We start from the raw sequence: 57,671 nt of genomic DNA on the forward strand, positions 1-57,671 counted from the left end.
GGCCCTCAGGGTATCGGGTTCCCACATTCATCCGCACATGTGCGGATGAATGTGGGAGGTGTTCGGATAAAGTCGATAATCAAGGATCGGGTAAACATATCGCCGTTCATCGGTTATGGGCGTTTTACTATTGCGCACCCGTGCTATGCTGAATTGGTCTTTTTCTCATTCGGTAACGAAAGGACCGCCCATGCCTACTGACATCGAAATCGCACGTTCTGTCACGCCGTTGCCTATTACCGAGGTGGCCAAGAACGCCGGCGTCGACGTTAAGCACCTTATTCCGTACGGCTTCGACAAGGCTAAGGTCGACTATTCACTGCTCAACGAGCCGACCGATCACCAGGCCAAGCTCGTCCTCGTGACCGCTATCAACCCAACGCCTGCGGGCGAGGGCAAGACCACCACGACCATCGGTCTGGCCGATGGCCTGCGTCGTCGCGGCGTCAAGAGTGCCGTGGCCCTGCGCGAGCCTTCGCTCGGCCCCGTCTTTGGTGTTAAGGGCGGTGCTGCCGGCGGCGGCTGGGCTCAGGTGATCCCCATGGAGGATATCAACCTGCACTTTACCGGCGACTTCCATGCCATCGGTGCTGCCAACAACCTGCTGGCCGCCATGCTTGATAACCACATCCAGCAGGGCAACCAGCTTGGCATCGACGTTAAACGCATCACTTGGAAGCGCGTCGTCGATATGAACGACCGTCAGCTGCGCCACGTCATCGACGGTATTGGCGGTAAGGCCCAGGGCGTGCCGCGCGAGGACGGCTTCGATATCACCGTCGCCTCCGAGGTCATGGCAATCCTGTGCCTGTCTACGAGTATCAGCGACCTCAAGGAGCGCCTGGGCGAGATCGTCGTCGGCTACAGCTTTGCCGGCGAGCCCGTCCGTGCCCGCGACCTTAAGGCCCAGGGTGCCATGGCCGCGTTGCTTAAGGACGCGCTCAAGCCCAACCTGGTGCAAACGCTCGAGGGCACGCCCGCGTTTGTCCACGGCGGTCCCTTCGCCAACATCGCCCACGGCTGCAACTCTATCATGGCCACGCGTATGGCGATGCGCTTTGGCGATGTCGCCATTACCGAGGCCGGCTTCGGTGCCGATCTGGGTGCCGAGAAGTTCCTCGACATCAAGTGCCGTATGACGGGCGTTCGCCCCAGCGCCGTCGTGGTCGTCGCGACCGCTCGTGCGCTGAAGTACAACGGTGGCGTCGCCAAGGCCGACCTCAACGAGGAGAACCTCGAGGCACTCAAGGCCGGCATGCCCAACCTGCTGCGTCACGTCGACAACATCCAGAACGTTTATGGTCTGCCCTGCGTGGTCGCCATCAACCGCTTCCCGACGGACACCGAGGCCGAGCTTGCGCTCATCGAGTCCGAGTGCCAGAAGCTCGGCGTCAACGTTAAGCTTTCCGAGGTCTGGGCCAAGGGCGGCGAGGGCGCGCTCGAGCTTGCCGATGAGGTCATGCGTCTGATTGAGCAGCCGAGCGAGCTCAAGTTTGCCTATGAGGACGGCGCCGATGTGGCCGACGCTCTTGAGGCCATTGCCACCAAGGTCTACCGCGCCGACGGCGTTGACTTTACGCCGGCCGCCAAGCGCCAGCTCGCCGAGCTGCGCGAGAACGGCTTTGGCAACCTGCCGGTGTGCGTGGCCAAGACGCAGTACAGCTTTAGCGACAACGCCAAGGCCCTGGGCGCTCCCGAGAACTTCCGCATCACGGTGCGTGAGCTCAAGGTTTCCGCCGGTGCCCACTTTGTGGTCGCGCTGACTGGCAGTGTTCTGACCATGCCTGGCCTGCCCAAGGTCCCCGCGGCCGAGAACATCGACGTCGACAACGACGGCAACATTACCGGCCTGTTCTAAGCCTGTTGCCCCTAGCTGCCTGCCTGCCCCGCCGTGCCCCCAAGGCCCGGCGGGGCTTTTTTATCCTTAGGCCCGCGCATGTCTTGTAGATACCGACGGACTCTGCCCATCATAGGCTTTTGCGCGGGTAGAATGCATGGATAACTTGAGGCTCACACGCGACGGAAAGGAATCGTTGCATGGATCAGGACAAGACAACCGTGATGGGTGGCTACGGTTCCGCGCAGGCTGGCGATAGCGCCGATGCGACCCGCGTTGTTCCCAACTCCGGTTATACCGACCCCGCGGCGACGCAGCCTTCTGCTGAGCCCACTCGGGTTATGGGCTATGGCGACACGCCGCAGGATTCTTATGCTGCCTCGACGCCGAATCCCTATGACAACCTGCCGCAGAATCCCATTCCGCAGCCTCAGCAGACGACGTATATGCCTCGCACGGCGCAGCCTCGCTACGAGTCGCGCGAGCCGTATCGCGAGTACCCCAAGTCGATTCCGCAATATGACGAGGACGAGGAGAAGAAGCCGTCGCGTTCGTCGAGCGTGATCAAGAAGATCCTCATCGTACTGGCGATCTTCTTTGCGCTGTCGGTTGTGTTTGCCATCGTGTCGGGCATGCTTAACAAGCGAGGGAGTTCAACGGCCGATGCCACTGTTGAGCAAACCGAGTCCGCCTCGTCTAGTACCGTCGATCTGAGCGATATCCCGGGGCAGTACTGGTCCAACGCCAAGAAGATCCTCAAGTCGCGCGGCGCCGATCTTTCGAATGCCGTGGTCCTGACTGATGATGGCTCAACGCCCGTCGTCGATGCCAACTGGGTCGTTACTTCTGCCTACTATAACGACAACGGCAACCTCGAAATTCAGCTCACGCACAAGAACAGCTCGGGCAACTCGTCCGGCGGCCAAAGCGGTACCGACAGCTCGAGCTCCAATACGCTGGAGGACTTGAGCAACAAGGCACAGGAGTTGGGAGACAAAGCGCAAGAGCTGGGCGGCACGGCGCAGAACCTGGGCGACACCGCTCAGAACCTGGGTGATATGGCGACGGATGCCTGGAACGCACTGCAAAACGGCATCTCGGGCGCGCAGGGAAACTAGCTGTTAAGCGGGCTACAGTTGCTCGGCCGGACGCTCGGGCGAGCTAAAGCCCGAATCAAACGTGACGACGCACGAGACGTCGGGCCGGCGCTCGTGCACGATGCGCGTGACGAGCTCCAGCAGCTCCTCGTCGGATATGTCAAAGCCGTCGGGACGCACCAGGTCAAGCGAAACGAACCCGTCGTGCTCGTGCAGGTCGTGGATGGAGAGCGCGGGGTCGATCTGCATGACGCCGCGCTTGACCCAGCCGCGTAGGTCGTCGCCGGTGGTGGCGATGGGGTCGCAGTGCAGCGTGATACCGATGCCCATCTGCCGTTTGATATCGTGCTCGATGGTGTCCAAAATCTCGTGGTGCTCAAATGCGTCGCCCTCGCCGGGCATCTCCACGTGGGCGCTGGCAAACTGACGACCGGGGCCGTAGTCGTGCACCATGAGGTCGTGTGTGCCCAAGACCTGGGGGTACGACATAATCCTGTCGCGGATTTCCTGGACGAGCTTGGGGTCGGGCGCTTGTCCTAACAGCGGGCTGATGGCGTCGCGCACCAGGCCCAGGCCGCTGATGCAGATGAAGATGCCCACACCCAGGCCTGCCCAGCCATCGAGGTCAAAGCCGGTCGTCTGCGAAATAAGCGCCGCCACCAGGACCGAGCCCGAGGTGATGACGTCGTTTTTGGAGTCCTGTGCTGTGGCGATGAGCGTCTCCGAGTCGATGCGGTCGCCCAACGTGCGGTTGAACGCGGCCATCCAGAGCTTAACGAGCATGGACAAGACGAGGGCGGCTAAGGAGAGCACCGAATATGCAGTGGGGGAAGGCTTGATGATCTTAGTGACCGACTCGAGGATCAGGTTGATGCCGACGGCGCAAACCAGGACGGCGACGAACAGACCGGCTAGGTACTCGTAGCGACCGTGGCCATAGGGGTGGCCTTCGTCTGCCGGGCGGCTGGCAAGGCGGAACCCGAGCAGGCTCACGATGTTGCTCGAGGCATCGGAGAGGTTGTTGAAAGCGTCGGCGATGAGGGAGACGGAGCCGGCGAGCAGGCCCGCGATGCCCTTGGCCAGGCACAGGGTGATGTTGAGGCCAATGCAGACGAGGCTTGCGGAAAAGCCCGCGTTGGTGCGGCAAGATGCATCGACCGGCTCGCTCTCGCTGCCGGGAACAAGCGTATGTACCAGCCGATTTACAAATAGCATAGCGGTCGTCCTCACAATCATGTTTAAGGGGATAGTGTAGCTCGCGCGGGGGCGCCGTGCACCGATGCTCAGAAAATGCAGCAATAGTCTGCCGGTGCTAACGAGCGAGCCTTCTCGTCTGCCTGGGTGGTCCATTTTGGGCCACATGGGTATGGGCATGTGCCTGTTTGCTCGACATACTTAATGTCGACAGCTTTGTGCAAAGGAGGACGTTTCCATGGACGAGATGTTTGCCATTAAATGTCAAAACTGCGGCGGCCCTATGTACTCGCACCAAGCTAAGCGCAGCTTTGAGTGCGCTTATTGCGGTGCGGTCATTCCGTGGCAGGCTGATGCGGGGGAGCCCAAGAGCGCCCTGGGCATTCGCCATACGCCGTTGACGGTGGTGGATGGACTGCTCAAGCTCACGCATGTGTCGCAACTCGAGCGCCCGGAGGACCCGGACTGGTATTTCTTCAATTCGCACTGGCGCAATCAGTCGGTCCTGGAACATCTGCTGTGGGAGGATCGCGGCACGGCGCAGGAGTTCCAAGAGGCCACGCATGTGAGCATTCCTTGCCCCTTCTGTGGTGCGTCCTTTGAGGGCGAGTCGACCCAGCGCGTGTTTGAGTGCCCGTCCTGCGGCAACAAGATCGGCATTGCCGACCTGCTCAAGCCGGGGACGTTTAGCAAGCGCCTGACCATGGGCGTAGGTGCGGAGTATGTGCCTGAGCAGGGTATTCCTTGCGAAATCTCGCCGCAGCAGGCACGTGCCAACGCACTGCAGCTGGTGCGTCAGTATCCGGATGCCTTTGCCGGGCACGATGTAGAAGATGCGATCCAAAACGACATGATGCTCTTCTACTTCCCCATGGCGCTGGCGGACCTGCGCATGATGGCGAGCTTCCCGGGCAAGGGCCTGAGCAAGGAGACCCTGGTGTACTACGAGGTGCTCGACTGGGCATATCCCAGGGCAAACTACCTGGACGTTCGCCTCATGGGCATTTTGGAGCCGTGGGACTTTGCCAAGGTCGGCCCGTTCGATCCCGCCATGCAGGAAGGCGACTTCCGCGTTGTCTCCGTCGATGCGTCTACCAAGGACCAGGTGGTCATTGATAAGTTGGCGCTCGACGTTGCGGGCAACGACGCCGAGGCGATACTGGGGCTCAATAAAAAGAGCATCCGCACCTGGGCGCGCAAGGCCCGCAAGCATAAGGACGGCCTGGTGATGGTGCCGGTCTACTTTGTCGATCGTCCGGCGACGGATGGCCGCGATGGCGAGCAGGTGCGCATTGCCGTAAACGGCCAGACGGGTCGTGCGGCCGCGGTGGTGTTTAGCGACAAGCGCGAAACGCATATCGTGGCGCCGCTCAGTCCGAGCCTGCATCTGTCCGGTGAGAGCACCGTACACGCCACACCCGTCGAGGTCAAATATGTTAAATCGCCGTTCCTATACCAGATCGTGCGCCGTGGAGACGGCGAGCAACCGCGCCAGGTTGCAGCCGCCGTCGAGGGTTCCTACCGAGAGGAGAAGCCCAAACGCAAGGGCTTGTTCGCTGCGATCTTTGGTAAGTAGGGGAGTGGTGCCGGTTGGCTCGCGAGAGTGCGCAACATCCCGCCCGTGATGGCAGATGTAAATAAACGGTGGAACGGCTGTAAAAGAGTCTTGCCACTGGGTAAAATCAGGATGTGCCGCGGAACCCGCTCCTCAGCTACTCAAACTTCGGAGACGCGGGCAACGCAGGTATTATCGTCAAAAGGGTCGGTTGCAGCCGGCCCTTTGCATGACTCCCTTCGCTATCCGTTACTGCTTATATTCCCGCCAGATCGAGTAGAGGTTCCGGACGATGCCGGTTACATACATCGAGAGGCGCAGGATTTCAAGAAACAAGTTCATAGGCTTCACCCCAATCGGAGATCGGAGCGTTGCCCGCAGGTGGATTCCGCGGCAGGCATAATTCTACCTCACGGGCCGCGGTGGAGGATAGCCGGCCCACTGGTTTTGAGCAGTGTCGATCTAACGGGCAATCAAGCCTCTAGTTCTCTTTGAATTGGGCAAGCATCTGCCCGAAGAAGCTTAGTTCGGATGGCTCATAAATGAGCGAGCCGCCATCTTCGGTCCGGTAGACCCCGCAGGGGAGGTGACGCCCGTCGGGGAGGACATAAAGGTTTTCTTCCTCCCTCAGTCCCGTTGGGAGTATCGGGGTCTCGTTTTCGTCCATTTGGAACTCATCGATATTCGCGATCTTCCTATCCATGATGCCTCCTACCTTATTTCTTGAATGGCGCCCTAAAACAAGCAGTTCTCAATCAGCTCTTTTCCGCGTAGGGCGTCGACCCACTCCTGCGGAATTGCATCGATGCCGTAGGCCGTGCCGGCGAGCGCACCTGCGACAGCTGCGGTGGTGTCGGTGTCGTCGCCCAGGTTGACGGCGGCAAGTGCGCACTCTTCGTAGCTGTTAGTGTTGACGAAGCACCAGGTGGCTGCCTTAAGCGTGTCACGCACGAAGCCGCCGGACCTGATTCCCTGCTCCGGTATGCTTTTCAGCTGGAGCGCCCACGAGGGAAGTGTGCCATTCAGCACGTCTCTCATCAGCTCGACAAATATGACGCATGCGTCGGTCGACGTTCTGTGGGCGTGCGTAATGGCGGAGACCTCGCAGATCTCCTCGTCTGTTGCATCGGTGAACGCCAGGGGAGCGATGCGCATGAGCGATCCGTTGCCATTGTCGCGCTCGCCGGAGCCTCCTTTGCCGGTGCGCAGGGCGCGGGCGGTCGTACCGCCGTAATCGAAAACGCCGTCGATCGTATACTCGCCACGGGCAATCCAGCTTACGAACTTGTCGCGCATGTCCGCGGTGTCGATGTGCCCGAGCTCCCTAATCGAGTCGCAGGTAGCAAGCGTCATAGATGTGTCGTCGCTCCAGGTGCCGGCGGGTTGCCCATGCGTGCCGTAGCCGATCATGTCCGTGCATTCGAACGTACCGCGGGGCCTGAACTCGTAGGGAACGCCCAGCGCGTCACCGACGGCAAGCCCATAGATGCAGTCGCGCAGTGTTGTTTTCGGTCTGTCTGTCATGGAAAGCTCCTCTTATCCCGGGTGATGTGGAGCGCCGTCGGGGGTATCGGTCGCAACGTGCCGCTACCCTTGCGCTTCGCCATTAGTCGCTTCGTTGATGGCGCGGTACTCGGCACTCAGCTCGCGCGCCAGCTCTTCCTTGCTTGGAAGATACGGCAGGTATTTGGCGGCAAACACCTGGTCGTTGTCTTCGGGCAGCGTGTACTCGACGATCGAATCGCTTTTGTCCGCGCAGAGCACGATGCCTATGGGCGGATTGTCGCCTTCGTTCATGAGCTCGCGCGTGTAGTAGTTCACATACATTTGCATCTGGCCCAGGTCCTGGTGCGTAAGATCGTCCGTCTTAAGGTCGATGAGCACGAAACAGCGCATCAGATAGTTGTAAAACACAAGGTCAATATAGAAATGGCGCCCATCAAAGGTGATGCGCCTTTGGCGCGCCTCGAAAGCGAAACCACGGCCAAGCTCCAGCAGGAACTTCTGAAGATGCGTGATGAGCGCCTGCTCTAGATCGCTCTCGCGAAACGCAGTATCGTCCGAGAAACCTAAAAACTCCAGTACATATGGGTCGCGGATGATATCCTCGGGGCGACGAGCCGGGGCGCTCTTTTGGATTTCCTGGGTGACGGCCTCCTTGTCCTTGCTGGCAAGCAGGCGCTCGCGGAACATGGTGTTGATCTGGCGCTCGAGCTGACGCGTGCTCCAGCGAGAATCGGCACATTCGTTCATGTACCATGTTCGAGCATCAGGGTCGGTTATACGCGATAACCTGCGGTAATGTGTCCAATTCAATTCAGAACGCAAGATAAAACTGACGCATGTATCTTAAGCTTCTGGCGTTGAAGCCTCTGCCAAAATCCTTAGTCAATCTAACGGCAAGTTCGTCGATCAGTGCATCGCCATACTTGGCGCGCTCCTCTCCGCCCTGTTCATCAACAATACTCTTGCCGATCTCCCAATATGCCTCAACCATCGCAAAGTTAACGGCGGTATAGGCCTTGTCGCGAGCGGCGTTGAGAATCGAGGAAACCTGCTTGTAAAAAACTTCTGGCACGATTGCCGATTCCCCGCGGTTTGCCAGTTCACTCATCAATATCGCCCGACTTTCCTCTTGAGGACGCATCTTTATTGCATTTAGTTTAAAGACTCGTACGGACACGAATCGCTGCGCTGTCTGGCAACTTCGCATGGGGGCCTTGCGGTGACTAAAATTTGGCAATAGAGACAGTTTTCACGAACCCCATGGGAGTGACATACATGGACAACAACACCTTGCTGTTTCAGGACAAGGGCTCGGGTAGGTTTAAAGACGTCAAGATCTACCCCAACCGTATCGAGGTGCTCAGGAAGGGCACTTTCGGCGGCAAGCACACCGAGATTGTCTATCTTAAGGACATCACGGGCGTCAATAGAATCAAAGGCCGTGATGTTTTTCTGCGCAATCGACTGTTGACCGCTTGCGTCTTTAGCCTGAGTAGCCGTGCGAAGGCCCAGGAATTTGTGAACGCGCTGAACATGGTGATGTAGCCGATAACGGCGTTCGGTCCAAGGTAAAAATCGGGGCGCAGAACGGTATTCTGCGCCCCGATTGAGTTGATGCGCCCAAAAAACTGGCTTGCCTATTCGTTAACGTCCTCGGTATTGTCGCGGTCACTGGCAAGCATTGCTGCGCCGGCGACCGTCGTCGCTACGGCGGCGGCAGCGAGCCCGGCGGCAACGCCAGAACCGTCGCCCGTGTTGGCGAGCTTTCCGCCCGAGCTCTTGCCCTGGTCTCTCTTGTTGCCCTTGCCGTTCTTGTCGGCGCTGCCTGCGTTGGAACCCGTGCCGCTGCCGTTGCCGCCCGCACTGCCCGAGGCCGCTACGGTAAAGCTTGCGGCTCCGTCGCTGGCGAGCGTGTAGTTCTGCGCCGCGTCGCCCAAAAGGCCTTTCGCGCGCACCCAGTACGTCCCTGCGGTAAATGCCTCGCCCTCGACCATTGCCGTGCCCGGAGCGCCGTCCGCGTCGTGCGCAAACTCGAGCTGGGCCGTGCAGGCATCGGTTTCGAGCTTGCCCTCGAGTGATGCCGCAATCTTGGCGCGCACGTCTTCGCCGGCCTTAAGGCCTTCGAGCCCCTCAAAATGGGGCGTCAACGCGCGCGGATCGATATCGATGGGCACGGAGCCCCGCAGCTCCGTAACGGTCTCGTTGCCCAAGGCGTCGACATCAACGTATTCGATGGCAAATGCACGGCCCGAAGCCGCCACGTTGAGTACGTTGCTGCTGTCGACGAGACGGAAATGACCCTCGCCAACGGTCTTGCCATCCTGGAGTGAGGCATCGCTCAGCGAGTCGCCGTATGTCATGCGCATACGGGTCGGGAGGTAGTACGAAGCCGACTGCGTGTGCTTCGTATCGTAATTGTAATTGCGCTGGTAGATGCTCCGTGCCAGTGCCGCATCAACAAAGTCGGATGCGATGATGCCAATGTGCTTGAGGTAATCTGACTTTGTTTCCTCGTTGCCGCTGGGGTTGATGTACGGGCTCTTATACAGATGCTCGTTGACTACTCGTGCCGAGGTAAAAGGATTGCCTCCGTGCGACAAGCCCGTGCAGCTGGTGTAGTTGATAGACCAGCAACGCTCCTGCGCTTGCACCTTGGCCCCGCCATCGTCCACGACGTCCACCTTGTTGCGCGTGCGCCCGGTCGTTTCCTTCAGTGCATTATCGACCCAGCTGAGCTTGTCGGTTCCCGTGAGTTTGTACTTGTCCTGGGCGTATACCTTGGTGCAATAGGGCTCTTTGTCGCCTGTTTCCCCCGCGGCTTCAAAGCCCCGCGCGTCTTGGACGAGACACATAGTGGTGCTGTCGGAGTGAGTCTTGATCTTGTCATCCCATTCGGTAAGGTCGAGGCCCCACGTATGGCCGCTTACACTGTTGCCGGCGAGCCTAAATCGACGCAGCAGAACAATCTTTCCGCGCACCTCGTGTAGCGTGGGAACGCGGCTCGATGTGTAGAACAGGTTGGGGTTATCGGCCATAACCTTGGCGAAGGCCGTCGTTATGCTTTCGTCGGTAGCCTCATCGTTGCCGCGCGATGCGAGCATGATGAGCGCTTCTGACGGGTTTTCGTTCAAAAACGTTTTGAAGTACCCGATGACATCGGAGAGATGCAGATAGTTCCCGTCTTTTTTGAGTAGGTAGAAAATCCCGTGGTCGATACCGGGGTCGTCGCCCTTTCCGAGTCGGATATCAAAATAGCGGATTCCCTCGAGCAACTGCGTGGGAATGTAATCCTGCTGGCATTTTACTTGCGAGGATTGGGGCTCAGTGTCGTTGTCCACGCTGCAGGTGCCCGAATCGTGCGTACCCGGGATGCTCAGCTCGTCGAGGAACTTGTTGTCGTCGACGTATTTCATCCACATGGCCCATCGACGTAGCTGCTGTACGTGATCCAGTCGAGGCTGCTAACCGTGGCATCGTTCTTTTTCATGTCGTAACCGATAAGTTCGAGCTCCCACGGAATGCTCTTACTCTTATGGCAGATCTTATTGTTGTCCTGGTCTTTGCCGTTCGATTCTATTGCCAAGTACTTAATGTCTTTTTTCTCGGTTTCTTTCTCGACCGTGCGGTCTCGGATGATATAGGTTCCGTTTGATTGGCGCTCGAACGCAAAAGCGCGGCTGGGCTTGTTGTCATACTCGCCGCCCCATACGTGGATGACCTTTCCATCTTTGTCCGAGTCGTCGTCGACCGACCAAATGCTGTAGCCCGTCTTTTTATGCTCTTCGAAATTGAGCAAGGTGCGGATAGCATACCAGTTTGTATCGTCATTCTTGGTCGTTACGTTCTCAAGGATGAGCTTGCTGGACGTGCCGTCGTTAAACAGGTGGCAGACGTTGCCGCGAACGTTGCCGTCTTGGTTGACGCTCGCGGTGCGAAAATAGCCCGCGGGGCGAAGGCGAATGACGAAATTACCGAGGTGCTCCGCCGGTTTGGGCGTGTCGTCTGCAAATGCCGCTCGCAGGGGAATGCCCGGTGCCGCGGTTTCTGGCAGGCTTGCAAGCGGCGACAGCGCCGCAAGACCTAAGCCCAGCGTAAATGCTCGGCGGCTGATGGCATGGTGTTCGGTCATAACTCCTCCATTCGCAGCGTGCGGCTGTACGCTCGTTTTGGACACTATACTGCCCAGATGTTTAAAGGCGTCGGCTTAATTGCCTGCGCGGCGCTATAAATCGGCGGGCGGACGTGTTGGGATGCTTGCCCATTTTGTGTCGCCACCGCGCTTGGGGGAGTGGTTTTGGTGCCCGGCGCCTTTGCGCTCGTTAGCTACCGGCATAAGAAAGGGAGGGCCGGTGATGCGGCCCTCCCTTGGTGCGAGGCGCTGGGCCACCGTCGCTTGCTTGCGCTGCGCCCATGTTTCCCGTTGCGCTCGCCAGTCGCTTAGCGCTTGATCTCGATATCGTCGAGCTTGACGTCCAAGGCCTCAGTCTTGGCCTTGGCGATGTCATCGGCAAATTCCAGGGACTTCATCATGGCTTCGACGGCGTCCTTGTGCTCCTCGACGTTGTCGATGCGCACGTAGACGCTGCCGCCCTCAACGTCGGTGAAGTACTCAGTCGTTACGCCGCCCGAGTGCGTGAAGTAAGCACTGCGCCAGGTCTTGCCGTTGTATTTAACGGGGTCGCTTTCGGTCCATCCGGAGTTGGCCTTCCACTTTGCCTCGTAGTCGAACAGCTCGTCGGCGTTCTTGTCGGGGTCGAAGACAGGAATGAAGCGGTCGCTCGCGTGCTCGCTTTCGGTGAACTTAAACTGGGCTCTGTCGGCTGTGTCGCCTGCGACGTCCGTGATTTCGACGCCCTCGGGCACCTCGACCTTAAACCAAATGAAATCGGTCCTCATATCCACGGCTGGCTTTTCTGCTCCGCCGCCACCGCCACTGCCGGTAGCGCCGCCGCTGCCACCGCAGCCCACCAGGGCAACTGCGGCAAAGAGACTGATGCAGAGGGTGAGAATCGCAAAGGCCTTCTTTTTCATGGTCGTGTCCTCCTCGATCTGTAACCGCCCATGGATTACCTGCCTTTACTGTACGCGCGAGCGGCTCGTTCGGGTGGGCCATGTGTCCCATTCTGGGTGCCGGATTTGCGCCGACAAGTGGCAATATGCGCGGGCACAAAAGAGGGGAGGGCCGATGCTGTCGGCCCTCCCTGGGTTGGGCGCCCGTTGTTTTAATGGACGCATGCGCGCTGGTGCGCGTAGGCGCGTGCGGGTGTCCCGTTACTTGATCTCGATGCTCGAAATCTCGACTTCGCGCGCCTCGGAAACTGCCTCTGCCATGTCATCGGGGAATTCGATGGAGTTGAGGAGCGCCTCGGCTTCTTTCTTGTGCTGGTCGAAGTTCGAGATGAGGACGTAGACGCTTCCTGGTTCAACGTCGGTAAAAAGGATGGTTGAGATACAGCTGTTGTCTTCGTACGTTCCGACGAGCCACGTCCTGCCGTTATATTCGACGGACCCGCCATCCTTCCACTGGAACGTATCCCCCTTCTTTTCTGCCTGGTCGGCGTGGGACTCCTCGGCCGTCAGCGCTTTTTTCCAAACGGGGATAAAGCGATCGGCCGAGGCGTTCTCGTCTTCGGGGAAGGTGAGCTGAACCCTGTCGGCATTCTTGCCGGCGGAGTCGCTTACGCCGACACCCTCGGGCATCTCGACCTTAAACCAGATAAAGTCGGTCTTCTTGGCGACGGGGGCCTTTTCCTTGCTCTCGCTCTTGGCGGTGCTGCCGCCTCCGCCCGATGCGCTCCCGCCGCAGCCGACAAGGGCAAATGCGGCAAAGAGGGCGATGCAAAGGGAAAGGATCGATAGGGTCTTTTTCTTCATGGTGGCGTCCTCCTTGTCTGCCAGGGACATCGCGAGCCGCGGGTCGCTGGGGCGGCGGTTACGCATGCACCTGATGCCTTTGTTTACTGTGCGGTGATTCCTCCATTCGTCGTCCGGTGCCGTGATGAGCTTGCCCCAACATAGGGCTCCTTACCTATATGTATGCCCCAGTTGCCGCTGCCCGGAAGTCTCGAAAGGTGGGCCATGTGTCCCATGTTTGCGGTGCCGACGCCTATCGTTCGTCATAGTAATCCGCGATGGCCAGGTGCGCTGACGCTCGAGTACTTATGGGCTAGACTTAGCAGCATTATGTGATCGATGCGGTCGGTCGGCGGTTGCCACCCGACCGATGTATATGACTTGAAGGTGCATGCGTATGAGCCAAGAGATGATGGACAAGACCTGCCGCGGGTTTGCCGAGGCGCTGGCTGCGCGCGAGCCGGTTCCCGGCGGTGGCAGCGCGAGCGCCTTTGTGGGCGCGCTGGGCGCCTCGCTGTGCGGAATGGTTGCCCGCTACGGTGCGACTAATCCCGCGCTTGCTGATCGTGCGGATGGCCTGACGCGCGCGTTTGCCCAGGCTGATGAGCTGGCCCAGGAGCTTGTCGAGTTGGTTGCCGAGGACGTTCGTGCCTACAGGCAGGTGTCCGCGGCGTACGGTATTCCGCGTGACGATCCGGCTCGAGCGACCGCGATTCAGGATGCGCTGCATGTGGCCGCTATGCCGCCGTATCGCATTATGGATGCCTGCGGACGCGCACTGGCGCTGCTCGAGGACATGGCCGACAAGGGCTCGCGCCAGTTGCTGTCCGACGTGGCATGCGGCGCCGTGTTCTGCCGTGCTGCTATGCAGGGCGCGAGCTTGACGCTCTTTGCGAACACCACGTCTATGAAGGATCGTGCACGCGCCGAGGAGCTCGAGGCAGCGTGCGATGAGCTGCTGGATACGTGGCTGCCGCGCGCCGATGCGCTGGCGCGCCGCGCCGCCGACGCCGCAAGGAAGAGGGGATAGCCATGGCTGAGCTACTGAAGGGTGCTCCCGTCGCCCGCGCGTTGACTGAGGAACTTGCTACTCGCTGCGTGGCTTTGCGCGAGCGGGCCGTTGTTCCGACGTTGGCTATCGTGCGTGTAGGTGAACGCGAGGACGACCTATCCTACGAGCGCGGTGCGCTCAAGCGCTGCGAAAAAGTGGGGATTGAGGCTCGTCGCGTTTTGCTTTCTGCCGATGTTTCGCAGGACGAGCTGTTGGCGGCCATCGAGGACATTAACGCCGACCCAGCTGTCCATGGCTGTCTGATGTTCCGCCCGCTGCCCGCCGGCCTTGACGAGAACGCAGCCGCCGCGGCGCTCGATCCTGCCAAGGACGTTGACTCCATGACGCCGGCCTCGCTGCTCACCACGCTTTCGGGGCGTGGCGAGGGTTTTGCCCCCTGTACGGCCGAGGCCGTGCTGGCGTTGCTGGACCATTACGGCGTTGATCTGGATGGGGCCAAGGTCGCGGTTGTTGGTCGGTCGCTGGTGATTGGTCGTCCCGTAGCCGCCATGCTTACGGCTCGCAATGCCACGGTGACGACATGCCATACACATACGCGCGACTTGGCTGCCGAGTGCCGTGCGGCTGATATTGTGGTTGCGGCCGTTGGACGCGCGCGCACGATTGGCGCGGATGCGGTTCGCGAGGGCCAGACGATCATCGATGTGGGCATTAACTGGGACGAGGCCGCCGGCAAGCTGGTCGGCGACGTCGATTTTGATGCTGCAGAGCCGATCGTTGGCTCAATTACTCCCGTGCCGGGTGGCGTGGGCGCTGTAACGACGGCGATTCTCGCCAAACACGTGATCGAGGCGGCGGAGCGCGCATCGAAATAGGCGTTTTGGGCTGTTTGAGGGGTTAGACATATACCACGTGGTCAAAAAACGCCAAATATGAGTACTGTTGCCAAGATAGTCACATATGCTTTAGGTCGTTTTTGGCTCTCAATCGGTATTAATTATCGATAGAGAGCCTATTTTATTGGACTTATGAGGAATTACATTGTCAAGCTTTTGAACAAATGTAGATTATCGACACCTGCATTCGGTTAAATTGCTGCTACTAAATTTGTGACAGTACTCATATTTGGCATTTTTTGACCACAGAGGTCTCGAGGGGGCTCGAGGGGTCGCGGTTTCGCCCTTTTTGCGCCGAAGCGATACACTGTTACCGTTTGATTTCTTCGCTCAAGGAGGATGCGCATGCCGTGCACAACGATTTTGGTTGGTAAGAACGCGAGCTACGACGGGTCGACCCTGGTCGCGCGTAACGAGGACTCGTCCAACGGGGTGTTTGAGCCCAAGCGTATGCGCGTGGTGCATCCCGACGAACAGCCGCGCGTCTACACGAGCGTCCTGAGTCACCTGACCGTTGAACTGCCCGATAACCCCATGCGCTACACGAGCGTCCCCGATGTTGTCCCGGGCCACGGCATCTGGGCCGAGGCCGGTTTCAACGAGCTCAATGTGGGCATGTCCGCAACCGAGACGCTCACCACCAACGAGCGCGTTCGCGGCGCCGACCCGCTCGTCGACTACGTGCCCGCCAAGGGCAACGAGGACGAGGACGGCTATGTTCCGGCGCAGCCCGGCGGTCTGGGCGAGGAGGACATGGTGACCCTGGTGCTGCCATATGCCAAATCCGCCCGCGACGGCGTACGCATTCTGGGTGACCTGCTCGAGCGTTATGGCACCTACGAGAACAACGGCATCGCCTTTAGCGACGTGGACGAGATCTGGTGGCTCGAGACCATCGGCGGCCACCACTGGATCGCCAAGCGCGTGCCCGATGACGCCTATGTGACCATGCCCAACCAGCTGGGTATCGACAGCTTTGACCTGGATGACGCCGAGGGCGCCCAGGCCGACCACATGTGCTCCGCCGACCTGCGTGCCTGGATGGCCGAGTGGCATCTGGACCTGACGCTGGGCGTCGATGGCGACGGCCCGGCTGCGATCTTTAACCCGCGCGAGGCCTTTGGCTCGCACAGCGACAGCGACCATGTCTACAACACGCCGCGCGCCTGGTACATGCAGCGCTGCCTCAACCCCAGCGATGTGTGGGACGGTTCCGAGGCCGACTACACGCCCGAGAGCGACGATATCCCCTGGAGCCGCGTGCCCGAGCGCAAGGTGACCATCGAGGACATCAAGTACGTGCTTTCGAGCCACTACCAGGGCACGGAGTACGACTGCTACGGCAGCAAGGGCACGCCCGCCACGCGCGGTGCCTATCGCCCCATCGGCATCAACCGTAACAGCCAGCTCGCCGTGCTGCAGCTGCGCCCCTATGCGCAGCCGGCCTACCGCGCCGTGCAGTGGATGGCCTTTGGTTCCAACTCGTTTAACGCGCTGGTTCCGCTGTACGCCAACGTCGAGACCATGCCCGAGTACTATGCCGATACGCAGGCTCGCGTGACGTCCGAAAACTTCTACTGGGCCAACCGCCTGATCGGAGCGCTGGCCGACGTCCGCTTCCATGAGTGCGGCCGCGCTGTGGAGGACTACCAGGAGAAGGTCGGTGGCATGGGCCACAAGCAGATCCATGACGTCGACGCTGCCGTAGCCGCGCTGCCCGAGGCCGAGGTGCCTGCCGAGCTTGCACGCGCCAACGAGGAGTTTGCCGAGCTCGCGCGCGTGGAGACCGATGCCCTGTTGGGCAAGGTGCTCTACACCACGAGCTGCGCCATGAAGAACTCTTTCGCGATGAACGACAACGTGAGATAGGGATTTCCCGTCGATCGAATAGCGCTTAAACGCTTTGTCGCTTTCACTCAATCTTGGGTACAAGAACGCCAATGCAGTTGTTTGTGATTGGAGACAACCATGGTTATGAAACTCGATCAGCTTGTTAACGGCGCCATCAACGTGGGCTTTGGCGCTGCCGCCGTTGCTGTCGAAGGCGGCAAGAAGGTCCTCGACGACCTTAACACCAAAGGCGAGCAGGTCCGCAAGGACACCGCCACCCCCGATATCGCCCGCAGCGTGTCCGACATGTTCGAGCAGGCCGGTGGCACCATCTCCGATCTGACCGAGCGCTTGGGCATGCAGGGCGAGACCGCGGCCCAGCGCGTGCTCGACGAGCTCATCCTGGCCCGCGTCCGCGTCATGACCGCCCCCGAGCGCACGGCCTTCCTGGCCCATGTGCGCGACATCGTCGATTCGGTCGAGGACAACGTGACCTCGGTGCCCGTCGAGTCCGTTGAGCCCGACGATGCGAAGGATACCGAAGAGGCCGAGTAGCAGCGCAGATGGCAGATTCCACCACCGATTACAACAATCTAGATCCCTTGGGTGACGAGGCGGCGGTTGTCGATGAGGTCGATGCCGTCGTCTCGGGCGCTCGCAAGAAGCCGCGCGCTGTCGATATGGTCCCCGAGGAGCCCGACGCGATGGCGCCGGACGAGGAATACCAGCTCACGCCGGCGGGTCGCCGCGAGCGCATCGGACAGATTGTTCGCCTGGTCAAAAAGTACCGCGTGTGGGATAACCTCACGCCGGTTCGTTTGCGCCGCCTGCTCGAGGAACTCGGCCCCATGTTCGTCAAGATGGGGCAGATTCTGGCCAACCGGTCCGAGATTCTGCCGCAACGCTTTTGCGACGAGCTGCGTCGTCTGCGCTCCGACGTGGAGCCGGTGCCGTACGAGGTCGTACTCAGTTGTCTGGAAGAAGAATACGGCCTGCGCCTGGGGGAGATGTTCGATGCGATCGACCCCAATCCGCTTGGTAGCGCATCGCTTGCGCAGGTGCACCGCGCACGTCTGGTGACGGGCGAGGACGTGGCCGTCAAGGTGCAGCGCCCCGGTGCGCAGCAGGTTATGGCACAGGACATCGATATCATCCGCTCGGTGGTGCGTATCGTTTCCAAGTTCGTCAACACCGATCAATTCGTTGACCTGCACGGTGTAGTCGAGGAGTTGTGGACCTCGTTTCGCGAGGAGACCAACTTTTTGGCCGAGGCCAAAAACCTCAACGACTTCTACGAGTTCCATAAGAGCGTTCATGGCGTGACGTGCCCTAAATCCTATCTGGACCTGTGCACCGAGCACGTGGTGGTTATGGACTACGTCGACGGCATTTCGATCGCCGATCCTGAACGCTTGGTGGCCGAGGGCTATGACTTGGAAAAGATCGGTGCCGCAATCGTCGAGGACTACTCGACGCAGGTGCTCGACGATGGCTTTTTCCATGCCGACCCGCATGCGGGAAACATCATCCTCAAGGATGGCATCGTCTACTTTATTGACCTGGGCATGGTCGGACGCATGTCGAGCCACGATCGCGGTATCGTAAAGGACATGATTTTCGCCGTGGCCGAGGGTGACGTGCCCAAGCTCAAGGATTCGCTCATGCGCTTCGCCGTGACGCGTGGCGACTCGGCTGAGCTCGATCATTCGGCCTTTTTGTCCGATTTGGACTTTATCGTTGCCGACTTTGCCGGGCTCGACCTTAAAGACCTGGATATCGGCGAGTTTTTGACCTCGCTGCTCAATCTGGCGCGCAAAAATGACGTTGAGCTGCCGAGCGTGGTGACGATGTTCGCCCGCGGCATGGTGACGCTCGAGGGCCTGTTGACCGAGTACATGCCCAACGTCAACATGATCCAGATCATCCAGACGCACATCAAAAACGAGAAGAGCACCTATGCCCGCATGCGTGATATGGGACGCGATCTGGCCGCGAGCAGCTATCGCGCGGCAAAAGGCTCGCTCGAGGCGGCCGAGTATTTGGGCTTGGCTTCGCGTATGCTCACGCGCGGCCAGCTTAAGGTGAACACGCAGATCATGAGCAGCGATAAGGCGCTGCGACAGCTGGGCGGAATTATCGACCGCATGTCGATGGCTATCGTGATCGCCGGTCTGTTTATCGGTTCGTCGGTGGTGTACTACGCGCGCATCGAGCCGGTTGTCCTCGGCATTCCGGTCATCGGCTTCTTTGGCTACGTGAGCGCGCTGGTGCTGGCGCTTATGCTGGGCCGCAATATCTGGCTCAACAGCCACGGCGGCAAGCACTAGAGGCTGCGACCGTCACCGCATTTTCCTATCGCAAACAATAGCTTTTACCTTGGGCTTCGCCTGCGTGCGAGGCCCTTTTGCGTGATACCATTTTGACGGTAATAATCGATGGCCTAGATGGTGGTGCGGAGACGCACGAATGCGCGGTTTTCCTGCGCGTTTGGGAGAATCGGGGTGCAAGTCCCCGGCTGTACCAGTAACCGTAATTCCTCTTGGCTCGGGATGTTCGCGTCGCAGATCGGACGGCGCGCCCGAGTCGTTAAGGTTAAGTCGGATCGCCTCCCATCTTGCGTGCGGCTGCGGCGTATGCCGCCGGTGTGCATAGGGCTCTGGAGGGAAGGAGGACCCCGATGGGGGAACTCGAGCGCAACATGCGCGATGACGTGGGGCAGCCTCAAGGCAACGCTCCAAGTACAGACAATGGGGGACAAATGGATATGTTTGTGGACGAGCGCCAGCGCGTCTCGCATCGCCGAGGCGCAATTGCGCGCGGCGTAGCCAAGCGCGGTCTGGTGGCGTTCCTGGCTTTTGCCATGGCTTTTGGCACCACGCCGGCGCAACTTTGGGCCGAGGGCGCCGAGGGCATTGCCGAGGCTGTGGCCCAGGCTGCGACGGGCGGCGAGGGCGCGGCGGCCGACGATGACGCTGCTGCCGGCACCGGCGCGAACAGTGCGGCGGCGAGCGCTGCTGCCGATGACGCCGGCGCAGATCAGGGCGCAACTGCGAGTGCCGCGAATGGCAATGGCACCGCTGCAGACAACGCGACTGAGTCCGAGAACTCCGCTGCGGCGTCTGCTGCTTCGGAGCAGAAGAACGCCGTTGCCGCCGCGTCCGCCACAACGCTTTCGAGCGAGGCCAAGGTCTTCATCCAGGACACCAAGGATAAGGACAACTCCTATTCCACGAAGTCGGGCGCGCTCAGCGCGGGCGATACGCTCTGGGCAAATATGTACGATGAGGTCGAGGACGACTGGTACGGCACTTCGACTGAGTCCGTTGCCAATCCCGGCACCTGGACTTACACCTGGCTCGCCGGCACGACCAGGGCCAGCAGCAATGTCGCCGACTACACCGAGGTCGTAGGCCACGAGCAGTCGCTCACCGTCAGCGCCGCGATGGAAGGCAAATACTTCATCTGCAAGGTAACGGTTGATGGCAAGGACTACTATGGTCCGTCCGTTTCTTCCGGCTCGGGCATCAATGCCAACTACATTCCTGGCCCCGTGCTGGGCGCCGGTCAGATGGAGCTTAACAGCGTCAAGCTGAATAGTGACACGCCGAGCATAGGCGATACCCTGACGGCGACTCCGTACATAAGCTATTATCAGCAAACCCCCGCCGACGCCAAGGTTACCTACACGTGGTCCGCATCCACCTCGCAGTACTCGGGCTTTACCAAGATCGAGGGGCAGACGGGTGCTTCGCTCGTGGTGGGCGACGACCTTGAGGGCAAGTATATCAGGGTCGAGGCCAGCGCTGGTGTCAACACGGTGAACAAGACCACTTCCAGCAAGGTCAAACAGGCCGGTGCGGTCGAGATTTCGGCCGTGTCCATCATCAATACCAAGGACAACACGAGCGTCTTTGCGGTGGGGGATACCGCTAAGGCTCGCGCCAAGGAGAAGGGCGGCGCGTACGGCGCGTTCGTCGACGCAAGCAAGCTCAACTATCAGTGGCAGTGCTCTGACACCAAGAGTGGCACGTATACCGACATTGCGGGTGCCACGGGGGAGACCCTCGAGCTAACCGACGCTTTGGGCGGCAAGTACCTCAAGTGCAAGGTGTCCTCGAAGATCGGCTCTTCGAGCTTGACCAACTCGACGGGCGCTCTCGTTGCGGCTACCGGTTCAATTAATGTCACGAGCGTGACTATGAGCCCGACTTCGGGCAAAGTCGAGGTTGGTTCCACGATTACGGCGACCGCCAAGGCGGGCTCCACCGACGTTACCTCCGACTCGCATGTCACGTGGCAGTGGTACAAGGGCAAGTCGAATACCGCCAACTCGTGCAACACGCCTATCGAGGGTGAGACCGGTAACACCCTGACGGTGACCGCCGCCCTTAAGGGCTGGTACGTCGTGGCCAAGGCCAACGGCGGCTATGGCGAGCAGAAGCCGTACTATGCGGCGGGTCCTGTCTCCGTCGCTGGCCAAGTTGAGCTTTACGACGTGCAGTTCGAGGGCTCTCCCGCCACCAACGGCGTACGTGTGGGTGATACGCTCAAGACTAAGGTGCGCAAAAAGGACGGCTCCAACTATCACTATATCGACCGCACCGATAACGTGACCTACCAGTGGCAGTATGCAAACAGCAGCTCGAGCTACGACTCCGCCTATACCGATATCCCCGGTGCTACCAAGGCCACCTATACCGTTGATGCCGCCTATGCCGGCAAGTATCTGCGCGTGAAGGTGACGAGCGAAAACACCGTTTCCAGCACGCAGAAGAAGAGCTCCTACGGCGGCACGCAGGCCGTTGCCCCGCTCGGCCCCGTGACGCTTAAGGGCCAGTACAAGCTGGCGGGCATTGAGCTTGCCGATAAGAACGTTACGCTCAGCGTGGGCTCAAAGATCACACCGAGCGTGCAGGTTCCGGGTAGCTGGTCGGGCTCGACCAAGGACGTGCCCGAGGATGCCGAACTCACCATGGCGTGGTATGCCAAGGGCGAGGGCGATGCCGATTGGACCGAGCTCACCGACGGCATCGATACGACCGATGGCAGCCTGACTCTTACGGATGCGCTTGTCGGCAAGAAGATCAAGGTTACGGCGAGCGCTCTCGACAACACGGTTGAATGGGTTTCGTCGGACAGCGTTACCGCGGCGGGGGAGTATAACCTGCTGCGCGTGACCACTACGCCGCAGATCAATAGCGATTCGACCCATCTCGTCTCGGGCGATAGCGTCAAGGCGACGGCGCAGGCCAAGCGCGCCGACGGTTCGGCCACCAACGGTATCGATGTCACCGACCAGGCGACTGTTGCCTGGTATGCGGCCGACGACGCGAAGACTCCGGCGGCCGACTGGACGCTGCTGCCCGATATGTCGGGCGCCGAGGCGACGGTCTCGGCATCTGCTGCTGGCAAGTATCTGAAGGCTGTCGCCACGAGCGGTAGCTCGACGGTCGAGCTCGTCTCCGCCAACAAGGTTATCGCCGCGGGTTCGCTCGAGGCTGCAGTCCAAAAGCTCAACGATGCCAATAAGCAGATCGTTGTTGATTACAGCGCCAAGGGCGGCAACGTCAACGATGTTCTGAAGGCGCAGCTTGCCGATCTGGGATTTACCGACGTTGACGTTAGGGTCTCCGAGGGCGGCGTTGCCTTTAAGGCTGAGGATGACAAGGCCACGGTCGGTATCTCCGACGCCCAGGATAAGACCAACGGCGATGTGACGTTCTTCTTCATTGACCCCAACGATTACACTGGTTACAACATCGACGGTCTGCGTAGTGCCGATGTGGTGTTTGAGCTGTCGCGTGACGGCGAGAAGACCGAGTATTACCTGCCCAACAAGTCCGTGCAGGTTGCTTGGGACGAGGCTAAACTGCAAGACCTTCTTGACGGAGCCGCCGAATCCCTGCAGATTGGCTACGCGGCGGGCGAGTCCGCCGATAGCGTGACCCAAAATGTCACGCTTCCGTACAAGGCGGGTTCCGCAAAGAAATTCTCTGTTGAATGGACAAGCTCCGACACCGAGCGCCTGTTTGTTTCTGGTTATAGCTGGGAAGATAAGACGGGTAAGGTTTCGCGCGCATCGAGCGATCGAGACGTGACGCTGACCGCCAAGGTTACGGTTACGAGCGGCGACATCAAGCTTGCCGGCTCGCACGACTTTGTCGTGACGGTCAAGGGTGATCCCGAGAAGGTCGCCGCCGACAAGAAGGCGCTCCAGGAGAAGGTCGATGCGGCCTTTACCTACGACAACATCAAGTACTCCGGCACCAAAACGGTTGCGGATAAAGACGGCCTAACCGCCGACCTGCAGATGCCGCGCACGAGCACGCTCAATATCGACGGCAAGTACTTCGAGGTCAAGTACTCCGCCAGCACCGATGACATTACGTTCAACGGCTACAAGGGCACGGTCTATCAGCCGCTGCCTGGCACCGAGGCAGCGAAGACCAAGATCACCCTCACGGTGACCGATAAGTCCAACGCCGAGGTCACGGCAAGCAAGACCCTCGACTTTGCGATTGCCCCGCAGGACCAGAACGAGCTTGATGCTGAGCTGTTCCATCTGAGCCTTGCAAAGTCAACATTCTCTCAGGGTATTCTTGACGGTCAGGATGCCTCCAATGTGACGGGGAACCTGCATGCGCCGTTGAAGGTGTACGGTCAGGGATATGCGGTTAACTGGTGCTATACCAGCGAAGAGGCCGCTGGCCATTATGGCTTTGTGTTTAGCGAACTTCCTGGTGGTACGGAGAATACCTATCGTTTGCTCAAGTCGAGCAAGCCGAGCGTAATCTCGCACGAGAATCTTCTGTTTACGCAACCTGAGTACAACGCGAAGGTTACAATCAGCGGCCGTCTGAAGAGTGAGCGTTTTGCCCGTTATGCCGAGCGCTATCCCGACAATTCGGACTACGCGGTACTTGCCGGCTTGGATGTTTCTGCGACGGTAAACGTCAAGGGAACGACGGGGCTCGACAACCCGAACGAGGGCAAGACCATTACGGTGACGGCCAAGGTCACGGGTGTTTCCGCAAGTGACGCCGGCGGCAACTACACCGAGCAATCGGTGGTGCCCTTGACCGAGCTTACGCTTCCCGCCGACGAAGACACGACAGCCGAGTCGGTGCTCGAGCAGCTTATGACGGCTGCCGGTTGTACGAACCTCGAAGCAAATGCATGGGGTCTTACGAGTGCGACGATGCCCGATGGCCGCGTGCTGAGCACAACGAGCGCCGCGCCGTATAGCTACTGGTCGTTCTTTGTAAACAATGGGTATGCGAGCGTCGGTGCCCCGAGCTATTTCCTTAAGAACGGCGATTGCGTCGAGTTCCGTTATGTTAAGGGTGACGGCACGCAGAAGCCCACAACGGCTCCTGCTACCAATCCCGAGACGGAGCATCCTGATGTCGATGTCTCGTGGAATGGCTTTGCAAACGGCAGCTCCGCCTCGGCGGCTGATGCTCTGACGCCCACTACGAAGACCGATACGCCTTCCTGGGCGCTCAACCTTTTGACCGAAGAACAGCAGAAGGCGGGCGCAAACGCTTCTGCTTCCGATCCGCTTGTCGCGAACGGAAAGGTGTACCTTGTCACGGGCGCTTCGGTATGGGGCGGAAAGACATGGAATGCCGTTCTGAACGAGATCGACCCTGAGACGGGTTCCGTCGTGCGATCCCTTGAGCTTGGCTCATCTATGGATAGCACGTGCCGTCCTGTTGTCGCGCAAGGCATCATTCTGATTCCGCTTTCCGGCGGTTACCTGCAGGCTGTTTCGGCGAAAACGTTTGAGACGCTTTGGTATTCCGATGCCTTTACGAAACAGAACCTGTCTTCGCTGACCGTTGACGGTGATTACGTCTATATCAATACTCTTGATTATTGGTCTGGTGAAGACGTGCAAAACGGCACTATCAAGCGCATCAATATTCATACGGGTGCAGTTGCCGGCAGTGCCTCCGTTACCGATGGCGGCTTCTATTGGTCTGGCGGCCTGATGGTCAACGGCTATTATGTCGTTGGCGGTGACTATGGCCAGGTGCGCGTGTATTCCGCCGATCTGTCAAAGCTTGTCGGTTCGATTAAGCTCGCTGGGGGCAATATCCGTTCTGCGCTTGTTGAGCACGACGGGTTTGTGTATGCTGTCACGCGTGATAACGGTACCCTGCATAGGCTGACGATTGGCTCCGACGGCTCCCTCGCTGAAGTTGCTCAAGCGCAGTTTGCCGCATATTCGACTTCGACACCCGTATTTAGCGGGAACTATGCGTTCGTCAACGGCAAGACCACGAACGACTGGAAGGGCAAAGGCCTGCTTTCGATTGTCGACCTGTCCGATATGAGCGTGAAGCAGATCACGAAGGCTGACGGCGCAGAGCTTGGCTTTGAGTCTAAGAGTACGCCGCTCGTTTCGACGCGCGACGGCGAGACGTATGTGTACTTTACTTTGAACGGCGCCAAGGGAAACTGGCCCAACTACACTTCGGGTGGCGGCGTGTATATGTACAAGCTGGGCGATGCCGAGGCGACTGAAGTGTTTGTCCCCGGTTCCGGTTATGCCAACTACTGCATGGCATCGGTTGTTTGCGACAAGTTCGGTAACCTTTACTACACGAATGACTCTTGCCATCTGTTCTGCGTGAAGTCTCAGGCCCATCGTGTGAAGTTCGATACACAGGGGGGATCGTCGATTGACGACCAGACTCCCGCCTCGGGTTCGACGGTTGCCAAACCTGCCGACCCGACGCGCGAGGGCTACACCTTCGCCGGCTGGTTCTCCGATGCCGCCTGCACTAAGGCGTACGATTTCGCGACTGCGGTGACGGCGGATATGACGCTGTATGCCAAGTGGGTCAAGTATCCCGCCGACAATAACGGTGGCAACGGCAACTCCAATGGTAATGCGGGCGGCTCTGGCAATGGTGCCAACTCCGGCAACGGAACGAGCGGCCAGCAGGGCGGCGGCGCCGTTGCTCCGGGCCAGACGCCGGTCTCCACGACCACCACGACCGAGACCAAGGACGGCAAGGATTCCAAGAAGGATTCCGACAAGAAGGACAGGAAGTCCGACAAGAAGAACGACAAGTCCGACACGGGCTCGTCCGCTTCGACCGCTGCCAAAAAGTCCTCTGAGGTTTCTGCGCAGGAGTCTGGCTTCAACCCGCTCGCCATTGTTGGCGTGGCGGCTGGCGTTATTGGTCTCGCCGTCATCGGCGTGTTCGCACTCACCAAGCGTCGGTAGGTGAGGGCTGTGTCCAATAAATCTCAGGACGCCGACTCCAAACAGCCCGACTCGTCGTTCATTCAGCTCGACGATGCAAAGCAAAAGGGCGCCGCTTCGGCGGCGTCCGCCCCGCGGCGCAAGGCGCTGCTTGGCGCTCTGACGGCCGTCTGCATTGCGCTGATTGTCGTCTCGCTGGGCTTTGTTTACCCTTCCGTCAGCGGTGCCTGGTCCATCGATTGGATTGTCGAGACCGTGACGGGGGAGAGCATCGTTGCCAAGGATGCGTCGGTTTCCGGCTCGACTACCGCTTCGGGTAAGGTTGCGTCCAAGGACTCCAAATCTTCGGACAATGCGAAGGACGGGTCGAAGGACTCAAAAAAGGATTCGAAGGAGAAGAAGTCCGAAGACAAGGGCGGCAAGAAGTCCAGCAACGCGTCTGCCGGACAGGGCTCTGAATCCACCGGTGGATCGAGCTCTTCTGACGGCTCTTCTTCGGGTGGCGGCTCAGCGTCCGGCGGTGGGTCTGCATCCAACAGCGGCAGCGCCTCTGCTGGCAATCAGGGCGGCTCGCAGCAGCCTGGCTACGTCACGGTGACGGTTTCGGTCACATCGAGTGCCGTGGGTAATCCTGTGTCTTCTGGCGGTACCTTCACCTTTAACGAGGGTGCCACGGTCTACGATGCCCTGTGCGCCCTGGGTCTCTCTGTAAATGCGCACGGCTCATCGTACGGCACGTATGTCGCCGCTATCGGTGGTTTGGCCGAGAAGGAGCACGGTGGTACAAGCGGCTGGATGTATTCCGTTAACGGCGTAACGCCCAACACGGCTTGCAGCAACTATGTCTTATCCAACGGCGACAGTGTCGTCTGGTATTACGTAACGGGCTAAACGCCTCGACATAACACACCAAGCGGGCGGTTCGGACAAACATCCGAGCCGCCCGTTTTTAATGCGAATGGGATGGGGTTTCCAACTAGGGCTCAACCGGAAATTGCATCCCATTCTGAAGGTGAATTCTGGGATGCGGTTTCCGCATCGGCGTCCATTGGGAAACGGCATCCCGTTCCGGACGTCGATTCCGGGATGTGTTTTCCGTTTCGATGTCCGCGGGAAACTGCATCCCGGAATTCGCGCTCAGACCGGGATAACGTTTCCCGATGGGGAGGGTTTCGGAAAGCGTGTCCCGCTCTGAGGGCTCATTCCGGGATGGACTTTCCGCATGGGGGGTTCATCTGGAAACTGCGTCCTGTTCTGGTGACTGATTCCGGGATACACTTTCCGGTAAGGCCTCATCGCGGAAACTGTGTCCCATTTCGGTCTTGTGGCCCGCTTCGCATGCCTTCCTCAGCCTGCTCCACAAACAAAAAAACCGGCTGGAACGAGAATTCCAACCGGTTATACATTCAAGCAAATAGCGAATCGACTACGACCGTGCGCCCTCGAGAAAGAAGCGACGGCTGAAGTAGTTGTACCAGGTGACGAGGAACGTGGCGATGGCCTTCATGGCCTGGTAGCCGATGCTCAAAAACGTGACGCCCACAAACATGTATAGGTCGTTGAGGCCCAGGCCGATCACCGACAGGATGGTGAAGATCGTGAACTCGCGCTTGCGGCTCATGCCCTCGCGGTGGTCGAACACGTACTTCATGCTGAGCCAGTAGTTGACCACAACGGAGGTGGTAAACGAGACCGTGGTGCTCATCAAAAAATCGAGGTGAAACAGCTCGACGAGCGCAATGAGCATACCCCAGTCGATGCCAAAGGAGATAAGACCCACGACAGCGAACTTGAGGAACTGCTTGGTATGAGGTTGTGCCAGTGCCTTGCGCACGTAATCACATCCAATGCGTTGATGAATCGAGCAGAGGATACTTTAGAGCTTTTGCAAGGGAAACGTAAGGTCCTTGCCAAGAACTATACGAACTCGCCAAATTTTCAAGAGCTAATCCGCAAACGTTGAAAATTTGCCCGTAAACGAGCAATGCCCACGAACAACACAGCGCTCGACGCGCGTCATCCGTGGGCATTGTAAAGCTGTAAGGTTGCGAGTTACTTGGTCTCGTCGCCTTCCAGGAAGATCTTTCGGGTCACAAAGTTGTAGACCATGACAAGCGCGGTGGCGCAAATCTTGGCGATATTGGCCTCGAGCCCCAGGCCGGCGTTGAGCGCCAGCACGATGCCGTCGTTGAGTCCCAAACCGATCACGGACAACACGACAAAGATAATGAACTCGCGGCGGCGGCTCATGCCCTCCTTGTGCGCAAACACGTACTTCATGCTGGCGAGGTAGTTAAAGATGAGTGAGATGATAAAGCCGCTGGTATTGGCGATCAGGATGTTGAGGCCCAGACCGTAGTGGAGCAGATTCATAATGCCAAAGTCGATGACCGTGGCAATGACACCGACGACGCCAAATTTCATGATCTGCGCAAGGAGCTTTTGCATGGTACCTGCCTTAAGCTGGCGCCGAAGCGCCGCGGGGATGACAAACTCAGCAAGTTTAGCCAATCCCCGCGGGTGGAGCTAGGCGCGCTCCTCGATAGCACCGTTTCTATATGCATCGAGCAGTTGGCGTAGGTCCTGGATCTGGCTGCGGATCTTGGCACCGGTATCGGTGTCGCTCACCATGCGGCGGCGGTCGGCCTCGTCAAAGCGGTTGGTCTCGCTTTCGATGTCCACGTTGCGCGTGAGTGCCTCGGCAACCGTCGTAAAGGCCCGGTGCGACTTGAGGCGGCAGCCGCGCGAGCTCGAGATAAGCGTGTAGCCGGCGATGCCCGTCTTGGGATGGTAAGCGCGGCAGAAGCCGCCATCGATGACCAGCAGCTTGCCCTCGGCGCGGATGGGCTGCTCGCCCTTGGTGGTTTTAACGGGCGTGTGGCCGTTGATGATGTGGCCGGTCGGTGAACATGCCATGGGCACGACGCCAAACTCGCGCATGATGTCATCGCAGACCGAGGGCGACTTGGTAAGCGTAAAGTACGGGTCCATCGGCTCGACCCAGGTGCTCTTATCGGCGATATAGGCGCGCTCAAAGGTACGCACCAGGCGTCCGCTGGCGGGTGAGTTAAAGCCAATCCACAGGTACCACATCCAGTCGAGGGCGTCGCGGTCGCCCACGCGCCAGGCGCGGCGGGCGATGTGGTCGCAAAAATCGAGATAATCGCGGCCAGCGTGCCAGGTGCCCAGGCAGTTCATGCTGCTAAAGGTGCCGTCTTCGTTGAGCGGCACGCAGCCATGGAACAGCAGGTTGCCGTTGGCGACCTTGTACATCGAGCCGTGGGAATAGAGGAAATCGATATGGCGATGCAGGTGATCGGCGGTGACAAACTCGGACACGAGCTTGTCGATGATGTGCTGCTCCTGAGACGTGAGCGTATAGGGGTCCGTCGGGTCGACGGTGGGGAAGTCGTTGGTCGTGAGCGGCCACACGCTGCCGTCGGCGAGCGTGACCGTGCCGGCGTCGTGATCGATCTTGTCGAGCAGCAGGCGGTCGGTCATATCGAACTCGGGGTGGCGCTGGATAATCTGGCCCTCGAGCTTAAAGAGCAGCACGTTGATGGCCTTGATCAGCGGGGTGATGGGCTCACCGGCGGTGTAGGTGGCATCGGCAAAGGCAACAAGCTCGCGCAGCGAGATGCCGTAGTCATTCTCGAGGATCTCGTAATTGTCGTAGCGTAGGTTGTTGCGCAGCACCGTGGCGATGCAGGCGGGCTCACCGGCTGCAGCGCCCATCCACAGCAGGTCGTGGTTGCCCCACTGGATGTCGAGCGAATGGTAGGTGAGCAGACGGTCCATAATCTTGGCCGCGCCGCCGCCGCGGTCGAAGATGTCGCCCACCAGGTGCAGGTGGTCGACGGCCAGGCGCTTGATGAGCGAGGCGAGCGACTCGATAAAGTCGTCGGCGCTTGCGGTCTCCAGGATGGACTCCACGATGCGCTCGTGATAGCGCACACGATAGTTGTTCTCGTCCGGATGCGTGTGTAGCAGCTCGTCGATGATGTAGGCGTAATCGCGTGGGATGGCCTTACGAACCTTGGAGCGGGTGTAGCGGCTTGAAAGCGAACGAGCGACCATGATGAGCTGGTCAAGCATCGTTTTGTACCAGGTGGGCGAGTCCTCGCGCTGGCTGCGGACCAGCTCGATCTTCTCGTGCGGGTAGTAGATGAGCGTGCACAGCTCGCCCTTTTCGTCAAAGGTGAGCGTGTCGCCAAAAATCTCGTCGACATGCTCGCGCACGACGCCCGAGCAGTTGTTGAGGATGTGCATAAAGGCCTCGTACTCGCCATGCACGTCGCTCATAAAATGCTCGGTGCCTTTGGGCAGGTTGAGGATGGCTGAGAGATTGATGATCTCGGTAAACGCGGATTGCTCGGTGGGGAACTGTCTCGACAGCAGGCGCAGATACTTAAAGTCTTGCGGGTTGCGATCGAATGCGACCATGAAACACCTTCCGATGGAGCTGGTAAAACTGATAAACAGCGTCAAACGTTTATCAGTATGCGCCGCTTTTGTTTCGATTTTGCGCCAGCGGCTGAATTGTCGGCTGAACGGTTTGGTAAATCGATTTAGTTGAGGTAGATATGGCGGTTGAGTGGAGACGACAGAGGGTGTTTTCTCAGATATTTATGCGTGGGGCCGGTGGAGACGATGGTGGTAAAGATGTTCGCTATTTTTGGTTCGATTTGGTAAATAGTGGACATATGTACCGTATGTAGGCTCACTGTGCGATAATTTGCGCAGCAATGAGTAAGGAGCCTCATATGAGTGATTTTGTCCTGACCTGTGAATCCGCCGCCGACCGAACCCGTGAGTTCTTTGCGTCGCGCAATATCCCCGTCGTGTGTTTTCATTACGAGATCGACGATGTTGTCTATACGGACGATCTGTATCAGTCGATTATGCCGGACGAGTTTTTTGCCCAGATTGCCGCGGGCGCCATGCCCAAGACGTCTCAGGTGAGCGTGGGCGAGTACGAGGAGTTTTGGGAGCCGTTTGTTGCCGAGGGTAAAGACGTGCTGCACCTGACGTTGTCGTCGGGTATTTCGGGCACGTATGGATCGGCCTGCGTTGCGGCGCAGATGCTCGCGGATCGCTATCCCCAGGGCGGCAAGGTGCGCGTCATCGATTCGCTGGCAGCGTCTTCGGGCTTTGGCCTGCTGGCGGAATGCGCCGCCGACGTGCGCGATAGCGGCGCTTCGCTCGACGAGACGGCCGCCTGGATCGAGGAGCACAAACTAAACCTGCACCACTGGTTCTTTTCGACCGATCTGTCGAGCTACCTGCGCGGCGGTCGCATTTCGGCTGCGAGCGCGATCATCGGCACGGCGCTTAAGATTTGCCCGCTTATGACGGTCGATTGCGAAGGTGGGCTGTCGCCACGTGAGAAGATTCGCACTAAGAAGCGCGCGATTTCCGAGATGGCTAAGACCATGATGGCACACGTGCAGGACGGTGCGGATTATTCGGGTAAGTGCATCATGTCGCACTCGGCGTGCCGCGAGGATGCCGAGGCGGTTGCGGCGCTGATTGAGGAACAGGTTCCGCAGCTTAAAGGCAAGATTGAGATCAATAACATCGGTACTCTGATTGGCTCGCATACCGGACCCGGTACGGTGGCGCTCTTCTTTATGGGCGACAAGCGCGTGGATTAATTTGCCCCATCACGTCGCTGCATGATTGCTCAAACGAAAACGGCCCGCCTCACGTTTGTGGGGCGGGCCAAGATGTTTTGCTAGCGTTTCTTTCCGCGGAAGAAGAAGCCGTGCAGTGACGGCTTGAGGCCGCGGTTGGCGCGATGCTCCTCGACGCGCTCGTGGATCGAAGCGACGCGCTCGATGACTTCGTCGGGAATCGGCACATCGGGATTCATGTTCTCGACCTGGCTGACCTCGGCGGCGGCGACCTGGTCGATAATGGGTACATCGTCGCGCGAGATGACAGGTGTGGCGTCTTCCTTCATCTTGCGATAACGCTGCATCATGTCGGTCTGTAGCTGCTGTGCCGAAGGCGGCGTCCAGATGATGGCGTTGGCTCCGGCGGCGATGGTTTCACGGATGCTCTCGGGCGTCTTGCCGCCCGGCGCGATGAGCGGCAGGTTGGGATAGTGTTCGCGCAGTTCACGCAGGACCTGCGGCGTGTTCTTGCCGGCGGCGATGTTGAGGATCTTGGCGCCGGCGCGCACTTTGGCGTGAGCATCGTCGTCGCAACGAACGACCGTGGCGATGACGGGGATGTCGGCGATGTTGGTGATGTGCTCGACCATCTCGGCGGTGGCGGGGGAGTTGACCACGCATCCCGCCGCGCCCTGCATCTCGGAGACGGCTGCCATCTGCACGGAGCGCTTACCGGTGGTGGTGCCACCGCCCACGCCTACGAAGACCGGGCACTCGGCGACGGTCAGCAGCGCCTGCGTAATGGCCGGCTGCGGCGTGAAGGGGTAAACGGCAAAGACGGCATCGGCATTGGAGTTGCGGATGACCGCGACGTCGGTGGTGTAGATGAGCGATTTGATACGACGGCCAAAGAGCGTGAAGCCGCTGGCCTCCTCAATCTCGTCAGGCATGCGAAGGGCCGCCTTGCGCAGGCGCCCGTCGATGGGCAGCGGCTCCATGGGAAGCAGTCCGTTGGGGGTCACGGCTACCTGGGGTTCGGTGAACTCGTCTGCGAGCTCGACCTCGGAGAAATCGACCGAGGCGACAATGTCCTCGTGAACCTCGGCGGGCACATCGATGGGGGCTTGGTCGTTTGCCGCGGCAGGCGTGTCGAAGGAGCTGGTGCCGACGAAGGCGTCGACGCGCTCATTTAGATCGTTGAGGGTATCCATGGAGGCTCGATTCTATGTGATGACGGCCGGCAGGGTGCCGGCAGCGTTGTGCTTGCTAAATCGTTTGACGAGTTGATTTTTCCCCGCCGCGTCCTCCGTTAGACCGAAGGGCGGCGAACGTGAAGGAGCTGTGGTGGCGGGGATCGAGGTGCTATCTTGAAAGTCCCGTTTAAAAGAGAGGTGACGCGGTATGGAATTTTCGGCAATGTTGGGCTCGATTGGCCTATGCGTGGGCGCAATCGTTGCCGCCGCGGTCATCTACTTTGTGGTCACGGCCATTAAGGGCAAAAGGGCCGAACGCAAGGAGCGCGCGATGCTTAAACAGCATCGCGACCAGCAGGACAAACGCGCACGGAGATAGCTTGTTGAGTTTTGGATCCGTACGCTAGCTGCGTTTTCGGATCAGGGCAATGTAGAAGCCCTCAAATTCGCGGCTGGGCGGAATGGTGAGCGTGCCGGGCAGGCCGTTGGCGATGGCCGATACCTGACCCGCGGCAATGGCCTCGGTCAGGGCGTTGGACTCGATGCGCGGCTTCTCGCCAGCTTCCTGGGCGCGGCGTGCCTCACTTTCGCTTGGCGTGCCGTCGAGGGGGATGAGCTCGCAGTCCATATGCTTGTCGAGGGCCTCTTGCAGGGCGTCCTCGTTTTCCTGCGGCAAGATCGAACAAGTCGAATAGACGAGCGTGCCGCCCGGTTTGAGGGCTCCCATGGCGCGGTCCAGAAGTGCTCGCTGCGAGCGGGCGCACTTGCTCAGCAACTGCTCGGTGAGGCCGCGCAGGCTCTTCTCGTTGCCGCTGACGACGGTGCCCGTGCCGGTGCAGGGAGCGTCGAGCAGGATACGGTCAAAGCGGAAGAACTCGTCGAGCTCGCGTGCGTCGATGCGCATGACGGGCACGTTTTTTGCGCCTTGGCGGTGGAGGTTGGCTTCGAGCTTCTCGGCGCGGGGAATGCTCATCTCGCAGGCGGTAAGGTGCGCCTGCCCCTGCGTGAGGGCGGCGATCTGCGTCGTCTTGCCGCCGGGGGCCGCGCACATGTCCAGGATGTCCTCGCCGGCCTGGGCGCCCAAGACCAACGGCGGCATCATGGACGACAGACTTTGCAAGTAGATCTTGCCGTCGCGGTAGATGTCGAGGTCCCACAGGTCGGAAACCTGGGCCTCGGGCAGGATGAAAGCGTCCGAGTACCAGGCGACGGTTTGGTGGGCGATGCCGGCTGCGTCGAGCGCGGCGGCGATGTCCTCGGCGGTCGCCTTGAGCGTGTTGGCGCGCAGCGTGACCGGGCGTGTGACCGCGGCGCCGAAGCCCTTGATCATGAGCTCGGCATCGGCGGGCGCATAGGCGCCGGCGACCGTGTCGACCATAAAGCGCGGCAGATCGGCGGCGGAGGGTTGGGCGGCAAGCTGGTCGGAAAGCTCGGTGGCGGCAAACTGCCTGAGCTTGAGCTCGGCCTTGACCTGCTTTTTCTGCTTACGACGACGCGGCTTGGACATCCGTCTTTCCTTCCCATTCCATTACATGTCGAGTGTTTTAGTACTGGCTCTCGTGCTTGCTGAAGAAGTCGAAGCGCGGGGGTAGCGGCTTCACGCGGTGCTCGCCGGGCTTCTCGCCCAGGCTCTCCACAAACTCATCCGTGGAGGCGAAGATGTTATCCCAGCTAAAGAAGGCGAGCGGGTCAACGTCGAAGTACTCGCAGATGAGCTCGCAGCCGGCAGGGACGATGCCGTGCATGAGCACGGTCGCCACGCGCAGCTCGGTAAAGGCGTCGACGAGGGCCTGCGTCATTGCGGCGTTTGCCGGCTCGCCCTCGAGCTTGTTGGCGGCCTTAGAGGCGTCGCTCCAGCGCTTGTTGGCGGCACGCAGGTAGTCGTCGCACACGGCGAGCGCGCGGTGCGTCTCGAACTTGTACATGGCTTGCTCAAAGGCGAGAGCTGCCTGCTCGGCGGCTTCGACCACGGTGTCAGAAGCGGCACCGGCGGGGATGCAGCCGTTGCGGTAGGGGCTCTCGTCGCCCTCCTTGACGGCGACGCCGTAGAAGCAGCTGCGGGCCAGGCGGTTGAAGACGCCGGTCAAAAGGGCGCTCTCCTTAAGGGCCGGATCGATAACGCGCTTGTCGTCGCAGGCACGCACCTCGTTGCCGTCCTTGTCCTTGCCGGTCACACGCGTGTCGTATGCCTTGGGGCTAAAGCTCACCGGCTTCTCGGATAGGCCGAGCGACAGCCAGTGCGCGCGCATCTGCTCGCAGGTGTAGTGGTTGAGCAGGTCGTCTGCCGGCGGGGGAGGGGTCTGCGAGGACGAGCTCGCCTTTTTGCCCATGTAGAGCAGGTGATAGCAGGCGCTGACGGTGCTCTGCGTAAGGTCCCAACCCAGGGCCTCCCACATGGCGGTTTGCGCGATGCAGTAGAAATAGATGTTGTCCTGACCGATGAACTGGTAGATCTGCGCGTCGTCCGAGCACCACCAGTCGCGCCAGTCGAGCGAGCTGTGCTGGTAGGTGGGCGCGGGGACCTGCGTGGAATCGGCGGCGGGCTCGCCCATGAGGGCGGCATCCTGGGCGGCGACGCCCTCGGTCACGCCGGCGGCCTTGGCATCGCGTGCGAGCACGGTGCGAGTGTAGCTGATGGGCGCCCACAGGCTCTCGGGCCAGCACCAGCAGGTGACGTCGGTTACGCCGTCAACCTCGGGCACCGGAACGCCCCAGTCGATGTTGCCGGTGATGCGGAAGGGCACGAGCGCCTTGCCGCTGCGGAAGCGCACGCCGCCGTTGGCGAGCACCGCGTGGGCGTCGTCGCGCTCCTTCCAGCTGGGGAAGGTGACGGTAAAGCTGCTCTTGTTGCCCTCGGGCTCCAGCACGGTGTGCTCGGGGAGCTGGTCCTCGACGGCATCGAAGGCCTCGCGGAACTTGTTCTGGATGTAGAGCTGAGCCGGCAGCAGCCACTCCTCCATGGTCTTGGAGACCACGGAGCGAACCTGCGGGTTCTGGGCGAGCTTGGCGGTATAGGTCTTCATAAAGTCGAGGTAGGCCGGCAGATCAAAGTAGAGATTGTCGACCGGGCGCAGCTCGGGCACCTCGCCGGTGAGCTGGCTCTTGGGCGCGATGAGCTCCTCGGGCTCAAACTGGTGGCCCAGATCGCACTCGTCGGCATAAGCCTTCTCGGACTTGCAGCCCTGGATGGGGCAGCGGCCGATGACCTGGCGGCCGTTGAGGAACGTGCCGGCCTTGGCATCGTAGAACTGCAGCGTGGAGCGCTTGGAGATGGTGCCCTGCTCGTGCAGACGCTCGATAATCTCCGCGGTCACCTCGTTGTGAATCTGCGCAGCCGGCTCAAGGCCCGAGCCGCCGTAGATGTCACAGCTGATGTTGTAGTTGTTGAGGGTCGCGGCCTGGCGGGAGTGATTGGACTCGACATACTCGCCGATGGACTTATCGTAGCCTTCATTCTCCTTGAGCTTGCGGTAGCTCTCCATGATGGGCGAGCCGTAGCAGTCGGTGCCCGAGGTGAAGATGACGTTCTCGCGGCCCAGGCGGTCGCGCAGGAAGCGGGCGAAGAAGTCGGCCGGGACAAAGACGCCACCGACGTGGCCAAAGTGAAGGCCCTTGTTGCCGTAGGGCTCGCCGGCGGTAACGATGGCGCGGCGAGGCCAGCTGGGACGGTCGTTCATGGAGTATTTGGATGCCATGGGACTCCTTCGCATATGGTAAGAGCGCGGCCGGGCGCAAGGCCTGGCGATGCGGTGGTCAATTCGTGCATATCGTTCGACATTATCGCACATGCGGACGGGTACGTGGCAGGGGCGCTATCCTAAGATGCTATGAATGAGATTTCCAACATACATGCGTTTGAGGACGAGGATTTTCTACACGCTTGCTTCGTGTGGGGGATGGCCGTGATCGCGGTGTTTGCCGTGTGCCTGGTGCCGGTGTTTATGCTGTTGGGCGGGCCTGCGGACTTGGACGCGGCTGAGGCGGGCGGCTGGATGGCTGTCGTGGGCTGGATAGTCGGCTTGGCTGCGGTCTCAATGGCATCGTTTGCCGTGCACGAGCTGGTGCATGCGGTGTTTTTTAAGCTGCTGGCGCCTGCGGGCGCGCAGGTGACCTTTGGGGCGAATCGCGAGACGGCGATGATCTATGCCTGCGCCGAGGGCGTTGTGTATTCGCGCCGGCGGTACATGGCGGTTTGTCTGGCGCCGACGGTTGTTGTGACGACAACGCTTGCCCTGGGGTTTGCGTTTTCGGGCTATCCGCTGCTGTGCTACCTGGCGGCTGGTCTGCACTTGTCGGGCTGCGTGGGCGATTGGTATTACGTGCGGACCATCCTGCGCGACCGCCGCATTGTCGCCTGCGAGGACACATCCTTTGGCGTGCGATTTTTCGCAAGGTAGTCTTTTTGGGATGATTTTTCTGGGACGGGGATTAAAAAATCATTGCAGAGGAGGAGATGCTGATGAAGCCGTTGCTGCTGCACGCCTGCTGTGCGCCGTGCTCGCTTGAGCCGGTCCGCCTGCTGCGCGAGGAGGGGTTTGAGCCCACGATTTGCTGGACCAACCCCAATATTCAACCGCGCGATGAATGGCAGCGCCGCCTGGACGAACTGCGCCGGTGGTGTGCCGATGGCGACATCGAGCTTATCGAGACAGGCGAGGACCGCGAGCGCTGGGAGGCCGGTGTGGCCCCGTTGAGCGCCGATCGACCCCGTCGCTGTCGTGCGTGCTATGCCCTGCGTCTGGCCGAGGCATGCCGTGTGGCCCAGGAGCGCGGGTTCGAATATGTGGGTACGACGCTCGCCGTCTCGCCGTATCAGCTGTTCGACACCTGCAATGACGTGCTTGAGCGTTTGGCGGCCGCCCATGGGCTCACCCCGGTGATTCGCGATTTTCGCCCGTATTATCCCGAGGCTACGCGCCGTTCGCGCGAACTGGGCATGTATCGACAGAACTACTGCGGCTGCCGCTTTTCTGCTGTCGAGGCGGCCATGGACCGCGCCCGCATCCGCGACGAGCGCAAAGCCGCCAAAAAGTAGTTCGTTTGGGACGTCAGCCTGCTAGGATGTAGAGCGGACTTTAGCTATATAAGGAGTATCCGACGTGTCTATGCGTACCGATGATTTTGACTACAACCTTCCTGAGGAACTGATTGCCCAGGCTCCTGCCGAGCCGCGCGACTCCTGCCGCCTGCTGGTGGTGGATCGCAAAGGCTCCCAGGCGGGGAAGCCGCTGGAGCACGGCGGTACCGTTGAGCACCGCATCTTCCGCGACATCATCGACTATATCGAGCCGGGCGATGTGCTCGTCATCAACAAGACGCGTGTGATGCCGGCCCGCCTGATCGGTCGCAAAGCCGGCTCGGGTGGCGTGGTCGAGACGCTGCTGCTCAAGCGCCGTGAGGATGTTGACCCGCTGGGCCACGTTTGGGAGTGCCTGGTCAAGCCGGGTAAGCGCCTGAAGCCCGGTGCTCAGATTGAGTATCGCGCCGGTGGCGCCCATGCGCCCGAGGGGGCTCCCGTGGTGCTGACGGCCGAGGTCATCGACTTTGTCACTGATAGCCGCGGAGGCCGTCTGGTGCGCTTTGAGCCGGCCGGCTGCAATGCCGCCGGCGAGCCGCGCACGCTCGACGAGGCCATTCATGCTGCCGGTCACGTGCCGCTGCCGCCCTACATTACCGATTACGAGGGCGATCCCGAGAAGTACCAGACCGTCTACGCCATGAAGGAGGAGCACTCGGCTGCCGCTCCTACGGCGGGTCTGCACTTTACCCCCGAGCTCATGGCCGCTATCGAGGCCAAGGGCGCGAAGTTTGCCGCCGTCGAGCTCGAGGTGGGTATTGATACCTTCCGTCTGGTGGAGGAGGACGACCCCACGCAGCACGTCATGCACACCGAGCGCTACCACGTGTCACAGGAGGTTGTCGACGCCGTGCATAAGGCGAAGGCCGAGGGGCACCGCGTGATCGCCGTCGGCACCACCGCAGTACGCTCGCTCGAGAGCGCCTTTGACGCTGAGGCACCGGTGTCTGATCCGGCCGTGACGGCGCGCTATTTTGAGGGCCGCGAGGATGGGGCCGACACGCTCGGCCGCGGCGACATCGTGGTGCGCGAGAACGCGACGACGCAGCTCTACCTCATGCCCGGCTCGACCTATCACGTGGTCGACGCGCTGATCACGAACTTCCACGTGCCGCGCTCCACGCTCATGATGCTCGTGAGCGCACTTGCCACCCGCGACCAGATCATGGATGCCTATGCCGCCGCCATCGAGGAGCGCTACCGCTTCTTCAGCTTTGGCGACGCCATGCTCATTTTGTAGGTTACGGCGTTTTCCAAACGCCGTAACCGGCCGACGCTGCGCGGGCCGCATTTGGACAATCTGACGTTCAACTTCAAGGGCGCGACCAGAAGGTCAGCGCCCTTTCGTTTCACGTCACCTTGTCTCAAATGCGACCCGCTCGCTGTCGTTGCCAAAACACCGGCATTTCTTTGGTTGTCAAGAGGATGCCGCTCTAGCGGGTTTTCGCTGTCCGCGCCAAAACATCGGCGTCGCCTTTGTTGGCACTTGGGGACGTTCCTTATGTGCCGGCACCTGGGGACAGTCCTTGTAATCGTTGGGGAGTGGTTACTTGCTCGCGAACAGCCAGATCAAGATGATCACGAGAACTACGGCAACGATGCAGACGATGGCGCCGGTGAATTTGATGCGTGAGTCGCGGGTACGTTCGCGCACCGCGTCCTCGGTGGCCTCGAGCTGGGCGACTTCTCGCTCGGTCTCGGTGTGTTCGGCTTTGTCTCGGGCCAAGGATCCTGCAAGCGACTCAGTGATCTCTGGGTGGTCGTGCACTTCGGTCGCCTGTTCGATGATCGACTGCGCATGTGCGGCATCTGCTTGGGCGTTGGCGATGCTCTGCTCCTGGTCGCGGCGTGCCTTGTCCTCGGCAGTGATCTTCTCGCGCAGTTCGCGCTGACGAGTCGCGGCGGCTGTCTTCGCCGTCTGCAGCTCGTCGCGCGCGGCATCGGCTTCGGTCGTCACGGCTTGGTGCGCGCGTTTTGCGTCGGCGATAGGGGCTTGAGCCTGCTCGACGGCCTGCTCGGCTGCGGCAAGCGAGTGCTCAAGGTCGGCGGTGATACGCGGGACATCTTCTTCGGCTTTACGCAGGGCATCTGCCGTGTCGGAAATCTGCATCGAGAGCTCGCTGGTGCGCACCGTATAGTTGGCGGGATTTGCCGAGGGATTGCGTTGCAGCTCGGCATACTCATGACGCAGCGTCTCGAGCTGGGCGCGCGTGGCGTCGACGGTTTGTTGTGCGGCGGCAATGCCGGCGTCTCGCTCTGCCTTCACCTTGTCGCGGATGCGCTTGGAATCCTCAAGACGTCGAACGAGGCGGTTGCCGGTCTCGCGCGAGCTCGCCTCGCGGGCCTCCACGGCATCGAGCGCGGCCTTCAGACGGAGCTCAGTCGCGTCATCCTCTGTCTTCATTTGTTCGAGCTGACCCTTGAGCTCTGTCGCTTTGGAGGCGTGGGCATCACGGTCAATCTCGGCGGCCGCTGCAGTCTTTTGGGCCGTGGCAATCGCCTGGCGCTGGTCGGCGACGATCTGGTCGTAGCGGCCTGCGATATCCTGGCGCGTCTCGAGTTCCTCGGCCTGATCGGCAATGCGCTGCTCAAGTTCGGCCAGGTGGGCGCGGGCATCGGCAAGTGCCTTTTTCGCGGCGTTCATCTCGCGCATGGCCGAGGCACCCTGGGCGATAAAGGTGCCCACGGCGTTCGCAGTGTTCGAGACAGCGGTCCCCAGATCGCGGCTCGCGGCGGAGGAGTGCGGGGCGGTCGGGCGAGCGGTGTCGGCAGCGTCCGCATCGGCAGCCTGCGGCACGGCGATATTGCCGGTACCGCCCTCGATTACAGAAAAGCCTGCTGCGTGCGGGTCGACCGCATCGGCACCAATCGTGGGATGCTCGAGCTGCAGAAACGAGGGCATGGTGCTGCCCTGGTCGGCAACCGGAGTCTCGCCGGGTACGAAGGTCGAGGCTGCCTCGGCGGCCTCCTCTTCCTCGGCGTCAACGTCAGCGTCGGCCACGGCGTCTTTCATCGCTTTGACGGCATCCATCATGGAGTCCATGACGGCGTCGAGCTCTTCTTCCGAAGACACCTCGATGGGACCTGCTGCTTGCGGAGCGTTCTCAGCCTTGGGCTCAGTATCGCTCGGGTCCGGCTGCTCTAGCTGCTCTTCTTTGTCTTGCTCTGCGGCGACATTTGCGTCTGCGGCCTCGTCTGCGGCGGCAGGAGCCTCCTCGACAGCGGCATCAATGCCGCCATCGCTTCTGGTGGAAGTATCGCAGCCGTCAATGGTGTCTGCGGAGTTATCAATATGCTGTTGAGTCTGGGGGTCCAGCTCGTCTGTCATAGGCATGTGCTCCTCATCGTTGTTTGTCACCCTATGATAAAGTCTCGCGCCGACATCCCGCGCGCTGCAGCAAAGTTTCAAAACGTGTTCGATGGCTCGTGTCGATAGCAAAAACTCGGCCACTTTATCCAGTTTGTACTTGACAATCCCTTCGCCGAAAGACGTTATGCCGTTCGCCTACCGAGGCCTTTTCTATTCACTTGAACACGCTAAAGTTGCATGTCAGCTTTTGGCGCGTGAAGTTGGATGCGCGCAGTCGACGGGCGGGCCCGTCGCGATTTGAAAGGACTTTGTATGGGACTTTTCACTGGTAAGACCGTGATCGTCACCGGCGGCGGCAAGGCCACGCTCAAGGACGGCTCCGCTGGCTCCATCGGCTACGGTATCGATATCGCTTTTGCCAAGGAGGGCGCAAACCTCGTCATCACCGGCCGCAACGTCGCCAAGCTCGAGGCCGCCAAGGAATCCCTCGAGGCCGAGTACGGCGTCAAGGTTCTGCCTGTTCAGGCCGATGTCTCGGCTGGTCAGGACAACGAGGCCGTCGTCCAGAACGTCATCGACAAGGCCATTGAGGAGTTCGGCCGCATCGACGCCGTCGTCAACAATGCTCAGGCCAGCGCTTCGGGCGTGACCATCGCCGACCACACCATGGACCAGTTCAACCTCGCCATTTACTCCGGTCTGTATGCCACCTACCTGTACATGCAGAAGGCCTACCCGCACCTGAAGGAGACCAAGGGCTCCGTGGTCAACTTTGCTTCGGGCGCCGGCCTGTTTGGCAACTATGGTCAGTGCAGCTATGCCGCCGCCAAGGAGGGCATCCGTGGTCTGACTCGCGTTGCCGCCAACGAGTGGGGCAAGGACGGCATCAACGTCAATATCGTTTGCCCGCTTGCTTGGACCGCTGCGCTCGAGAACTTCCAGGATGCCTATCCCGAGGCGTTCAAGGCCAACGTCCACATGCCGCCGGCTGGCCACTACGGCGACGTCGAGAAGGAAATCGGCCGCGTTGTCGTTCAGCTCTGCGGTCCCGACTTTAAGTATATGAACGGCGAGACCGTCACCCTCGAGGGTGGCATGGGCCAGCGTCCGTAGGGTTACGCGGTTTTACCAAACCGCGTAACGGGTCGACGCTGCGCGGTCACCAGGGCGACAACTTGTCATTCAAAGAGGGCGGCATGACCAGAAGGTCAATGCCGCCCTCTTTTCATGCCAATTTGTTCGCCCTGGTGACCGCTCACTGACGTTGTCAAAACATCGGCGTTGCCAAAACATCGGCGTTGGCGTGGCTGGTAAATAGCTCCACTCATCGGGGACGTACTTAAATGAGTGCCCGCAGAATGAAAGTGGATAATCTCCCGTTTTTGGGCTGTGCTTTGGGCAAAAGTGGGAGATTATCCACGCTCATCCGGTAAGCGTCCAAAAATCCACGCTCATTTGCCGTGTCCCTGCCGTATCCTCCTCGCGCCAGTTTCTGTCGAGTCGGTGCTTCTTGCGGGTTGCCCGTATAATGGTTTGCGTATGAACCGCAACCAAGGAGTTCCAGTTTATGGACCAGAACCTTTTTAAATTCGACCTGATTGCCGAGGATCCGACGACGCACGCGCGCGCCGGCGTACTGCACACCCCGCACGGCGACATCGAGACGCCGATCTTTATGCCCGTGGGCACCAAGGCAAACGTCAAGGGCATTCCTACCGAGACTGTCAAGAAGCTCGGCGCCCAGATCGTGCTCGCCAATACCTATCATCTGTCCATGCGTCCCGGCGAGGACACCATCGCCGAGCTGGGCGGCCTGCACAAGTTCATGAACTGGCACGGCCCCATCCTCACCGACTCGGGCGGTTTCCAGGTCTTCAGCCACAACGATGCCGTCAAGCTCACCGACGAGGGCGTGCGCTTTATCGTCAACGATTACGACGGCCGCCACGTGTTTTGGACGCCCGAGGACAACATGGAAATCGCCATGAAGCTCGGCTCCGACATCTGCATGCAGCTGGACCAGTGCCCGGGCTATCCCGCCACGCGCGCTTACGTTGAGCGTGCCGTCGAGCTGTCGAGCATGTGGGCCGAGCGCTGCTATAAGGCGCATACCCGCGACGACCAGGCACTCTTTGGTATCGTTCAGGGCGGCATGCACCTGGATCTGCGCCTGCGCTCGCTGCGCCATCTGGAGGAGTGCGGCGACTTCCCGGGCTATGGTATCGGTGGCTATTCGGTGGGCGAGGATCACGAGACCATGTTCGAGACCCTGGCGCCGCTCGTGAGCGAGTACATGCCCAAGCATAAGCCGCGCTACCTGATGGGTGTCGGTAACCCCACCACGCTCGTGCGCGGCGTGGGCGTGGGCATCGACATGTTCGACTGTGTGCTGCCGACGCGCACCGGCCGTATGGGCACGGCATTCTCCAGCGAGGGTCGCCTCAACTTCCGCAACGCTCGCTTTGCGCACGACGACGGTCCCATCGATCCCACCTGCACCTGCCCGGTGTGCACGGGCGGTTACAGCCGTGCGCTCATCCGTCACATGGTCACGCAGAAGGAGATGCTCGGCGGCATTCTGCTTTCGATGCACAACATCTACTACCTGCTCAACCTTATGCAGCGGGCCCGCCAGGCCATTATCGAGGGCCGCTACGGCGCGTTCGTGAGCGACTGGATGAACAGCCCTGCGGCGGTGGATTACTAAGAGCAGCACGGGCGCTTGCAGAGCGCGGGCAACGGCAAGGGGCGAGCGCCGGCCGGTCATCACGTTTGCTAACACCGCTTGCGCGACCGATGACCGATAGCTTGCAAGCACTTGATGCATCGTGGGTACCATACCGAATAGTTGATGTTCGGGCGGGAGTTTGACGCATGGCGTCGACCCCGCCCGCTTTTCTTTTTCTCGATAGGAGTACCCATGATTAAGAATGAGAACGTCGAGGGCGAGCCTGCCTACGACGAGACGTACCGCCGCGGCCCCGTGGTCATGCGCGGCCCCATGATTCCCAAGGACAACACCTACGCCAACCTGCTGGCGCCCGAGGACTCGACCGACTGGTTGCACACCGACCCCTGGCGCGTGCTGCGCATTCAGGCAGAGTTCGTTGATGGTTTTGGCGCACTTGCCGAGCTTGGTCCTGCGGTGACCATCTTCGGCAGTGCCCGCACGCCCAAGACCGATCCGCTCTACAAGGCGGCACGCGCCGTTGGCCGCAAGATCGCCCAGCGCGGCGTGGCGGTTATCACCGGCGGTGGTCCCGGCGTCATGGAGGCGGCCAACAGGGGAGCGGCGAGCGCCAACGGCAAGTCGGTCGGCTTGGGTATCGAGCTTCCGCACGAGCAGGGGCTCAATAAATACGTGAACCTCGGCATGGACTTCCGCTACTTCTTTGTGCGCAAAACCATGTTCGTTAAGTACAGCTCGGGCGCCATCGTATTTCCCGGCGGCTTTGGCACGCTCGACGAGATGTTCGAGGTTCTCACGCTGGTGCAGACGCACAAGGTCAAGCGCATGCCGCTCGTGCTGGTGGGCACCGAGTACTGGCAGGGCCTATTCGACTGGCTCAACGGCCCGGTGATGAGCACCGGTATGATTAGCCCGCTCGATCCGGATCTGGTACACATTACCGACGACCTCAACGAGGCCGTTGACATTGCGCTCAGCGGGCTGATGTAGATCAATCGTGCCCACGCGACATGAATACGCATGGCAATCTGATGTTATCTAACATCAGATTGCCATTTATATTGGGTATACTGGTGTAAAAGACGAGGGCGAGGAGGTCGCAAATGTCTACAGCAACAGTTAAGCCTACGACGGTTCGAATCGAAGAGGGGCTCAAGGAGCAGGCGACTGAGTTCTTGGATTCGGTCGGCCTCAGCCTCAATTCCTATCTCAATCTTGCCGTTCGGCAGCTGGTAAATCAGCGAAAGATTCCTTTTGAGATTGTAGGAAGGGCGGAGGTGCCCAACGAGGTGACGAGGCGCGCCATGGTGATCGCCGAGGCTCATGAGCTGGGGATTTTGCCGGACGATAGCCTGTCATTCAATAACGCTGATGAGCTTATGTCATTCCTCGATGAGGAATAGCGATGTTCGAGATTAAAGTCGAGGCTCAATTTAAGGTGGACTACAAACGAACGATGCGCATGCATCCGCAGCTAAAAAGTGAGTTTAAAGCGGCGGTTGCAGAGCTTGTGGCTCATGGGTCACTTCCGGCGGAGTATGGCGCCCACGAGCTCTCAAACCCGGGCGGAAACTACAACGGCCACATCGATTTCCACCTATCCGATGGCTTGGTCGATGTGGTCGTTCTTTATCTTCCCCATAAGACTAACCCAGTGATTAGGCTGGTGAGAATGGGCACTCATCAGGAACTGTTTCAGGGTCCGCTGGGCTGATCGCCGATTTCTAAGTTGCGGTGGAATAGGGATTGATTTGCGGCTGATAAGCCAAAAACAGTTCCTATTCCACCGCAAGTGGTAAAGGTGCCCCTAGTGGATGGGCTGGTAGCGGGGGCAGTAGCTGATGGCGATGGCGTCGACGCCTACATGGGTGGCGATGGTGCAGCCGATGGGGCCGGTGCCGGCGTCTACGTAATCCTGGCCCGCGAGTGCCTCGTTGACAAGTTCCTGCTCCTCGGCGGCGCCGGTCGTGAGCACACGCACGCTTGAGCCCGGGTGCTCGTCCAAAAACGCGAGGCAATCTGCCATGGTGTTGGCGACGATGCGCTTGGCGCCGCGGCCCTTTTTGATGGCCTTGATCTCGCCCGATTTCCACTCCGGCGAAACGGCCAGGCGAATGTTGAGCATCTGCGTGAGCTGGCCGGCAAGCTTGGGCGCGCGGCCGTTCTTAACGAGGTTCTCGAGCGTGCGGGGAATCAGCAGCAGGTGGGCGTCGGGCAGGGCCGCGCGGATCTGCGCCTCGGTCTCGTCCAGGCTGCGGCCGTCCTCGCGCATAGCCAGCGCGTACTCCACCAGCAGGCCCTCGGCGCCCGAGCCGGTGCGCGAATCGATGCAGCGCACGTCGAGCTCGTGGGTCTCGGCGACCAGGCATGCGTTGGAATAGCAGGCGGACCACTCGCTGCACAGCGAGATAAAGATCGCGCTGTCGTGGCCATCGGCGCGTACGCGGTCAAACAGCGCCTTGAACTCGCCGGCGCTCGGCTGCGAGGTGTGCGGCAGCTGCTCGGAGCCAGCCATGCGGGCGACGTATTCCTCGGCGGTAATCTGCACCTGGTCGAGCAGGTCCTCGCCCTCGATAATCACATGCAGCGGAATCACGTAAATGCCGAGCTCTTGGGCACGGGCGGGGGAGATGTCCGACGTGGAGTCGGTTATGATGGCAAAAGACATAATTGCACCTTTCGTTGGGGCGCGGCAGCGCCGCCTTCTGAAAGCAAAGTGCGACAAATATAGTGGAGTTGCTCTACATTGCTAGGTTCAATTGTTGAATAGTCAACAGTTTGAAGCGGTGGTGTGGAAATCATCAACTGGGGAAGAAGGGTGCCGATGGCGGCATTGCAACTTTGCGAGCGGCCGGTTGTGCTGTTCGATTTTGACGGCACGGTGGCCGATACGGGTCGGGCAGTGATGACCTCGACGCGCAAGACGCTGGCTGCGCGCGGGTTTTCGGAGACGCAGATGGGTGATCTGCGCCGCATGATCGGGCCGCCCCTGTGGAAGAGCTTTCACGACTTTTACGGCTTTTCCCGCGAGGAGTCGCTTGTGGTGGCCGACGAGTACCGCGCCTTTTTTGATGAGCTGGGACCGGAGGAGTACCCCGTGTTCGATGGGATTCCCGAGCTGCTGGATGAGTTGGCCGCCCGGGGCAAGCGTATGGCCGTGGCGACGTCACGCATGGAGGCCAAATGCATCGACATGGTGCATGAGCTTGGTCTTTCTCAGTTCGAAGCCGTGGTTGGCATGAATCCGCCGCAGGGGCGCGAGACCAAGGCCGATTCGGTTCGCGATGCCCTGGCGGCGCTCGGCGCGACGGCGGACGATGCCGTGATGATCGGCGATCGCTTTAACGACGTCGAGGGCGCGCACGCGATGGGCGTGCCGTGCATCGGCATCTATTCGGGCGCGGCGGCGCCGGGTGAGCATGAGGCGGCGGGTGCCGATGCAGTGGTGCACTCGGTGGCCGAGCTTGCTAAACTTTTCTCTATCTAGGAACTAAATGTGAGGGGCGGGTACGCTTGCCGCTCATTGGTAAGGAGGCAGTCTATGAATCAGGTGGAGCAGAGCGTCGCTGAGTATGTCGACGAGGTCTGGGAAGATGTCGTCGCCGATATCGAGCAGCTGGTGAGCTATCCGTCCGTGGCAGTTTCTGCCGATGCAGAGCCCGGCGCGCCGTTTGGCCGCCCGGTCCGTGACGCGCTCGACTGTGCGCTCGGCATCGCGCAGAAGCTTGGCTATCAGACGAGCGACGACGAGGGCTATGTGGGCATTGCCGATATCCCTGGCCGCGGCGACAAGCAGCTCGCGACCATCTGCCACGTGGACGTGGTGCCCGCCGGCCCGGGCTGGAACACCGACCCGTTTGCGCTGGAGCGTCGCGAGGGCTGGCTGCTCGGCCGCGGCGTTATCGACGACAAGGGTCCGGCGGTGCTGTCACTCTACGCCGGCGCCTATCTGCTCAAGCACGGCATTACCCCGCGCTATACTTTCCGCGCGCTGCTGGGCTGCGATGAGGAAGTGGGCATGTCCGACGTTCACCATTATCTGGAGAACCACGCAGACCCCGACTTTTTGTTTACGCCCGATGCCGAGTTTCCGGTCTGCAATGCCGAGAAGGGCCAGTTTGGGGCGACGTTCGTGAGTCCCAAGATCGACGGCGGGCGCATCGTGTCGTGGAGCGGCTCCGAGGCGAGCAATGCCATTCCGTCGCAGTCCATCTGCGAGCTCGCGATTGCCGCCGATGAGCTGCCGGCGCCCATTGAGAACGCCGACCGCCTGGAGATCACGGCGCTTGATAACGGGCATGCGCAGATTTTCGCCCACGGCATTGGCGGTCATGCCTCGATGCCAGAGGGAACGATCAACGCCGTCGGGCTGATCGTGGCGTATCTGCGCGAGGCCGAGGACGCGTTTGGTGCACGCGACGAGCGCCTGCTGACGCCTGCCGAGCACGAGTTCGTCAAGTTCCTGGCCTTTGTGCATGCGGACGCCTATGGTCGCGGCCTGGGTATCGATGCGACGAGTCCGGCGTTTGGCCCGCTTACCTGCAACGCTGGCGTCATCCGCGTGGCGGATGGCCATATTGAGCAGGTCATCGACGTGCGCTTCCCCGACAGCACGAGTGCCGATACCATCCGCGAGCAGCTCGATCCGCTCGTGGGCCGTTTTGGCGTGACGTGCCGTGTGGGTCGTGCGAAGGTGCCGTTCTCGGTCTCTGCCGACGATCCGGCCGTGAAGGCACTTATTGATACCTATAACGAGTTTACGGGCAAGCATGCTGAGCCCTTTGCCATGGGCGGCGGCACGTACGCGCGCAACTTTGCCCGCGCCGTCTCGTTTGGCCCCGAGGAGACCGGTCTGGAGCTGCCCGAGTGGGGCGGCCAGATGCACGGTCCCAACGAGTGCGCCAACGAGGAACAGCTCAAGCAGGCGCTCAAGATTTATATCGTGGCGATCTTACGTTTGAACGAGCTTGAGCTTTAAGGCTGCGGCGTTTTAACAACTTAGCACCCCTTTCGTCCGGGCTTTTTAAGTTGCGGTGGAATAGTTCCTAGAATGGGCCATTTGATGGCCAAGCAGGAACTATTTCACCGCAACTTTGTTTTTATTGGTGTAAAAGGCGGGTCATGCTTGGTGGCGGGTTTGTTATTCGTTTGTAAAGCCGAGCCGCGCTTGCGGTAAGGGTCTATCAGATGCCCGTAATAAAGCGCAGCTGACGCGGGCGCTGCCCGATCGAGACCGTATCTTTCCAAACAGCAAAGCGGGCAGGGTGCCCGCGAGTCGCTTGTATGAAAGGAAGATCATGCTCGATCAGGCTTATTCTCGTCGTCAGTTCCTCGGCCTCGCTGGTGGTCTTGCCAGCATCGTCGGTCTCGGTCTCGTTGGTTGCGGCGGCGCAGGCGCAACCGACGCCGCCGACAAGGGTAGCGCCGCTGCTGCCGAGTCCGTCTCGGGCGAGGTAACCTACGACGGCGCCTCCTCGTTCCAGGCTCTCGTCGAGGCTGCTGCCGAGAAGTTTATGGATGCCAACCCCGACGTCTCCGTCTCCGGTTCGGGCAACGGTTCGGGCAAGGGCCTGACCGCTGTCGCCGCCGGCACCGTCACCATCGGTAATTCCGATGTCTTCGCCGAGACCAAGCTCGAGGCCGATCAGGTCAAGAACCTCGTCGATCACGAGGTCGCCGTCGTGGGCATGGGCCCCGTCGTCTCCAAGAACGTGACAGTCGACGACCTGACCCTCGAGCAGCTCAAGGGCATCTTCTCCGGCCAGATCACCAACTGGAAGGAGGTCGGCGGCGACGACGCCAAGATCGTCGTTCTCAACCGCAAGGCCGGCTCCGGCACCCGCGCCACCTTCGAGGCCGCCGTCTTTGGCGACGAGGCCGTCGACTTTAAGGGCGACGCCGAGCTCGACAAGTCCGGCGATGTCCAGACTCAGATGGGCAGCACCGACAACGCCATCTCCTACCTTGACTTCTCGCACTTCGATGACTCCAAGTTCAACGCCATCATGGTCGAGGGCGTCGAGCCCAAGAGCACAAACGTCACCGACGACTCCTTCAAGATCTGGGCGACCGAGCACATGTACTGTGCTAAGGACGCCGACGAGGCCACCAAGGCCTTCCTGGAGTTCATGCTTTCCGACGACGTCCAGGGCAAGCTCGTCGAGGAGCAGGGCTTTATTCCCGTTTCTGCCATGAAGGTCGTCAAGGACGCCAGTGGCAAGGTCTCCGCTAAATAAGTAATCGCCCCCGGAAAGGTTTGCAATGGCAAAACAGCTGCCAAAGCGCGAGCTTGAGAACGTGGGCCTGGGCGTCACGGGTGCGTGCGTAGCGCTCGTGACGCTTGTCGTTGCCGCGCTCATCTTTATGGTCGCCCAAAAGGGCCTCTCGGCTTTTTTCAAGGACGGCGTCTCGATCGTCGAGTTTTTTATCGGTACCAAGTGGGACCTGGCCAACACGGCCGAAAACGGCCTGCCCTACACTGGCGCCCTGCCCCTGATCGTCACCTCGTTTGCGGTCATGGTGCTCTCCACGCTCATCGCACTGCCCATCGCCATCGGCTCTGCCATCTTTGCGGTCGAGATTAGCCCTAAGTTTGGCTCCAAGGTCTTTCAGCCGCTTATTGAGCTTTTGACCGGCATTCCCTCGGTCGTCTTTGGCCTGATTGGCTTTCACGTGGTCGTCGGTCTTATGAAGAGCGTTTTCCACGTGAGCACGGGTCTGGGCATCTTGCCCGGCGCCATCGTGCTGGCCGTCATGATTCTGCCGACGATGACCACGCTTTCGGTCGATAGCCTGCGTGCCGTGCCCGATAGCTACCGTCAGGGCTCGCTCGCGCTAGGCTACACCCGCTGGCAGACCATCTGGCACGTGGTGCTCAAGAGCGCCATGCCGTCGCTCATGACCGCGGTCATCCTTGGCATGACCCGCGCCTTTGGCGAGACGCTTGCCGTGCGCATGGTTATTGGCGGCATCGAGGCCATGCCGACGTCGCTGCTGTCGCCGGCCTCGACCATTACCACCACGCTCACCACATCCATGGCGGTCTATGCCGAGGGTTCGGCCCAGGACGACGTCCTGTGGGCGCTCGGTCTGCTGCTGATGGGCATGAGCCTCATCTTCATCCTGATCATCCATCTCATTGGCCGCAAGGGGGCGAAGGCTCGTGGCTAGCACGCGCATCCATATCGACGAGACGAGACTCGGGCGCGTCCAAAAGCAGGACCGCATCGCCACGGGCGTGCTGACGGCGATTGCCGCCATCGTCATGCTCATCGTCGTCTCCATGGTGGCCTACATCCTGTTCGAGGGTATCTCGACGCTGTTCCAGCCGGGCTTTCTCACGCAGCCCGCACACGCCAACGGAACGCAGGGCGGCGTGCTCTACCAGCTGTTCGACTCGTTCTATCTGCTGCTGATTACCCTGATCATCTCGGTGCCCATCAGCCTGGGCGGCGCGGTCTTCCTAGTTGAATACGCGCCCGACGGTCCCATTCGCGACATCGCCTCGACCGCCATCGAGACGTTGTCTTCGCTGCCCTCCATCGTCGTCGGCATGTTCGGCTTTCTGGTGTTCTCGGTGCAGCTGGGCTGGAAGTACTCCATCATCTCCGGCGCCGTCGCGCTCACCATGTTCAACATCCCCATCCTGGTGCGCGTGATTCAGCAGGCGCTCGAGGACGTGCCGCAGGCCCAGCGCGATGCGTGCCTGGCCATGGGCCTCACTCGCTGGGAGGCCACACTGCACATCCTGATTCCCGAGGCCATGCCCGCCATCGTGACCGGCATCGTGCTTTCGGCCGGCCGCGTGTTTGGCGAGGCCGCGGCGCTGCTCTTTACCTCGGGCATGAGCTCGCCGGTCCGCCTCAACTTCTTGAGCTTTAACCTGTCGAGCCCCACCTGCGCCTGGAACGTGTTCCGTCCCGGCGAGTCGCTGGCCGTGCACATCTACAAGATCTATGGCGAGGGCAGCCCCGAGGCCCAGCAGATCGTCTGGGGCACCGCGGCACTGCTGATGATTTGCGTGCTGCTGTTTAACGTAGTCGCCCGTATCGTGGGCAAGCAACTGGCAAGGAAGATGACGGCCGAATGAGCGATATGAATGCAACGCCCGCAACCGAGGCGGCCACGTCCGACACCCCCCAGGACTTTCTGTCGAGCGTGGGGGAGAGCGAGAGGCGCGTGCGCGTGAGCGGCAAGGCCGTGAGCGACGAGGTCGTGCTCTCCGCCAAGGACGTCAACGTGTACTATGGCGACCACCATGCGCTGCACAATACGTCGCTCGACTTCCACAAGGGTGAGATCACGGCGCTCATCGGGCCTTCGGGCTGCGGCAAGTCGACCTTCTTGCGTAGCCTCAACCTGATGAATCGCGAGATTCGCCGCTGTCGCGTGGAGGGCGAGATCAACTACCGCGGGCGCAACGTGAACACCAAGACCGAGAACACGTACGAGCTGCGTCGCTCCATCGGCATGGTGTTCCAGCAGCCAAACCCCTTCCGCAAGTCCATTCGCGACAACATCACCTTTGCGCCCAAGCGCCACGGCATCACCGACCGTGACGAGCTCGACCGCATGGTCGAGGAAAGTCTGCGCGGTGCCGCGCTGTGGGACGAGGTCAAAGACAAGCTCGACAAGAGCGCCTACGCGCTTTCGGGCGGTCAGCAGCAGCGTCTGTGCATTGCGCGCACGCTGGCGCTCAACCCCGATGTGATCCTGTTTGACGAGCCCTGCTCGGCGCTCGACCCCATCTCGACGCTGGCGATCGAGGACCTGATGTCGTCGATCGTGGCCGACCGCGCCATCGTCATCGTGACGCACAACATGGAGCAGGCGTCGCGCGTGTCCAACCGCACGGCGTTTTTCTACATGGGCGATATGGTCGAGTACGACGAGACCGACGAGATTTTCCAACGGCCCAAGGATAAGCGGCTGAATGATTACCTCACCGGCATGTTCTCCTAGTCCGGGACATGCTTGAGGCCCGCGGCGGCCACGGTTGCCGCGGGACTGATTGGAGAGGCGGGTCATCTCTTGCGGGAGATGGCCCGCCTTTTTGTGTCGTGTGCTGGTGCGCTTGCCCAAAACCACCACGAAGGCGCCCGTCCCCTTTGTGGTGGTTTTCGCTATCATGGAGAACGTTGAATTTCTACGAAGGAGCAGGGCATATGGCGATTCTTTTGGGATGCGATTCCGTCAGCCTAGAGTTTCCCACCAAGCATATTTTCGATAGCGTGACGCTCGGCGTGGGCGAGGGCGACCGCATTGGTATTGTCGGTAAAAACGGCGACGGCAAGTCGACGCTGCTGAGCGTGCTCGCCGGCACGCTGGAGCCCGATGACGGACGCGTGACGCACCGCCGCGGCATCACGATCGGTCTACTCGGCCAAAAGGACCAGCTTGTCGATACCGATACCGTGCATCATGCCGTTGTGGGTGACGCCCCCGAGTACGAGTGGGCGTCGAGCCCCCGTACGCGCCAGATTCTGGCCGGTCTTATTAGCGATGTGCCCTGGGAGGGCGTGGTAGGCGAGCTCTCGGGCGGTCAGCGCCGCCGCGTGGACCTCGCGCGCCTGCTGATCGGCGACTATGACGTGCTCATGCTCGATGAGCCCACCAACCATCTGGACATGCGCACCATCAACTGGCTTGCGCGTCACTTAAAGGCCCGCTGGCAGCGCGGTCAGGGCGCGATGCTCGTGGTCACGCACGATCGCTGGTTCTTGGACGAGGTCTGCACCAGCATGTGGGAGGTTCACGACGGCCAGGTCGATCCCTTCGAGGGCGGCTATTCGGCATATATCCTGCAGCGCGTGGAACGCGACCGCATGGCCGCGGTTACCGAGGAGCGCCGTCGCAACATGGCACGTAAGGAGCTCGCGTGGCTGAGCCGCGGTGCCCAGGCGCGCTCCACCAAGCCCAAGTTTCGCGTGGATGCCGCTCGCGAGCTGATCGCCGACGTGCCGCCCGTGCGTGACGAGCTGGAGCTCAAGCGCCTGGCCGTGAGCCGCCTGGGCAAGCAAGTTATCGATGTGGTCGACGTGGACGCCGGCTATGCGGATACCGATGGCGCGCCCAAGCAGGTGCTCAACGACGTGACCTGGCTCATTGGTGCGGGCGACCGCTATGGTCTTTTGGGCGAGAACGGCGCCGGCAAGTCGACGCTGCTCGACGTGATCCAGGGCAAGATCGCGCCCCTGCGCGGCCGCGTGAAGATCGGCCAGACGGTGCGCTTTGGCGTGCTGTCGCAGCAGCTCGAGGAGCTCGAACCCTACATGGGCGACACGATCCGCGAGGTGCTCAGCCACTATAAGAAGTACTACGTCATTGACGGCAAGGAGACTTCACCCGAGAAGCTCTGCGAGCGTCTGGGCTTTACGACGCAGCAGCTCTGGAGCCGCATCGGCGATCTTTCGGGCGGCCAGCGCCGTCGTCTGTCGCTGCTACTGACAATCCTGGACGAGCCCAACGTGCTCATCCTGGACGAGCCCGGCAACGACCTGGATACCGACATGCTGGCGATTGTCGAGGACTTGCTGGACGGCTGGCCGGGCACGCTGATCCTGGTGACGCACGACCGCTTCTTGATGGAGCGCGTGACCGACCAGCAGTGGGCACTGCTCGACGGTCACCTGACGCATATGCCCGGCGGCGTGGACCAGTACCTGCGCCTGTGCAACGCCACGGCCGAGGGCGAGCCCGTGGGCGCACCGAGTGCCAAGACCGGCACGTTCGACACCGGTGCCGCAGCGGTTGCGGCCGAAAAGCCCAAGTCGAGCGGGCAGCCCAACGGTCTTTCCAACGCCGAGCGCCAGAAGCTCCGCCGCGAGGTGAGCTCGCTCGAGCGCAAGATGGAGACGCAGCGCGCTCGCGTGGAGGAGGCCGAGGCTGCGATGGCGCAGGTCGACCCCACCAATTACACGGCGCTGGGCGAGCAGCAGGCAAAGATCGACGAGGCCCACGCCGCCATGGACGAGTTGGAGATGGCGTGGCTCGAGGCGAGCGAGAAGCTCGAGGGCGAGGAGTAGGCGAGGATGATCAAGGCCGCGTTTTTCGATATCGACGGCACGTTGCTGAGCTTTAAGACCCATCGGATTCCGGCGTCGGCGCAGCAGGTGCTCGACAGCTTTCATGAGCAGGGGATTGCGTGCGTGATCGCCACGGGTCGCCCGACCTATCAGATGCCCGATTGGCTGTTCGATCTTGGTTGGGATGCGTACATTACGCTTTCGGGCCAGCACTGCTTTGATGCCGAGGGGGTTTACCGCAGCTGCCCGATCGATCCGGACGACGTCGCGGTGATCGTGGACCAGGTGGCCGAGGGGCGCTACGACTCGCTGTGCATGCAGGGCGAGAACTCGTTTGTGAACCGCCTGTCCGAGCGCGTGGTGACGGCCGGGAGCAACGCGGGGATTGTCTACCACGAGGAACCGTTTGAGCACGCCTTTGACGCGCCAGTCTACCAGTTCTGCGCCTTTGTGGACCCGGCCGACGAGCATATCGTGACTGATGCGGTGTCGCATTCGCTCACTACACGCTGGTGCGACCTGTTCTGCGACATTATTCCCGCTAACGGCGGCAAGGACCTGGGCGTGGCGGCGACGCTCGAGCGGCTTGGTATCGACGCGAGCGAGGCGATTGCCTTTGGCGACGGCGAGAACGACCTGTCGATGTTTGCCGCCGTGGGCACGAGCGTGGCCATGGGCAACGCGCAGGATACCGTGAAGGCCGCGGCGACCTACGTAACGACCGCCGTGGATGACGACGGCATCTACAACGCCGCGAAGCACTTTGGCCTCGTGTAGCTGCGACCCGGCACTTGGGGACGCTCCTTATCTGCCGGCAGCTGGGGACACTCCTTGCGGGGCGTTCCCATTTTGTTTTCATCTCGCACGTTTTGTGAAACGCGGCTAACTTTTTGGTCAATGCAGTAAGACATGGTCAACTTTTGCGGTAAAGTAAGCCAAGGAAAGTATCCAAAGGCTAACTAGAAGCCATCGCGAAAGGCGGCCCATGGCCCTGCGTGAATCCGGAGAAGACTATCTCGAATCGATCTACGTTCTATCGGAACGTCAGGGCATCGTGCGCTCGATCGACGTTGCGGAGTACCTCGGCGTAACCAAGGCGAGCGTTTCCAAGGCCATGGCGACGTTGGAAAGCAACGGCTATGTCGAAATGGGCAAGCGCGACGTTCATCTGACGGAGCGTGGTCTGGAGGTCGCTCGCCAAATGTGGGAGCGTCACTGCTTTTTCGTGGGGCTGCTGGAGGATGCGGGTGTTTCGGCTGAGGTCGCGTCGCAAGAGGGCTGCCACATGGAGCACTGCCTGAGCGAGGAAAGCTTCGAGAAGCTGAGGGCGATGCTGGGACGGGACAGCGACCGGGACCAGTAGCCCCGCCAACCAAGTCCAACTCAGACAAGGACCCCCGCCAGCAAGCGATGCCCAAGAACCGCCAGCAACGTTACCGCAGGCCGGGACCGGGCTTGGTTTTTGAAAACACTCCGCAGACCAGAAGCGCCCCCGTTCGTAGCTCCGAAGGAGCAGAACGGGGGCGCTTCATTGGTCGAGGACGTTTTCAAAACCAAGCCCGGTCCCGGCCGGAGGGACCACAGGCGCTACAGGTTCTTGACACCCATCGCGCGCATGGCGTTCAGGATAGCGATGATCGCCACGCCCACGTCGCCAAAGACGGCAAGCCACATATTGGCGATGCCCAGCGCTGCCAGCACAAGGATCAGCAGCTTAATGCCCAGCGCAAAGATAATGTTCTGCCAAACAATCGTCATGGTCTTGCGCGCCACGCGGATCGCGCGGGAAATGTTGGACGGCTTGTCGTCCATCAGCACCACGTCGGCGGCCTCGATCGCGGCGTCCGAGCCCATGGCACCCATGGCAATGCCCACATCGGCGCGCGTAAGCACAGGCGCGTCGTTGATGCCGTCACCGACAAAGGCGAGCTTGCCCTTGCCACTTTCGGCCGCGAGCAACGCCTCAACGCGCTCGACCTTGTCGCCCGGCAGGAGCTGCGCGTGGAACTCGTCGAGACCGAGTTGCTTGGCCACAGACGCTGCAACCTCCTCGCGGTCGCCCGTGAGCATGACGGTTCGGTTGATACCGGCGGCATGCAGGTCGCGAATCGTTTGCTCGGCATCGGCCTTAACGGTGTCTGCAATCACGATGTGGCCGACATACACGCCGTTCACGAGCACGTGGAGGATTGTGCCGGCAACCTCACAGTCCGGTGCTTCAACGCCGGCCGCGGCGAGCATCTTGGCGTTGCCGACGACGACGTGCTTGCCGTCGATGGTTGCCGTCACGCCGTGGCCCGCGTCGTTGGCGGAGTCGCTCACGCGCTTGGGGTCGACCTCGCCCTGGTAGGCGTCGCGCACGGACTGCGCGATGGGGTGATCAGAGAACGATTCAGCAAGGGCTGCGACTTCGAGCAGCGACTGCTCGGTATAGCCAGCCTCGGGGTGCACCGCGACGACTGAGAACGTGCCGTTGGTGAGGGTGCCCGTTTTGTCGAAGACGACGGTGTCCACGTCGGCGAGCGTCTCGAGGTAGTTGGAGCCCTTGATGAGAACGCCCAGCTTGGACGCGCCGCCGATTCCGCCAAAGAAACTCAACGGTACGCTGATCACGAGGGCGCACGGGCAGCTGACGACCAGGAAGGTCAGGCCGCGCAGGATCCAATCGGACCAAGCGCCAGTCACCAGGCCGCCGCCAAGCGCGAGCACCGCGGCAGCGCCAGTGACGGCGGGGGTGTAGACGCGGGCAAAGCGCGTGATGAAGTT

The 57,671-nt window shown here is 60.6% G+C and carries 47 protein-coding genes and 1 pseudogene (1 of these 48 running past the window's edge); 30 read left to right on the plus strand and 18 right to left on the minus strand.

What is annotated here, in order from left to right; all coding sequences use genetic code 11:
• Nucleotides 1–190: 190 nt before the first annotated feature.
• Together DW899_RS06985 and DW899_RS06990 are read left to right on the plus strand one after the other, a co-directional pair.
• Entirely contained in the window at nt 191–1,858 is a 1,668-nt protein-coding gene (locus tag DW899_RS06985) for a formate--tetrahydrofolate ligase (RefSeq protein WP_117778469.1), read from the plus strand.
• 179 nt (nt 1,859–2,037) lie between these two features.
• Nucleotides 2,038–2,955, plus strand: a complete 918-nt coding sequence (locus DW899_RS06990; protein ID WP_117800449.1) for a hypothetical protein — start codon at nt 2,038–2,040, stop codon at nt 2,953–2,955.
• 12 nt (nt 2,956–2,967) lie between these two features.
• On the opposite strand, the gene DW899_RS06995 is transcribed toward DW899_RS06990, so the two are convergent.
• Nucleotides 2,968–4,149, minus strand: coding sequence for a cation diffusion facilitator family transporter (locus DW899_RS06995; RefSeq protein WP_117800450.1), 1,182 nt, complete (start codon nt 4,147–4,149; stop codon nt 2,968–2,970).
• Between the two features lie 217 nt (nt 4,150–4,366).
• Here DW899_RS06995 and DW899_RS07000 point away from each other — a divergent pair, with 217 nt between their 5' ends.
• Entirely contained in the window at nt 4,367–5,704 is a 1,338-nt protein-coding gene (locus DW899_RS07000) for a hypothetical protein (RefSeq protein WP_117800451.1), read from the plus strand.
• 460 nt (nt 5,705–6,164) lie between these two features.
• Here the strand turns inward: DW899_RS07000 and DW899_RS07005 are convergent, their stop codons facing one another.
• From DW899_RS07005 to DW899_RS10900, 4 genes and pseudogenes are all read right to left on the minus strand, one after another.
• Nucleotides 6,165–6,386: a hypothetical protein gene (locus tag DW899_RS07005; RefSeq protein WP_117800452.1), complete on the minus strand. Its 222-nt coding sequence runs from the start codon at nt 6,384–6,386 to the stop codon at nt 6,165–6,167.
• A 32-nt stretch (nt 6,387–6,418) separates the two neighbouring features.
• Nucleotides 6,419–7,207: an ADP-ribosylglycohydrolase family protein gene (locus tag DW899_RS07010; RefSeq protein ID WP_117800453.1), complete on the minus strand. Its 789-nt coding sequence runs from the start codon at nt 7,205–7,207 to the stop codon at nt 6,419–6,421.
• A 63-nt stretch (nt 7,208–7,270) separates the two neighbouring features.
• Nucleotides 7,271–7,936 (minus strand): YhcG family protein, encoded by a 666-nt coding sequence (locus DW899_RS10770; RefSeq protein WP_369832250.1) that lies wholly within the window; start codon nt 7,934–7,936, stop codon nt 7,271–7,273.
• A pseudogene (locus DW899_RS10900) lies at nt 7,922–8,396 on the minus strand (DUF1016 N-terminal domain-containing protein); the annotation flags it as partial. The pseudogene DW899_RS10900 and the gene DW899_RS10770, both read right to left, overlap by 15 nt.
• Before the next feature lie 68 nt (nt 8,397–8,464).
• On the opposite strand from DW899_RS10900, the gene DW899_RS07020 reads away from it, so the two are divergent.
• Nucleotides 8,465–8,734, plus strand: a complete 270-nt coding sequence (locus tag DW899_RS07020) for a hypothetical protein (RefSeq protein WP_117773055.1) — start codon at nt 8,465–8,467, stop codon at nt 8,732–8,734.
• Between the two features lie 92 nt (nt 8,735–8,826).
• Here the strand turns inward: DW899_RS07020 and DW899_RS07025 are convergent, their stop codons facing one another.
• The 4 genes from DW899_RS07025 to DW899_RS07040 all read right to left on the minus strand — a co-directional run bounded on the left by DW899_RS07025 (nt 8,827) and on the right by DW899_RS07040 (nt 13,129).
• Nucleotides 8,827–10,602 (minus strand): phosphatidylinositol-specific phospholipase C, encoded by a 1,776-nt coding sequence (locus DW899_RS07025; protein WP_158566584.1) that lies wholly within the window; start codon nt 10,600–10,602, stop codon nt 8,827–8,829.
• Nucleotides 10,599–11,318, minus strand: coding sequence for a hypothetical protein (locus tag DW899_RS07030; protein WP_117800455.1), 720 nt, complete (start codon nt 11,316–11,318; stop codon nt 10,599–10,601). The genes DW899_RS07025 and DW899_RS07030 overlap by 4 nt, the downstream gene beginning before the upstream one ends.
• A gap of 308 nt (nt 11,319–11,626) precedes the next feature.
• On the minus strand, nt 11,627–12,220 hold the full coding sequence (locus tag DW899_RS07035) for a hypothetical protein (protein ID WP_117800456.1): 594 nt from the start codon (nt 12,218–12,220) through the stop codon (nt 11,627–11,629).
• Between the two features lie 240 nt (nt 12,221–12,460).
• Complete coding sequence (locus DW899_RS07040; RefSeq protein WP_117800457.1) at nt 12,461–13,129, minus strand: hypothetical protein; 669 nt, start codon at nt 13,127–13,129, stop codon at nt 12,461–12,463.
• A gap of 310 nt (nt 13,130–13,439) precedes the next feature.
• On the opposite strand from DW899_RS07040, the gene DW899_RS07045 reads away from it, so the two are divergent.
• The 7 genes from DW899_RS07045 to DW899_RS07075 all read left to right on the plus strand — a co-directional run bounded on the left by DW899_RS07045 (nt 13,440) and on the right by DW899_RS07075 (nt 26,888).
• Nucleotides 13,440–14,072, plus strand: coding sequence for a cyclodeaminase/cyclohydrolase family protein (locus tag DW899_RS07045; protein WP_158566585.1), 633 nt, complete (start codon nt 13,440–13,442; stop codon nt 14,070–14,072).
• Nucleotides 14,073–14,074: 2 nt separating this feature from the next.
• A complete protein-coding gene (locus DW899_RS07050; protein WP_117800459.1) occupies nt 14,075–14,929 on the plus strand; it encodes a bifunctional 5,10-methylenetetrahydrofolate dehydrogenase/5,10-methenyltetrahydrofolate cyclohydrolase in 855 nt (284 codons plus the stop codon).
• Nucleotides 14,930–15,295: 366 nt separating this feature from the next.
• The gene (locus tag DW899_RS07055; RefSeq protein WP_117800460.1) at nt 15,296–16,819 is read left to right on the plus strand and encodes a C69 family dipeptidase; all 1,524 of its coding nucleotides are present in this window, start codon (nt 15,296–15,298) and stop codon (nt 16,817–16,819) included.
• A 99-nt stretch (nt 16,820–16,918) separates the two neighbouring features.
• Entirely contained in the window at nt 16,919–17,335 is a 417-nt protein-coding gene (locus DW899_RS07060) for a hypothetical protein (RefSeq protein ID WP_117583986.1), read from the plus strand.
• Between the two features lie 8 nt (nt 17,336–17,343).
• Nucleotides 17,344–19,107 (plus strand): AarF/ABC1/UbiB kinase family protein, encoded by a 1,764-nt coding sequence (locus tag DW899_RS07065; protein ID WP_117629587.1) that lies wholly within the window; start codon nt 17,344–17,346, stop codon nt 19,105–19,107.
• Nucleotides 19,108–19,538: 431 nt separating this feature from the next.
• Complete coding sequence (locus DW899_RS07070; protein ID WP_158566586.1) at nt 19,539–26,018, plus strand: InlB B-repeat-containing protein; 6,480 nt, start codon at nt 19,539–19,541, stop codon at nt 26,016–26,018.
• A 9-nt stretch (nt 26,019–26,027) separates the two neighbouring features.
• A complete protein-coding gene (locus DW899_RS07075) occupies nt 26,028–26,888 on the plus strand; it encodes a DUF4430 domain-containing protein (protein ID WP_233539937.1) in 861 nt (286 codons plus the stop codon).
• A gap of 535 nt (nt 26,889–27,423) precedes the next feature.
• Here the strand turns inward: DW899_RS07075 and DW899_RS07080 are convergent.
• The 3 genes from DW899_RS07080 to DW899_RS07090 form a co-directional block, all read right to left on the minus strand.
• Nucleotides 27,424–27,831, minus strand: coding sequence for a GtrA family protein (locus DW899_RS07080; protein WP_055250894.1), 408 nt, complete (start codon nt 27,829–27,831; stop codon nt 27,424–27,426).
• A gap of 218 nt (nt 27,832–28,049) precedes the next feature.
• Nucleotides 28,050–28,445, minus strand: coding sequence for a GtrA family protein (locus DW899_RS07085; protein WP_117564479.1), 396 nt, complete (start codon nt 28,443–28,445; stop codon nt 28,050–28,052).
• A gap of 78 nt (nt 28,446–28,523) precedes the next feature.
• On the minus strand, nt 28,524–30,440 hold the full coding sequence (locus DW899_RS07090; RefSeq protein ID WP_117800462.1) for a fructose-1,6-bisphosphatase: 1,917 nt from the start codon (nt 30,438–30,440) through the stop codon (nt 28,524–28,526).
• Nucleotides 30,441–30,760: 320 nt separating this feature from the next.
• On the opposite strand from DW899_RS07090, the gene DW899_RS07095 reads away from it, so the two are divergent.
• Nucleotides 30,761–31,651 (plus strand): DegV family protein, encoded by an 891-nt coding sequence (locus DW899_RS07095; RefSeq protein WP_117800463.1) that lies wholly within the window; start codon nt 30,761–30,763, stop codon nt 31,649–31,651.
• A gap of 80 nt (nt 31,652–31,731) precedes the next feature.
• Here the strand turns inward: DW899_RS07095 and DW899_RS07100 are convergent, their stop codons facing one another.
• Nucleotides 31,732–32,823 (minus strand): hypothetical protein, encoded by a 1,092-nt coding sequence (locus DW899_RS07100; RefSeq protein ID WP_089572116.1) that lies wholly within the window; start codon nt 32,821–32,823, stop codon nt 31,732–31,734.
• A 190-nt stretch (nt 32,824–33,013) separates the two neighbouring features.
• Between DW899_RS07100 and DW899_RS10565 the strand changes: the two genes are divergently transcribed.
• Nucleotides 33,014–33,184 (plus strand): hypothetical protein, encoded by a 171-nt coding sequence (locus DW899_RS10565; RefSeq protein WP_158550943.1) that lies wholly within the window; start codon nt 33,014–33,016, stop codon nt 33,182–33,184.
• A gap of 24 nt (nt 33,185–33,208) precedes the next feature.
• Here the strand turns inward: DW899_RS10565 and DW899_RS07105 are convergent, their stop codons facing one another.
• Together DW899_RS07105 and DW899_RS07110 are read right to left on the minus strand one after the other, a co-directional pair.
• Nucleotides 33,209–34,312: an RsmB/NOP family class I SAM-dependent RNA methyltransferase gene (locus DW899_RS07105; RefSeq protein ID WP_117800464.1), complete on the minus strand. Its 1,104-nt coding sequence runs from the start codon at nt 34,310–34,312 to the stop codon at nt 33,209–33,211.
• Between the two features lie 37 nt (nt 34,313–34,349).
• A complete protein-coding gene (locus tag DW899_RS07110; RefSeq protein WP_117800465.1) occupies nt 34,350–36,500 on the minus strand; it encodes a methionine--tRNA ligase in 2,151 nt (716 codons plus the stop codon).
• 132 nt (nt 36,501–36,632) lie between these two features.
• On the opposite strand from DW899_RS07110, the gene DW899_RS07115 reads away from it, so the two are divergent.
• The 3 genes from DW899_RS07115 (at nt 36,633) to queA (ending at nt 39,122) form a co-directional block, all read left to right on the plus strand.
• The gene (locus tag DW899_RS07115; protein ID WP_117800466.1) at nt 36,633–37,202 is read left to right on the plus strand and encodes a DUF3267 domain-containing protein; all 570 of its coding nucleotides are present in this window, start codon (nt 36,633–36,635) and stop codon (nt 37,200–37,202) included.
• A gap of 62 nt (nt 37,203–37,264) precedes the next feature.
• Nucleotides 37,265–37,840, plus strand: coding sequence for an epoxyqueuosine reductase QueH (locus DW899_RS07120; protein ID WP_117800467.1), 576 nt, complete (start codon nt 37,265–37,267; stop codon nt 37,838–37,840).
• Between the two features lie 70 nt (nt 37,841–37,910).
• A complete protein-coding gene (gene queA / locus DW899_RS07125) occupies nt 37,911–39,122 on the plus strand; it encodes a tRNA preQ1(34) S-adenosylmethionine ribosyltransferase-isomerase QueA (RefSeq protein ID WP_117629596.1) in 1,212 nt (403 codons plus the stop codon).
• Nucleotides 39,123–39,428: 306 nt separating this feature from the next.
• Here the strand turns inward: queA and DW899_RS07130 are convergent, their stop codons facing one another.
• Nucleotides 39,429–41,210: a hypothetical protein gene (locus DW899_RS07130; RefSeq protein ID WP_117629060.1), complete on the minus strand. Its 1,782-nt coding sequence runs from the start codon at nt 41,208–41,210 to the stop codon at nt 39,429–39,431.
• Between the two features lie 294 nt (nt 41,211–41,504).
• Here DW899_RS07130 and DW899_RS07135 point away from each other — a divergent pair, with 294 nt between their 5' ends.
• The 5 genes from DW899_RS07135 to DW899_RS07155 all read left to right on the plus strand — a co-directional run bounded on the left by DW899_RS07135 (nt 41,505) and on the right by DW899_RS07155 (nt 45,595).
• Nucleotides 41,505–42,305: an SDR family NAD(P)-dependent oxidoreductase gene (locus DW899_RS07135; protein ID WP_006235414.1), complete on the plus strand. Its 801-nt coding sequence runs from the start codon at nt 41,505–41,507 to the stop codon at nt 42,303–42,305.
• 454 nt (nt 42,306–42,759) lie between these two features.
• A complete protein-coding gene (gene tgt, locus DW899_RS07140; RefSeq protein ID WP_055250876.1) occupies nt 42,760–43,899 on the plus strand; it encodes a tRNA guanosine(34) transglycosylase Tgt in 1,140 nt (379 codons plus the stop codon).
• A gap of 213 nt (nt 43,900–44,112) precedes the next feature.
• Nucleotides 44,113–44,871: a TIGR00730 family Rossman fold protein gene (locus DW899_RS07145; RefSeq protein ID WP_117564470.1), complete on the plus strand. Its 759-nt coding sequence runs from the start codon at nt 44,113–44,115 to the stop codon at nt 44,869–44,871.
• 113 nt (nt 44,872–44,984) lie between these two features.
• Complete coding sequence (locus tag DW899_RS07150) at nt 44,985–45,284, plus strand: type II toxin-antitoxin system RelB/DinJ family antitoxin (RefSeq protein WP_055250873.1); 300 nt, start codon at nt 44,985–44,987, stop codon at nt 45,282–45,284.
• Nucleotides 45,285–45,286: 2 nt separating this feature from the next.
• Nucleotides 45,287–45,595, plus strand: coding sequence for a type II toxin-antitoxin system YafQ family toxin (locus tag DW899_RS07155; RefSeq protein ID WP_055250871.1), 309 nt, complete (start codon nt 45,287–45,289; stop codon nt 45,593–45,595).
• 93 nt (nt 45,596–45,688) lie between these two features.
• Here DW899_RS07155 and DW899_RS07160 read toward each other — a convergent pair whose 3' ends face one another.
• Entirely contained in the window at nt 45,689–46,549 is an 861-nt protein-coding gene (locus tag DW899_RS07160; protein WP_117735923.1) for a DegV family protein, read from the minus strand.
• A 156-nt stretch (nt 46,550–46,705) separates the two neighbouring features.
• Here DW899_RS07160 and DW899_RS07165 point away from each other — a divergent pair, with 156 nt between their 5' ends.
• The 9 genes from DW899_RS07165 to DW899_RS07205 all read left to right on the plus strand — a co-directional run bounded on the left by DW899_RS07165 (nt 46,706) and on the right by DW899_RS07205 (nt 56,268).
• Nucleotides 46,706–47,368, plus strand: a complete 663-nt coding sequence (locus DW899_RS07165) for an HAD hydrolase-like protein (RefSeq protein ID WP_089572099.1) — start codon at nt 46,706–46,708, stop codon at nt 47,366–47,368.
• Nucleotides 47,369–47,422: 54 nt separating this feature from the next.
• Nucleotides 47,423–48,859: a M20 family metallopeptidase gene (locus DW899_RS07170; RefSeq protein WP_117800468.1), complete on the plus strand. Its 1,437-nt coding sequence runs from the start codon at nt 47,423–47,425 to the stop codon at nt 48,857–48,859.
• Between the two features lie 319 nt (nt 48,860–49,178).
• Complete coding sequence (locus tag DW899_RS07175) at nt 49,179–50,117, plus strand: phosphate ABC transporter substrate-binding protein (protein WP_117629065.1); 939 nt, start codon at nt 49,179–49,181, stop codon at nt 50,115–50,117.
• Between the two features lie 25 nt (nt 50,118–50,142).
• Nucleotides 50,143–51,051, plus strand: a complete 909-nt coding sequence (pstC, locus tag DW899_RS07180) for a phosphate ABC transporter permease subunit PstC (RefSeq protein WP_117800469.1) — start codon at nt 50,143–50,145, stop codon at nt 51,049–51,051.
• Nucleotides 51,044–51,970 (plus strand): phosphate ABC transporter permease PstA, encoded by a 927-nt coding sequence (pstA, locus tag DW899_RS07185; RefSeq protein ID WP_117800470.1) that lies wholly within the window; start codon nt 51,044–51,046, stop codon nt 51,968–51,970. Before pstC ends, pstA begins: the two co-directional genes overlap by 8 nt.
• Complete coding sequence (gene pstB, locus DW899_RS07190) at nt 51,967–52,842, plus strand: phosphate ABC transporter ATP-binding protein PstB (RefSeq protein ID WP_117564461.1); 876 nt, start codon at nt 51,967–51,969, stop codon at nt 52,840–52,842. Before pstA ends, pstB begins: the two co-directional genes overlap by 4 nt.
• Nucleotides 52,843–53,045: 203 nt before the next feature.
• Complete coding sequence (locus DW899_RS07195) at nt 53,046–54,905, plus strand: ABC-F family ATP-binding cassette domain-containing protein (RefSeq protein ID WP_117800471.1); 1,860 nt, start codon at nt 53,046–53,048, stop codon at nt 54,903–54,905.
• A 6-nt stretch (nt 54,906–54,911) separates the two neighbouring features.
• Nucleotides 54,912–55,682, plus strand: coding sequence for a Cof-type HAD-IIB family hydrolase (locus DW899_RS07200; RefSeq protein WP_117800472.1), 771 nt, complete (start codon nt 54,912–54,914; stop codon nt 55,680–55,682).
• 208 nt (nt 55,683–55,890) lie between these two features.
• The gene (locus tag DW899_RS07205; RefSeq protein ID WP_117735915.1) at nt 55,891–56,268 is read left to right on the plus strand and encodes a metal-dependent transcriptional regulator; all 378 of its coding nucleotides are present in this window, start codon (nt 55,891–55,893) and stop codon (nt 56,266–56,268) included.
• A 224-nt stretch (nt 56,269–56,492) separates the two neighbouring features.
• On the opposite strand, the gene DW899_RS07210 is transcribed toward DW899_RS07205, so the two are convergent.
• A protein-coding gene (locus tag DW899_RS07210; RefSeq protein ID WP_199570296.1) for a heavy metal translocating P-type ATPase crosses the window boundary here: on the minus strand, nt 56,493–57,671 show its 3' portion. The gene runs 774 nt beyond the window's last position; only the last 1,179 of its 1,953 coding nucleotides appear in the window; its start codon lies off the right edge, out of view — the gene reads right to left on this strand; its stop codon occupies nt 56,493–56,495.

The sequence above is a fragment of the Collinsella sp. AM41-2BH genome (assembly GCF_003468085.1).
Taxonomy (GTDB): Bacteria; Actinomycetota; Coriobacteriia; order Coriobacteriales; family Coriobacteriaceae; genus Collinsella.

Coding starts and splice junctions, on each gene's coding strand:
- DW899_RS07040 (WP_117800457.1), bottom strand. CDS start 13,129: ATGCGTAACCGCCGCCCCAGCGACCCGCGGCTCGCGATGTCCCTGGCA.
- DW899_RS07055 (WP_117800460.1), top strand. CDS start 15,296: ATGCCGTGCACAACGATTTTGGTTGGTAAGAACGCGAGCTACGACGGG.
- DW899_RS07005 (WP_117800452.1), bottom strand. CDS start 6,386: ATGGATAGGAAGATCGCGAATATCGATGAGTTCCAAATGGACGAAAAC.
- DW899_RS07020 (WP_117773055.1), top strand. CDS start 8,465: ATGGACAACAACACCTTGCTGTTTCAGGACAAGGGCTCGGGTAGGTTT.
- DW899_RS07035 (WP_117800456.1), bottom strand. CDS start 12,220: ATGAAAAAGAAGGCCTTTGCGATTCTCACCCTCTGCATCAGTCTCTTT.
- DW899_RS07095 (WP_117800463.1), top strand. CDS start 30,761: ATGAGTGATTTTGTCCTGACCTGTGAATCCGCCGCCGACCGAACCCGT.
- DW899_RS07000 (WP_117800451.1), top strand. CDS start 4,367: ATGGACGAGATGTTTGCCATTAAATGTCAAAACTGCGGCGGCCCTATG.
- pstC (WP_117800469.1), top strand. CDS start 50,143: ATGGCAAAACAGCTGCCAAAGCGCGAGCTTGAGAACGTGGGCCTGGGC.
- DW899_RS07110 (WP_117800465.1), bottom strand. CDS start 36,500: ATGGCATCCAAATACTCCATGAACGACCGTCCCAGCTGGCCTCGCCGC.
- DW899_RS07045 (WP_158566585.1), top strand. CDS start 13,440: ATGAGCCAAGAGATGATGGACAAGACCTGCCGCGGGTTTGCCGAGGCG.
- DW899_RS07085 (WP_117564479.1), bottom strand. CDS start 28,445: ATGCAAAAGCTCCTTGCGCAGATCATGAAATTTGGCGTCGTCGGTGTC.
- DW899_RS07060 (WP_117583986.1), top strand. CDS start 16,919: ATGGTTATGAAACTCGATCAGCTTGTTAACGGCGCCATCAACGTGGGC.
- DW899_RS07120 (WP_117800467.1), top strand. CDS start 37,265: ATGAAGCCGTTGCTGCTGCACGCCTGCTGTGCGCCGTGCTCGCTTGAG.
- DW899_RS07165 (WP_089572099.1), top strand. CDS start 46,706: ATGGCGGCATTGCAACTTTGCGAGCGGCCGGTTGTGCTGTTCGATTTT.
- DW899_RS07025 (WP_158566584.1), bottom strand. CDS start 10,602: ATGAAATACGTCGACGACAACAAGTTCCTCGACGAGCTGAGCATCCCG.
- DW899_RS07065 (WP_117629587.1), top strand. CDS start 17,344: ATGGCAGATTCCACCACCGATTACAACAATCTAGATCCCTTGGGTGAC.
- DW899_RS07205 (WP_117735915.1), top strand. CDS start 55,891: ATGGCCCTGCGTGAATCCGGAGAAGACTATCTCGAATCGATCTACGTT.
- DW899_RS07200 (WP_117800472.1), top strand. CDS start 54,912: ATGATCAAGGCCGCGTTTTTCGATATCGACGGCACGTTGCTGAGCTTT.
- DW899_RS06990 (WP_117800449.1), top strand. CDS start 2,038: ATGGATCAGGACAAGACAACCGTGATGGGTGGCTACGGTTCCGCGCAG.
- DW899_RS07030 (WP_117800455.1), bottom strand. CDS start 11,318: ATGACCGAACACCATGCCATCAGCCGCCGAGCATTTACGCTGGGCTTA.
- DW899_RS07175 (WP_117629065.1), top strand. CDS start 49,179: ATGCTCGATCAGGCTTATTCTCGTCGTCAGTTCCTCGGCCTCGCTGGT.
- queA (WP_117629596.1), top strand. CDS start 37,911: ATGCGTACCGATGATTTTGACTACAACCTTCCTGAGGAACTGATTGCC.
- DW899_RS07115 (WP_117800466.1), top strand. CDS start 36,633: ATGAATGAGATTTCCAACATACATGCGTTTGAGGACGAGGATTTTCTA.
- DW899_RS07170 (WP_117800468.1), top strand. CDS start 47,423: ATGAATCAGGTGGAGCAGAGCGTCGCTGAGTATGTCGACGAGGTCTGG.
- DW899_RS07105 (WP_117800464.1), bottom strand. CDS start 34,312: ATGTCCAAGCCGCGTCGTCGTAAGCAGAAAAAGCAGGTCAAGGCCGAG.
- DW899_RS07130 (WP_117629060.1), bottom strand. CDS start 41,210: ATGACAGACGAGCTGGACCCCCAGACTCAACAGCATATTGATAACTCC.
- DW899_RS07135 (WP_006235414.1), top strand. CDS start 41,505: ATGGGACTTTTCACTGGTAAGACCGTGATCGTCACCGGCGGCGGCAAG.
- DW899_RS07150 (WP_055250873.1), top strand. CDS start 44,985: ATGTCTACAGCAACAGTTAAGCCTACGACGGTTCGAATCGAAGAGGGG.
- DW899_RS06985 (WP_117778469.1), top strand. CDS start 191: ATGCCTACTGACATCGAAATCGCACGTTCTGTCACGCCGTTGCCTATT.
- DW899_RS07010 (WP_117800453.1), bottom strand. CDS start 7,207: ATGACAGACAGACCGAAAACAACACTGCGCGACTGCATCTATGGGCTT.
- DW899_RS10770 (WP_369832250.1), bottom strand. CDS start 7,936: ATGAACGAATGTGCCGATTCTCGCTGGAGCACGCGTCAGCTCGAGCGC.
- pstB (WP_117564461.1), top strand. CDS start 51,967: ATGAGCGATATGAATGCAACGCCCGCAACCGAGGCGGCCACGTCCGAC.
- DW899_RS07145 (WP_117564470.1), top strand. CDS start 44,113: ATGATTAAGAATGAGAACGTCGAGGGCGAGCCTGCCTACGACGAGACG.
- DW899_RS10565 (WP_158550943.1), top strand. CDS start 33,014: ATGGAATTTTCGGCAATGTTGGGCTCGATTGGCCTATGCGTGGGCGCA.
- DW899_RS07100 (WP_089572116.1), bottom strand. CDS start 32,823: ATGGATACCCTCAACGATCTAAATGAGCGCGTCGACGCCTTCGTCGGC.
- tgt (WP_055250876.1), top strand. CDS start 42,760: ATGGACCAGAACCTTTTTAAATTCGACCTGATTGCCGAGGATCCGACG.
- DW899_RS07160 (WP_117735923.1), bottom strand. CDS start 46,549: ATGTCTTTTGCCATCATAACCGACTCCACGTCGGACATCTCCCCCGCC.
- DW899_RS07070 (WP_158566586.1), top strand. CDS start 19,539: ATGGATATGTTTGTGGACGAGCGCCAGCGCGTCTCGCATCGCCGAGGC.
- DW899_RS07050 (WP_117800459.1), top strand. CDS start 14,075: ATGGCTGAGCTACTGAAGGGTGCTCCCGTCGCCCGCGCGTTGACTGAG.
- DW899_RS07090 (WP_117800462.1), bottom strand. CDS start 30,440: ATGGTCGCATTCGATCGCAACCCGCAAGACTTTAAGTATCTGCGCCTG.
- DW899_RS07155 (WP_055250871.1), top strand. CDS start 45,287: ATGTTCGAGATTAAAGTCGAGGCTCAATTTAAGGTGGACTACAAACGA.
- DW899_RS07195 (WP_117800471.1), top strand. CDS start 53,046: ATGGCGATTCTTTTGGGATGCGATTCCGTCAGCCTAGAGTTTCCCACC.
- DW899_RS06995 (WP_117800450.1), bottom strand. CDS start 4,149: ATGCTATTTGTAAATCGGCTGGTACATACGCTTGTTCCCGGCAGCGAG.